This window comes from Tsukamurella sp. DT100 (genome assembly GCF_049844855.1).
GTDB lineage: Bacteria > Actinomycetota > Actinomycetes > Mycobacteriales > Mycobacteriaceae > Tsukamurella.
Genome location: NZ_JBNCLV010000005.1, coordinates 221,371 through 275,549 on the forward strand (window position 1 = coordinate 221,371; position 54,179 = coordinate 275,549).

The 54,179-nt window shown below is 71.6% G+C and carries 58 protein-coding genes (2 of these 58 only partly in view); 27 read left to right on the forward strand and 31 right to left on the reverse strand.

The genetic code is table 11. The features are described from left to right. Window positions 1-759, reverse strand: the 5' portion of a protein-coding gene (locus ACLQ3K_RS14210) for a beta-ketoacyl-ACP synthase 3 (RefSeq protein ID WP_224647129.1). 306 nt of this gene lie to the left of the window's left edge; 759 of the gene's 1,065 nt are visible here — the first part of the coding sequence; the start codon lies at window positions 757-759; its stop codon lies off the left edge, out of view. Window positions 760-927: 168 nt separating this feature from the next. Here ACLQ3K_RS14210 and ACLQ3K_RS14215 point away from each other — a divergent pair, with 168 nt between their 5' ends. After that, entirely contained in the window at window positions 928-1,545 is a 618-nt protein-coding gene (locus ACLQ3K_RS14215) for a TetR/AcrR family transcriptional regulator (RefSeq protein WP_224647128.1), read from the forward strand. After that, a complete protein-coding gene (locus ACLQ3K_RS14220) occupies window positions 1,542-2,024 on the forward strand; it encodes an FAS1-like dehydratase domain-containing protein (RefSeq protein WP_224647126.1) in 483 nt (160 codons plus the stop codon). Before ACLQ3K_RS14215 ends, ACLQ3K_RS14220 begins: the two co-directional genes overlap by 4 nt. 6 nt (window positions 2,025-2,030) lie before the next feature. On the opposite strand, the gene ACLQ3K_RS14225 is transcribed toward ACLQ3K_RS14220, so the two are convergent. Genes ACLQ3K_RS14225 through ACLQ3K_RS14235 form a run of 3 tightly spaced genes read right to left on the reverse strand, consistent with a single transcriptional unit; the run spans window position 2,031 to window position 4,887 of the window. Then, window positions 2,031-2,669: a LutC/YkgG family protein gene (locus ACLQ3K_RS14225; protein WP_426000126.1), complete on the reverse strand. Its 639-nt coding sequence runs from the start codon at window positions 2,667-2,669 to the stop codon at window positions 2,031-2,033. Then, entirely contained in the window at window positions 2,666-4,102 is a 1,437-nt protein-coding gene (locus ACLQ3K_RS14230; protein ID WP_426000440.1) for a LutB/LldF family L-lactate oxidation iron-sulfur protein, read from the reverse strand. The genes ACLQ3K_RS14225 and ACLQ3K_RS14230 overlap by 4 nt, the downstream gene beginning before the upstream one ends. 44 nt (window positions 4,103-4,146) lie before the next feature. Beyond that, window positions 4,147-4,887 carry a (Fe-S)-binding protein gene (locus ACLQ3K_RS14235; RefSeq protein ID WP_426000128.1) on the reverse strand — a complete coding sequence of 247 codons (741 nt, stop codon included), beginning with the start codon at window positions 4,885-4,887 and terminating at the stop codon, window positions 4,147-4,149. A gap of 107 nt (window positions 4,888-4,994) precedes the next feature. Here ACLQ3K_RS14235 and ACLQ3K_RS14240 point away from each other — a divergent pair, with 107 nt between their 5' ends. The 6 genes from ACLQ3K_RS14240 to ACLQ3K_RS14265 all read left to right on the forward strand — a co-directional run bounded on the left by ACLQ3K_RS14240 (window position 4,995) and on the right by ACLQ3K_RS14265 (window position 13,847). Next, a complete protein-coding gene (locus ACLQ3K_RS14240) occupies window positions 4,995-5,741 on the forward strand; it encodes a FadR/GntR family transcriptional regulator (protein WP_336670260.1) in 747 nt (248 codons plus the stop codon). A gap of 25 nt (window positions 5,742-5,766) precedes the next feature. Further along, a complete protein-coding gene (gene cobN / locus ACLQ3K_RS14245) occupies window positions 5,767-9,339 on the forward strand; it encodes a cobaltochelatase subunit CobN (protein ID WP_426000130.1) in 3,573 nt (1,190 codons plus the stop codon). Window positions 9,340-9,451: 112 nt separating this feature from the next. Next, window positions 9,452-9,979 (forward strand): FxsA family protein, encoded by a 528-nt coding sequence (locus ACLQ3K_RS14250; protein WP_336670258.1) that lies wholly within the window; start codon window positions 9,452-9,454, stop codon window positions 9,977-9,979. An 18-nt stretch (window positions 9,980-9,997) separates the two neighbouring features. Then, a complete protein-coding gene (locus tag ACLQ3K_RS14255; protein ID WP_426000133.1) occupies window positions 9,998-11,560 on the forward strand; it encodes an amidohydrolase in 1,563 nt (520 codons plus the stop codon). After that, window positions 11,557-13,092 carry an apolipoprotein N-acyltransferase gene (lnt, locus tag ACLQ3K_RS14260; RefSeq protein WP_426000135.1) on the forward strand — a complete coding sequence of 512 codons (1,536 nt, stop codon included), beginning with the start codon at window positions 11,557-11,559 and terminating at the stop codon, window positions 13,090-13,092. Before ACLQ3K_RS14255 ends, lnt begins: the two co-directional genes overlap by 4 nt. Continuing rightward, complete coding sequence (locus tag ACLQ3K_RS14265) at window positions 13,089-13,847, forward strand: polyprenol monophosphomannose synthase (RefSeq protein ID WP_415678480.1); 759 nt, start codon at window positions 13,089-13,091, stop codon at window positions 13,845-13,847. Before lnt ends, ACLQ3K_RS14265 begins: the two co-directional genes overlap by 4 nt. 68 nt (window positions 13,848-13,915) lie before the next feature. Here ACLQ3K_RS14265 and ACLQ3K_RS14270 read toward each other — a convergent pair whose 3' ends face one another. Further along, window positions 13,916-14,251 carry an RNA polymerase-binding protein RbpA gene (locus tag ACLQ3K_RS14270; RefSeq protein WP_068534369.1) on the reverse strand — a complete coding sequence of 112 codons (336 nt, stop codon included), beginning with the start codon at window positions 14,249-14,251 and terminating at the stop codon, window positions 13,916-13,918. A gap of 65 nt (window positions 14,252-14,316) precedes the next feature. On the opposite strand from ACLQ3K_RS14270, the gene ACLQ3K_RS14275 reads away from it, so the two are divergent. From ACLQ3K_RS14275 to ACLQ3K_RS14290, 4 genes are read left to right on the forward strand one after another with little or no spacing between them, the layout of a single operon-like run. Next, complete coding sequence (locus ACLQ3K_RS14275; RefSeq protein WP_224647113.1) at window positions 14,317-14,652, forward strand: hypothetical protein; 336 nt, start codon at window positions 14,317-14,319, stop codon at window positions 14,650-14,652. A gap of 29 nt (window positions 14,653-14,681) precedes the next feature. Then, window positions 14,682-15,494 carry a hypothetical protein gene (locus ACLQ3K_RS14280; RefSeq protein WP_224647111.1) on the forward strand — a complete coding sequence of 271 codons (813 nt, stop codon included), beginning with the start codon at window positions 14,682-14,684 and terminating at the stop codon, window positions 15,492-15,494. Next, a complete protein-coding gene (locus tag ACLQ3K_RS14285) occupies window positions 15,476-16,102 on the forward strand; it encodes a CPBP family intramembrane glutamic endopeptidase (RefSeq protein WP_426000138.1) in 627 nt (208 codons plus the stop codon). The genes ACLQ3K_RS14280 and ACLQ3K_RS14285 overlap by 19 nt, the downstream gene beginning before the upstream one ends. Before the next feature lie 38 nt (window positions 16,103-16,140). Continuing rightward, window positions 16,141-16,812 (forward strand): L,D-transpeptidase, encoded by a 672-nt coding sequence (locus ACLQ3K_RS14290; protein ID WP_224647108.1) that lies wholly within the window; start codon window positions 16,141-16,143, stop codon window positions 16,810-16,812. A 93-nt stretch (window positions 16,813-16,905) separates the two neighbouring features. Here ACLQ3K_RS14290 and ACLQ3K_RS14295 read toward each other — a convergent pair whose 3' ends face one another. Then, the gene (locus ACLQ3K_RS14295) at window positions 16,906-18,390 is read right to left on the reverse strand and encodes a flavin-containing monooxygenase (RefSeq protein WP_426000140.1); all 1,485 of its coding nucleotides are present in this window, start codon (window positions 18,388-18,390) and stop codon (window positions 16,906-16,908) included. 121 nt (window positions 18,391-18,511) lie between these two features. After that, window positions 18,512-18,991: a Rieske (2Fe-2S) protein gene (locus ACLQ3K_RS14300; RefSeq protein ID WP_224647189.1), complete on the reverse strand. Its 480-nt coding sequence runs from the start codon at window positions 18,989-18,991 to the stop codon at window positions 18,512-18,514. A gap of 29 nt (window positions 18,992-19,020) precedes the next feature. Here ACLQ3K_RS14300 and ACLQ3K_RS14305 point away from each other — a divergent pair, with 29 nt between their 5' ends. After that, window positions 19,021-19,506 (forward strand): hypothetical protein, encoded by a 486-nt coding sequence (locus tag ACLQ3K_RS14305; protein ID WP_426000142.1) that lies wholly within the window; start codon window positions 19,021-19,023, stop codon window positions 19,504-19,506. 30 nt (window positions 19,507-19,536) lie between these two features. On the opposite strand, the gene ACLQ3K_RS14310 is transcribed toward ACLQ3K_RS14305, so the two are convergent. Further along, window positions 19,537-20,055 carry a gamma carbonic anhydrase family protein gene (locus ACLQ3K_RS14310; RefSeq protein ID WP_224647102.1) on the reverse strand — a complete coding sequence of 173 codons (519 nt, stop codon included), beginning with the start codon at window positions 20,053-20,055 and terminating at the stop codon, window positions 19,537-19,539. Between the two features lie 11 nt (window positions 20,056-20,066). Continuing rightward, window positions 20,067-20,789 (reverse strand): VIT1/CCC1 transporter family protein, encoded by a 723-nt coding sequence (locus ACLQ3K_RS14315; RefSeq protein ID WP_224647101.1) that lies wholly within the window; start codon window positions 20,787-20,789, stop codon window positions 20,067-20,069. A 27-nt stretch (window positions 20,790-20,816) separates the two neighbouring features. On the opposite strand from ACLQ3K_RS14315, the gene ACLQ3K_RS14320 reads away from it, so the two are divergent. After that, window positions 20,817-21,974, forward strand: a complete 1,158-nt coding sequence (locus ACLQ3K_RS14320) for an iron-containing alcohol dehydrogenase (protein WP_426000145.1) — start codon at window positions 20,817-20,819, stop codon at window positions 21,972-21,974. On the opposite strand, the gene ACLQ3K_RS14325 is transcribed toward ACLQ3K_RS14320, so the two are convergent. From ACLQ3K_RS14325 to ACLQ3K_RS14340, 4 genes are all read right to left on the reverse strand, one after another. Beyond that, window positions 21,971-23,359, reverse strand: coding sequence for a hypothetical protein (locus tag ACLQ3K_RS14325; RefSeq protein ID WP_426000147.1), 1,389 nt, complete (start codon window positions 23,357-23,359; stop codon window positions 21,971-21,973). The two genes, ACLQ3K_RS14320 and ACLQ3K_RS14325, sit on opposite strands and share 4 nt — an antisense overlap. Before the next feature lie 182 nt (window positions 23,360-23,541). Further along, complete coding sequence (locus ACLQ3K_RS14330; RefSeq protein WP_426000149.1) at window positions 23,542-24,177, reverse strand: DUF305 domain-containing protein; 636 nt, start codon at window positions 24,175-24,177, stop codon at window positions 23,542-23,544. Between the two features lie 83 nt (window positions 24,178-24,260). Further along, window positions 24,261-24,665, reverse strand: coding sequence for a DUF6153 family protein (locus ACLQ3K_RS14335; protein WP_426000443.1), 405 nt, complete (start codon window positions 24,663-24,665; stop codon window positions 24,261-24,263). Window positions 24,666-24,704: 39 nt separating this feature from the next. Beyond that, on the reverse strand, window positions 24,705-25,382 hold the full coding sequence (locus ACLQ3K_RS14340; RefSeq protein WP_426000151.1) for a FadR/GntR family transcriptional regulator: 678 nt from the start codon (window positions 25,380-25,382) through the stop codon (window positions 24,705-24,707). 84 nt (window positions 25,383-25,466) lie between these two features. On the opposite strand from ACLQ3K_RS14340, the gene ACLQ3K_RS14345 reads away from it, so the two are divergent. Continuing rightward, window positions 25,467-26,705, forward strand: a complete 1,239-nt coding sequence (locus ACLQ3K_RS14345; protein WP_426000153.1) for a CynX/NimT family MFS transporter — start codon at window positions 25,467-25,469, stop codon at window positions 26,703-26,705. A gap of 1 nt (window position 26,706) precedes the next feature. On the opposite strand, the gene ACLQ3K_RS14350 is transcribed toward ACLQ3K_RS14345, so the two are convergent. From ACLQ3K_RS14350 to ACLQ3K_RS14360, 3 genes are all read right to left on the reverse strand, one after another. Further along, window positions 26,707-27,294, reverse strand: a complete 588-nt coding sequence (locus tag ACLQ3K_RS14350) for a vitamin K epoxide reductase family protein (protein WP_426000155.1) — start codon at window positions 27,292-27,294, stop codon at window positions 26,707-26,709. Window positions 27,295-27,354: 60 nt separating this feature from the next. Beyond that, window positions 27,355-29,721: an ATP-binding cassette domain-containing protein gene (locus ACLQ3K_RS14355; protein WP_426000157.1), complete on the reverse strand. Its 2,367-nt coding sequence runs from the start codon at window positions 29,719-29,721 to the stop codon at window positions 27,355-27,357. A 127-nt stretch (window positions 29,722-29,848) separates the two neighbouring features. Further along, the gene (locus ACLQ3K_RS14360; protein ID WP_426000159.1) at window positions 29,849-30,337 is read right to left on the reverse strand and encodes a hypothetical protein; all 489 of its coding nucleotides are present in this window, start codon (window positions 30,335-30,337) and stop codon (window positions 29,849-29,851) included. Between the two features lie 87 nt (window positions 30,338-30,424). On the opposite strand from ACLQ3K_RS14360, the gene ACLQ3K_RS14365 reads away from it, so the two are divergent. Continuing rightward, window positions 30,425-30,595 (forward strand): hypothetical protein, encoded by a 171-nt coding sequence (locus ACLQ3K_RS14365; RefSeq protein ID WP_426000161.1) that lies wholly within the window; start codon window positions 30,425-30,427, stop codon window positions 30,593-30,595. Between the two features lie 729 nt (window positions 30,596-31,324). Here the strand turns inward: ACLQ3K_RS14365 and ACLQ3K_RS14370 are convergent. From ACLQ3K_RS14370 to ACLQ3K_RS14390, 5 genes are all read right to left on the reverse strand, one after another. Continuing rightward, window positions 31,325-31,858, reverse strand: coding sequence for a DinB family protein (locus tag ACLQ3K_RS14370; protein WP_426000445.1), 534 nt, complete (start codon window positions 31,856-31,858; stop codon window positions 31,325-31,327). Between the two features lie 84 nt (window positions 31,859-31,942). Then, the gene (locus ACLQ3K_RS14375; protein ID WP_336670239.1) at window positions 31,943-32,392 is read right to left on the reverse strand and encodes a low molecular weight phosphatase family protein; all 450 of its coding nucleotides are present in this window, start codon (window positions 32,390-32,392) and stop codon (window positions 31,943-31,945) included. Continuing rightward, entirely contained in the window at window positions 32,392-33,507 is a 1,116-nt protein-coding gene (gene arsB / locus ACLQ3K_RS14380; protein ID WP_426000163.1) for an ACR3 family arsenite efflux transporter, read from the reverse strand. The genes ACLQ3K_RS14375 and arsB overlap by 1 nt, the downstream gene beginning before the upstream one ends. Then, window positions 33,504-33,878, reverse strand: coding sequence for a metalloregulator ArsR/SmtB family transcription factor (locus tag ACLQ3K_RS14385; RefSeq protein ID WP_426000165.1), 375 nt, complete (start codon window positions 33,876-33,878; stop codon window positions 33,504-33,506). Before ACLQ3K_RS14385 ends, arsB begins: the two co-directional genes overlap by 4 nt. A 46-nt stretch (window positions 33,879-33,924) precedes the next feature. Continuing rightward, entirely contained in the window at window positions 33,925-34,383 is a 459-nt protein-coding gene (locus ACLQ3K_RS14390; RefSeq protein ID WP_426000167.1) for an ArsI/CadI family heavy metal resistance metalloenzyme, read from the reverse strand. A gap of 95 nt (window positions 34,384-34,478) precedes the next feature. On the opposite strand from ACLQ3K_RS14390, the gene ACLQ3K_RS14395 reads away from it, so the two are divergent. Together ACLQ3K_RS14395 and ACLQ3K_RS14400 are read left to right on the forward strand one after the other, a co-directional pair. Beyond that, entirely contained in the window at window positions 34,479-34,832 is a 354-nt protein-coding gene (locus ACLQ3K_RS14395; RefSeq protein WP_426000169.1) for an Rv2640c family ArsR-like transcriptional regulator, read from the forward strand. 52 nt (window positions 34,833-34,884) lie between these two features. After that, entirely contained in the window at window positions 34,885-35,448 is a 564-nt protein-coding gene (locus tag ACLQ3K_RS14400; RefSeq protein ID WP_426000171.1) for a dihydrofolate reductase family protein, read from the forward strand. Here ACLQ3K_RS14400 and ACLQ3K_RS14405 read toward each other — a convergent pair. Next, complete coding sequence (locus ACLQ3K_RS14405; RefSeq protein WP_426000173.1) at window positions 35,427-36,020, reverse strand: TetR family transcriptional regulator; 594 nt, start codon at window positions 36,018-36,020, stop codon at window positions 35,427-35,429. The genes ACLQ3K_RS14400 and ACLQ3K_RS14405 overlap by 22 nt on opposite strands. Window positions 36,021-36,086: 66 nt before the next feature. Here ACLQ3K_RS14405 and ACLQ3K_RS14410 point away from each other — a divergent pair, with 66 nt between their 5' ends. Together ACLQ3K_RS14410 and ACLQ3K_RS14415 are read left to right on the forward strand one after the other, a co-directional pair. Next, the gene (locus tag ACLQ3K_RS14410; RefSeq protein WP_426000175.1) at window positions 36,087-37,586 is read left to right on the forward strand and encodes a flavin-containing monooxygenase; all 1,500 of its coding nucleotides are present in this window, start codon (window positions 36,087-36,089) and stop codon (window positions 37,584-37,586) included. Between the two features lie 26 nt (window positions 37,587-37,612). After that, window positions 37,613-38,482, forward strand: a complete 870-nt coding sequence (locus ACLQ3K_RS14415) for a short-chain dehydrogenase/reductase (RefSeq protein ID WP_224647080.1) — start codon at window positions 37,613-37,615, stop codon at window positions 38,480-38,482. A gap of 22 nt (window positions 38,483-38,504) precedes the next feature. Here ACLQ3K_RS14415 and ACLQ3K_RS14420 read toward each other — a convergent pair whose 3' ends face one another. Continuing rightward, entirely contained in the window at window positions 38,505-38,774 is a 270-nt protein-coding gene (locus ACLQ3K_RS14420; RefSeq protein WP_224647078.1) for a DUF7218 family protein, read from the reverse strand. A gap of 71 nt (window positions 38,775-38,845) precedes the next feature. Here ACLQ3K_RS14420 and ACLQ3K_RS14425 point away from each other — a divergent pair, with 71 nt between their 5' ends. Continuing rightward, window positions 38,846-39,598 carry a DUF998 domain-containing protein gene (locus ACLQ3K_RS14425; protein ID WP_426000177.1) on the forward strand — a complete coding sequence of 251 codons (753 nt, stop codon included), beginning with the start codon at window positions 38,846-38,848 and terminating at the stop codon, window positions 39,596-39,598. A gap of 49 nt (window positions 39,599-39,647) precedes the next feature. Further along, complete coding sequence (locus ACLQ3K_RS14430; protein WP_426000179.1) at window positions 39,648-40,304, forward strand: MBL fold metallo-hydrolase; 657 nt, start codon at window positions 39,648-39,650, stop codon at window positions 40,302-40,304. A 21-nt stretch (window positions 40,305-40,325) separates the two neighbouring features. Here ACLQ3K_RS14430 and ACLQ3K_RS14435 read toward each other — a convergent pair whose 3' ends face one another. The 3 genes from ACLQ3K_RS14435 to ACLQ3K_RS14445 form a co-directional block, all read right to left on the reverse strand. Next, complete coding sequence (locus ACLQ3K_RS14435) at window positions 40,326-41,027, reverse strand: LGFP repeat-containing protein (RefSeq protein WP_426000181.1); 702 nt, start codon at window positions 41,025-41,027, stop codon at window positions 40,326-40,328. 100 nt (window positions 41,028-41,127) lie between these two features. Continuing rightward, a complete protein-coding gene (locus ACLQ3K_RS14440; RefSeq protein WP_426000183.1) occupies window positions 41,128-42,684 on the reverse strand; it encodes a 5-oxoprolinase/urea amidolyase family protein in 1,557 nt (518 codons plus the stop codon). Next, complete coding sequence (locus ACLQ3K_RS14445; RefSeq protein ID WP_426000185.1) at window positions 42,671-44,011, reverse strand: MFS transporter; 1,341 nt, start codon at window positions 44,009-44,011, stop codon at window positions 42,671-42,673. The genes ACLQ3K_RS14440 and ACLQ3K_RS14445 overlap by 14 nt, the downstream gene beginning before the upstream one ends. A gap of 128 nt (window positions 44,012-44,139) precedes the next feature. Between ACLQ3K_RS14445 and ACLQ3K_RS14450 the strand changes: the two genes are divergently transcribed. After that, window positions 44,140-44,802 carry a GntR family transcriptional regulator gene (locus tag ACLQ3K_RS14450; RefSeq protein ID WP_224648000.1) on the forward strand — a complete coding sequence of 221 codons (663 nt, stop codon included), beginning with the start codon at window positions 44,140-44,142 and terminating at the stop codon, window positions 44,800-44,802. A 40-nt stretch (window positions 44,803-44,842) separates the two neighbouring features. Then, window positions 44,843-45,754: a hypothetical protein gene (locus tag ACLQ3K_RS14455; RefSeq protein WP_336670224.1), complete on the forward strand. Its 912-nt coding sequence runs from the start codon at window positions 44,843-44,845 to the stop codon at window positions 45,752-45,754. Here the strand turns inward: ACLQ3K_RS14455 and ACLQ3K_RS14460 are convergent. Together ACLQ3K_RS14460 and ACLQ3K_RS14465 are read right to left on the reverse strand one after the other, a co-directional pair. Then, on the reverse strand, window positions 45,741-46,367 hold the full coding sequence (locus ACLQ3K_RS14460) for a LysE family translocator (RefSeq protein WP_426000190.1): 627 nt from the start codon (window positions 46,365-46,367) through the stop codon (window positions 45,741-45,743). The two genes, ACLQ3K_RS14455 and ACLQ3K_RS14460, sit on opposite strands and share 14 nt — an antisense overlap. Window positions 46,368-46,419: 52 nt before the next feature. Next, on the reverse strand, window positions 46,420-47,382 hold the full coding sequence (locus tag ACLQ3K_RS14465) for an AraC family transcriptional regulator (protein ID WP_224647997.1): 963 nt from the start codon (window positions 47,380-47,382) through the stop codon (window positions 46,420-46,422). Between the two features lie 189 nt (window positions 47,383-47,571). Between ACLQ3K_RS14465 and ACLQ3K_RS14470 the strand changes: the two genes are divergently transcribed. Genes ACLQ3K_RS14470 through ACLQ3K_RS14480 form a run of 3 tightly spaced genes read left to right on the forward strand, consistent with a single transcriptional unit; the run spans window position 47,572 to window position 51,565 of the window. Continuing rightward, window positions 47,572-48,375 carry an SDR family oxidoreductase gene (locus tag ACLQ3K_RS14470; RefSeq protein WP_426000192.1) on the forward strand — a complete coding sequence of 268 codons (804 nt, stop codon included), beginning with the start codon at window positions 47,572-47,574 and terminating at the stop codon, window positions 48,373-48,375. Between the two features lie 14 nt (window positions 48,376-48,389). After that, window positions 48,390-49,964 (forward strand): flavin-containing monooxygenase, encoded by a 1,575-nt coding sequence (locus ACLQ3K_RS14475; protein ID WP_426000194.1) that lies wholly within the window; start codon window positions 48,390-48,392, stop codon window positions 49,962-49,964. Then, window positions 49,961-51,565: a phytoene desaturase family protein gene (locus tag ACLQ3K_RS14480; RefSeq protein ID WP_426000196.1), complete on the forward strand. Its 1,605-nt coding sequence runs from the start codon at window positions 49,961-49,963 to the stop codon at window positions 51,563-51,565. Before ACLQ3K_RS14475 ends, ACLQ3K_RS14480 begins: the two co-directional genes overlap by 4 nt. A gap of 10 nt (window positions 51,566-51,575) precedes the next feature. On the opposite strand, the gene ACLQ3K_RS14485 is transcribed toward ACLQ3K_RS14480, so the two are convergent. The 3 genes in view from ACLQ3K_RS14485 to ACLQ3K_RS14495 are tightly spaced (at most 53 nt apart) and all read right to left on the reverse strand, a layout consistent with a single transcriptional unit that may run on beyond the window. Then, window positions 51,576-52,340: a glycoside hydrolase family 16 protein gene (locus ACLQ3K_RS14485; RefSeq protein WP_426000198.1), complete on the reverse strand. Its 765-nt coding sequence runs from the start codon at window positions 52,338-52,340 to the stop codon at window positions 51,576-51,578. 53 nt (window positions 52,341-52,393) lie between these two features. Then, window positions 52,394-54,049, reverse strand: a complete 1,656-nt coding sequence (locus tag ACLQ3K_RS14490) for an indolepyruvate oxidoreductase subunit beta family protein (RefSeq protein WP_426000200.1) — start codon at window positions 54,047-54,049, stop codon at window positions 52,394-52,396. Continuing rightward, window positions 54,046-54,179 carry the 3' end of a thiamine pyrophosphate-dependent enzyme gene (locus ACLQ3K_RS14495; protein WP_426000202.1) on the reverse strand. Its footprint extends 2,044 nt past the window's final position, so only the last 134 of its 2,178 coding nucleotides appear in the window; its start codon lies beyond the right edge, outside the window; its stop codon occupies window positions 54,046-54,048. The genes ACLQ3K_RS14490 and ACLQ3K_RS14495 overlap by 4 nt, the downstream gene beginning before the upstream one ends.

Here is a 54,179-nt window from a genome sequence, read left to right on the forward strand (position 1 = left end):
GCACGCGGGGAGCAGCGCGGTCGCGGCCCAGCGGAAGACCTTGCGGCCCTCCATGCGCAGGAACGGGCGGACGGGCGCCTCGGTCGTGGTGTCGTCCCGGAAGGCGTGGACCTCGTCGAAGTACGTGCCGAAGTCCTTGTCCTGGAAGATCGCGGTGGTGAAGTCGCCGTCGGCGCCCCACGACACCTGGGAGACGCCCACCTCCTCGGACGGTCCGAGCACGGCCGCGCCGGCACCGTCGGCGAAGATGAACGCGCAGGTGCGGTCCTCGGGCGAGATGAGATCGGAGAGGCGCTCGACGCCCACGACCACGACGTACTTCGCGGTGCCGGCGCGGATCAGGTCGGTGCCGACGGCGGCGGCGGTGGTGAAGCCGGAGCAGCCGGCGGTGATGTCGAACGCGGGGACGCCGACGCGGCCCAGCTCCTTGGCGATCTGCGGGGCGAGCGAGGGGCCCAGCTCCAGGCGGGTGTTCGTCGCGGAGATGACGCAGTCGACCAGCTGGGGATCGATGCCGGCGGCCGTGATCGCACGCTCGGCGGCCTTGACCGACATCGACAGGATCGTCTCGTCGTCCTCGGCGAAGTGCCGCGACTCGATGCCCGAACGGGTCTTGATCCACTCGTCGCTCGAGTCGATCTTGTCGACGATCTCGGAGTTGGGCACCACGCGCCGCGGTCGGTACGCGCCGATCCCGAGGTAGCTGACGTTCGACTGCTCAGCGGGGGCGGGAGGGGCGATCCGGGCGGGGGCGGTCATGCGTGAGGTACTCCGTTCGAGGGGTGGCGCGGATGAACCATTCGGTTCATCGACCCGTCATTGGTAACATGAACCGAGCGGTTCAAACAAGCGCCGCCACGCCGCGTGGCGGACTCCACTTCGGTGGACGTCCGCTGTTTCCGAAGAGTCGAGGAGGGTCCGGCCACGATGCCCACCGCCCCGAAGCCGCGCCCCCGCCCCCGCGTGCGACTGGTCAACACCGCGCTCAACCTGGTCGGACGCCACGGCTTCGCCGACGCCGGCCTCGCCGAACTCACCGCGCAGTCGCAGGCTTCCAAGAACTCGCTGTACCAGTACTTCCCCGGCGGCAAGGCCGAGCTCGTGGAGGCGTCCACGTCGCTCGCGGGCCGCCGCCTGCTCCGGTACATCGACGCCGCGACCAGCAAGGGCGAGCCGCACGAGTGGATCGGCCGGTTCATCGAGCTGTGGAAGCGGGTGCTGGTCCGCTCCGAGTTCCAGGTCGGGTGTCCGCTCCTGGCGGCCGCCCTGGCCGACGGCGCGCCCCGCGTGCAGGACGCCGCCACCGCCGCGTACACCGAGTGCGAGCGCCGGTTCGCCTCCGCGCTGGTCGATTACGGGGTCGAGGAGCGCGGCGCGCTCGTCTTCGCCTCCGTCTTCATGAGCTCGATCGAGGGCGCGGTCGCCCGGGCCCGCGCCGCCCGCGACATCTATCCGCTCACCGACGTCTACCACTCGATGATGGCCCTGCTCGACCTGACGATGGCGGCTCCCGACGTGGTGCGGGGCGCTACAGTCGCCGAATGACCGACGGCGACTACACCCACTGGCTGGACGACTGCTACTCCGTCGATTCCGAGGGACTGCGGTCGTATGGCCGGGCCACCCGATCGCCGCACGTCCCGTACGCGAGCAGCCGGATCATCCCGCGGGACACGCCCGTCCCGCCGCTCATCGTGGCGGATCCGGTGTTCAAGGTGGCCGCGCGGCTGCTGGCGGAACAGATCGAGCAGTTCAACGTCGGCCGGCTGCTGCACGTCTCCCAGACGGTCCGCCAGGTGACGCCGATCCGGATCGGCGACGTCGCGTCGCTGGGAGCCCGGATCTCCGACCGCGTGACGCGAGCCGGGATCGACCTGTTCACCGTGGACTGCGTCGTGCGCGTCGGCGGCGAGACCCGGATCGAGACGTCGAGCGTCGTCGCCTATGCCGGCGGCGACGAGGCGAACACCGACCTCGTCGACGCGGCCGCTCCCGGCATCGTCATGCACGACGCCGTGCTCTGAACGCGCTCACTCGACGACGATCACCCGCAGGTTCCGGGGGCCGTGCACGCCCTCCACGCGGTCCAGCTCGATGTCGCTCGTCGCGCTGGGCCCGCTGATCCAGGTGAGCGGGCGGATGTGGACGCCGGTGTCCCGTAGCCGCGCGACCGCCGCGGGGACGTCGTCGACGATCCGGTCGGCGTGGACGATGCAGACGTGCACGTCTGGCACCAGGGTGACGGCCCGGCGCCCCTGGCCCGGGCCGTGGTCGAGCACGATCGTCCCGGTGTTGGCGATCCCGACGGTGGCGGTGGTCACCACGGCAGCGGCGGCGTCGAGCCGGTACGGCGAGAGGCCGTCGTCGTCGAGCCAGGGGAGCGGGCCGGGCACCAGGTCCCGCACCACGGCATCGCCGAGTACATCCGCCGCCCCGTCGATCGGCCCGAGCAGCTCGCGCACCGTCGCGCCGAGATCGGGGGCGGCGCACCGTCGGACCTGGGCGCGGTAGTCGGCCACCCGTTCCGCGAACCGGTCGACGACGTCGAGGTCGCCCGTCCCGACGGGCCGGCCGTACGTCCAGGGGATCGGGGTTTCGGCGGTGTCGCGGTCGCCGACGTCGGCGAGCGCGGCGCGTACGCGGCCGAGGATCTCCTCGCGTGCGGTCATCGGCCGTCGCCTCCCTCGTGTTCGCGGGCCCACCACTGCCGGAAGGTCTCCGTCGGCGGGACGGGGGTGTCGCGCTCGGCGCTCCAGCCGTGCATCGGACCCGGGAGCTTGCCGAACGTCGTGCGACGGCGGAAGATCCGGCCACCGAGGGTCGCCACTCGTTGCGCCGCGCCGAGCCTGCCGGCGCTGCCGAACATCCACGCCGCACCCTTCATCGCGGCGGCCTCGGGCTTGGGGACGCCGCCGCGCGCCTCGTCGACCACCCGGGTCCGCAGGTGGACCAGCAGGTCCGGGATGGGGATCTTCACGGGGCAGGCGTCGAAGCAGGCGCCGCAGAGCGTGGAGGCGTAGGGCAGCGAGGCGTCGACCGCGGACGACGTGCCACGCAGCTGCGGCGTCAGGATCGCGCCGATGGGGCCGGGATAGACGGAGCCGTAGCTGTGGCCGCCGACCCGCTCGTACACGGGGCAGACGTTCAGGCACGCGGAGCAACGGATGCAGCGCAGGGCGGAGCGACCCACCTCGTCGGCGAGGACGTCGGTGCGATGGTTGTCGAGCAGCACGATGTGCACGGCCTCCGGCCCGTCGCCGTCGCCGGAGGGCCCGGTCCAGATCGAGGTGTACGGGTTCTCGCGCTCGCCCGTGCTGGAGCGGGGGAGCACCTGCAGGAAGACCTCGAGGTCGTCGAAGGTCGGCAGGATCTTCTCGATGCCCACCACCGAGATGAGGGTCTTCGGCAGCGTGAGGCACATGCGGCCGTTGCCCTCGGACTCCACCACTACGAGGCCGCCGGTCTCGGCGATCGCGAAGTTCGCTCCGCTCACGCCGACTTCGGCGCGGAGGAACTTCTCCCGCAGGTGCAGGCGCGCGGCCTCGGCGAGCCGGGCGGGCTCGTCGGTGAGGTCGTCGGGGGCGGGGCGGCCGACCTCCTTCATCCGGCGCCGGAAGATGTCGCGCACCTCGGTGCGGTTGCGGTGGATCGCGGGCACCAGGATGTGGCTCGGCCAGTCCTCGCCGAGCTGCACGATGAGCTCCGCGAGGTCGGTCTCCCAGGCGTCGATCCCGGCGGCGGCCAAGGCCTCGTTGAGCTCGATCTCCTGGGTGGCCATGGACTTCACCTTCACCACCTCCTCGGCGCCGGCGGCGCGCACCAGCTCGATGACGATCCGGTTCGCCTCCTCGGCGTCGCGGGCCCAGTGCACGACCGCGCCCGCGGCGGTGGCGTTGGCCTCGAACTGTTCGAGGTAGTGGTCGAGGTGCCGCAGGGTGCGGTTCTTGATCGCCTCGGCCGCGTCGCGCAGCTCCTCCCAGTCGTCGAGCTCGCCGACCACGGACGCGCGCTTGCCGCGGATGACCTTCGTGGCGTGCGCCAGGTTGCGGCGCAGCGTGGTGTCGCCCAGTGCCTCCCGGGCGGCGTCCGGGAACTTGGGCATGCCGACGAACGTGCCGGTCACGCCGACGTGCGGATGTCCGGTGGTCACCGCGGGGCCCCTTCCGTGGACGCCAGGATCTCGGCGAGGTGGACGGTGCGCGTGCGGTCGCCGGTGCGGGACATGAGCCCGCCGATGTGCGCGAGGCAGGAGTTGTCGCCGGCGACGAGGTACTCGGCGCCGGTGTCCCGGACGCGTCCGGTCTTGTCCAGGCCCATCGCCACGGAGACGTCGGCGTTCTTCATGGCGAAGGTGCCGCCGAAGCCGCAGCACTGGTCGGCGTCGGGGAGCTCCACGAGGTCGATGCCGCGGACCGCGCGGAGCAGGCGCAGCGGGCGGTCGCCGACGCGGAGCATGCGCAGCGAGTGGCACGTGGGGTGGTAGGTCACGCGGTGCGGGAAGTAGGCGCCCACGTCGGTCACGCCGAGGACATCCACGAGGAACTCGCTGAGCTCGTGAACCCGGGGCGTCAGCTCGTCGACGGCGGTCCGGAGCCCGCGGTCGCCGGCGCGGTCCGCGAGGCTCGCGTGCTGGTGCCGCACGGACCCGACGCACGATCCCGACGGGGCGACGACGGCGTCGTAGCCGGCGAAGACGTCGACGAAGCGCCGGACGCCGGGGATCGCTTCGTCGGCGTACCCGGTGTTGGTGAAAATCTGGCCGCAGCACGTCTGGGCCTGCGGGAACTCGACGTCGACGCCGAGGCGTCGCAGCAGTCGGACCACGGCCTTCGGGGTCTCGGGCCACATCGTGTCGTTGAAGCACGTGGCGAACAACGCGACTTTCACGAGGCCTCCGTCCGGTCGATGTCGTGTGGTCTGACCACAGAATCGAAGGTAGGGTGACGGGGACCACATGTCAACCGACGCACGCTCCCCGTGGAAGGCTGAGGGACATGACGCTCGACCCACCGGACTGGCGGCCCGTCGCTCGCACCCGCACGTACCACCTGGTCATCAGCGCGATCGAGGAGCAGATCCTGGCGGGCTCGCTCCGCGTCGGTGACGCGCTGCCCGCCGAGCGCGACCTGGCGGCGCGACTGGAGGTGAGCCGGCCGGCGGTCCGGGAGGCGTTGCGCGTGCTGGAGGCGCAGGGCGTCGTCACGTCCGGCACCGGCAGCGGGCCCCGCGCGGGCACCTTCGTCAGCGCCGTGCCCGCCGATTCCCTCTCCCACTTCCTGCGCCTGCACATGGCCCTCAGCAACTTCGAGTTCCCCGAGGTCGTCGAAGCGCGCGTCCTCCTCGAGCGGTCCTCGGTCTCGCTCGCGGCCCGCGACGCCGAGACCGCGGCGCTGGCGCCGGTCCGCGCCGCGCTCGCCGCGATGGATGCCGCCGGCGACGACCGCGCCGCCTTCAACGACGCCGACACCGATTTCCACACCGCGATCGCCGAGGCCTGCGGGAACCGCCTCGTCACGACGGTGACGGTCGCCATCCGCGGCGCCCTCCGCCCGGGGATCCTCGCCGCGTTCGAGGAGATCGACGACTGGCCGGCGCTCACCGCGGTCCTGCAGGAGGAGCACCGGGCGATCCTGGCCGCGATCGAGGCGGGGGACTCCGCCCGCGCCGCCGAGCTCACGGAGGCGCACATCCGCGGCGCGTACGGTCGCCTGCCCGGACTGCACTCGGGCACGATCGTCTGAATCGGCGCCCACTAGGGTTGGTGAGGTGATCCTTCTCCTCTCCACCTCGGACACCGACCTCCTCAGCGCGAAGGCCAGCGGCGCCGACTACCGCTGGGCCAACCCCGCGCGGATCAGCGTGGAGCTCGACCTCCCCGGCCTGCTCGACGGTGCCGACATCGTGCTGGTGCGCATCCTCGGCGGCCGCCGCTACTGGGAGAGCGGCCTCGACGCGCTGGCGGCCAGCGGGAAGCCGGTCGTCGTGGTCTCGGGGGAGCAGGCGCCCGACGCCGACCTCATGGAGGCCTCGACGGTGGCCGCCGGCGTCGCCACCCAGGCACACGCCTACCTCGCCGAGGGTGGCCCCGACAATCTGGCGCAGCTGTACCACTTCCTCTCGGATACGGTGCTGCTCACCGGCGACGGCTTCGAGCCCCCGGTTGCGGCGCCGCAGTGGGGGATCGTGGACCGGCCCGCGGCGGCGCAGGACGGCCCGCGGATCGGCGTGCTGTACTACCGCGCCCAGCACCTCGCGGGCAACACCGCCTACATCGACGCGCTCGCCACGGCGATCGAAGCGCGCGGCGCCGTGGCGGTGCCGATCTTCTGCGCCTCGCTGCGCACCGCCGACGACGCCCTCTTCGCCGAGCTCAGCACGCTCGACTCCCTGGTCGTCACGGTGCTCGCCGCGGGCGGCGTCAACGCCGCCGGTGCCGCGGCCGGCGGCGACGACGAGTCCTGGGACGTGGGCCGCCTCGCCGCGCTCGACATCCCGATCCTGCAGGCCCTGGCGCTCACCACCTCCCGCGAGCAGTGGGAGGGCAGCGACGACGGCCTCAGCCCGCTCGACGTGGCGACACAGGTCGCGATCCCGGAGTTCGACGGCCGGATCATCACCGTGCCCTTCTCCTTCAAGGAGATCGGCGACGACGGGCTGCCCGCGTACGTCCCGGACGCCGAGCGCGCCGACCGGGTCGCGGGCCTCGCGCTGCGGCACGCGCGGCTGCGCTCCATTCCGAACGCGGACAAGAAGATCGCGCTCATGCTCTCGGCGTACCCCACCAAGCACGCCCGCATCGGCAACGCCGTCGGCCTGGATACGCCGCAGTCGGCGCTGGAACTGATCCGTCGCCTCGCGGACGCGGGCTACGACGTCGGCGCACCGTCGGACATCCCCGGGCTCGAGGCCGACGACTCCGACGCCTTCATCCACGCCGTCATCGCCCGTGGCGGCCAGGATCCGGACTGGCTCTCCGACGAGCGGCTCGACGGGAGCGAGGTCACCGTCGACCCCGCGACCTACCGCGCCTGGTTCGCGACGCTCCCGCAGGACCTGCGCGACGCGGTGATCGAGCACTGGGGCGAGGCGCCCGGCTCGCTGTTCACCACCGGCTCGGGCGATATCGCGATCGCCGCGCTGCGGTTCGGGAACCTCACCGTCATGGTGCAGCCGCCGCGCGGCTTCGGCGAGAACCCCGTCGCGATCTACCACGACCCGGACCTGCCGCCCAGCCACCACTACCTGGCGAGCTACCGCTGGCTCGCCGACCGCGAGCACGGCTTCGGCGCCGACGCGGTCATCCACCTCGGCAAGCACGGCAACCTGGAATGGCTGCCCGGCAAGACGCTCGGCATGTCCGCCTCGTGCGGCACCGACGCCGCGCTCGGCGACCTGCCGCTGATCTACCCGTTCCTGGTCAACGACCCGGGCGAGGGCACGCAGGCCAAGCGCCGCGCGCACGCCGTGCTCGTCGACCACCTCATCCCGCCGATGGCGCGCGCGGAGAGCTACGGCGACATCGCGCGGCTGGAGCAGCACCTAGACGAATACGCCAACGTGCAGAGCCTGGACCCGGCGAAGCTGCCGATGATCCGGCAGCAGATCTGGACGCTGCTGCAGGCGGCGAAGCTCGATCACGACCTCGGCCTGGAGAACCAGCCCGACGAGGACGCCTTCGACGACATGATCCTGCACGTCGACGGCTGGCTGTGCGAGATCAAGGACGTCCAGATCCGCGACGGCCTGCACATCCTGGGCGCGGCACCGTCGGGCGACGCGGAGACCGACCTCGTGCTCGCCATGCTCCGGGCCAAGCAGATGTGGGCGGGCTCCGTGCACACGCCGGGCCTGCGCGAGGCGCTGGGCCTGGAGGAGGACGGCACCGCGTCGAAGGCGAGGACGGACGAGTTCGAGGCCCGCGCCCGCGAGCTCGTCGTCGCCGCCGCGGCCGCCGACTGGGCACCGTCGGCGATGCCGGGCCTCACGGACGACCCGGCCGTGGCCAAGATCCTGGACTTCGCGGCGACCGAGGTCGTGCCCCGACTGCGCCGCACCGGCGACGAGCTCGACCACGTGCTGCGCGCGCTCGCCGGCGGCTTCGTGCCCGCGGGCCCGTCGGGCTCGCCGCTGCGCGGGCTGATCAACGTGCTGCCGACCGGCCGCAACTTCTACTCCGTGGACCCGAAGGCGGTGCCCTCGCGGCTCGCCTGGGCGACGGGGCAGGAGCTGGCCGCCTCGCTGGTCTCGCGGTACTGCGGCGAGCACGGCGAGTACCCGAAGTCGGTGGGGCTGTCGGTGTGGGGCACGTCGGCCATGCGTACCGCCGGCGACGACATCGCCGAGGTGCTGGCGCTGCTCGGCGTCACGCCCGTGTGGGACGAGCAGTCCCGGCGCGTGTCCGGCCTCGAGGTCATCGGACTGGAGGAGCTCGGCCGCCCGCGCATCGACGTCACCGTCCGCATCTCCGGCTTCTTCCGCGACGCCTTCCCGCACGTCGTGGCGATGCTCGACGACGCCGTGCAGCTGGTGGCGCAGCTCGACGAGCCGGACGACTCCAACTTCGTCGCCGCGCACACCCGCGCCGCGCTCGCGGACCACGGCGATCCCCGTCGGGCCACCACGCGGGTGTTCGGCTCCAAGCCCGGCACCTACGGCGCCGGCCTGTTGCAGCTCATCGACTCGAAGAACTGGCGCAGCGACGCCGACCTCGCCGAGGTCTACACGGCCTGGGGCGGCTACGCCTACGGCCGCGGGCTCGACGGTGCGCCGGCCGCCGACGACATGCGCGCCGCGTACCGGCGGATCAACGTCGCGGCGAAGAACATCGACACTCGCGAGCACGACATCGCCGACTCGGACGACTACTTCCAGTACCACGGCGGCATGGTCGCGACGGTCCGTCACCTCACCGGTTCGGACCCCGAGGCCTACGTCGGCGACTCGACCCGGCCGGACGCGGTGCGGACGCGCACGCTGAGCGAGGAGACGAACCGCGTCTTCCGCGCCCGCGTCGTGAACCCGCGGTGGATGGCGGCGATGCGCCGGCACGGCTACAAGGGCGCCTTCGAGATGGCCGCGACGGTCGACTACCTCTTCGGCTTCGACGCCACCGCCGGCGTGATGGCCGACTGGATGTACGAGAAGCTCACCGAGAACTACGTCCTCGATCCCGAGAACCGGAAGTTCATGGAGGAGTCCAACCCGTGGGCGCTGCACGGCATCGCCGAGCGGCTCCTGGAGGCCTCGCAGCGCGAGCTGTGGAAATCCCCGGACCCCGAGCTCCTCGCCGCCCTCCAGCAGGCCTACCTCGACACCGAAGGCGACCTCGAGGACCGCTGATCCCCGATTGAACGTCGTTTTGGAGAACGCCACCTGCGGGTTTCCTCTCCAAAACGTCGTTCAATTGCGAGGGGGCCGGGAACCATTCGCCCGGTTCGCCCGTTGTACCGGTATGAAGCTCTTCGCGTTCCTGACCTACATCGTCGTGGAGATCGCGGCGTTCGCCGGGCTGGTGTCCTGGCTCGGCTTCGGCTGGGCCGTGCTGGCGATGATCGGCGCCACCGTGCTCGGCGTGCTCATGCTGCGCCGGACCGCCGCGGGCGTGCTCCGCGACCTCGGAGAGGCCCTCGACGGGCAGCGGTCCGCGGGCCCCGCGCTGATGGACACTGCGATCCTCGCGGCGGCCGTCTTCCTGCTCGCCGTGCCCGGCGTGGTGAGCACCGCCCTCGGCCTGCTGCTGTTGGTCAAGCCGGTGCGCGCGGTGGTCCGGCCCGCGGTCGCGTACGTCGGCGCCAAGCGCGTCGCGTCCTTCGTCGAGGAGTCCGGCCTGGTCACGGTCCTCGCCGGCCAGCCGCGCGGCTACGGCACCGTCGTCGACGGTGACGTGGTCACCGACCAGCGCACGCCGGCCGAGCCCGTGGTCGACTTCGGCGGCCCGGGACCGCGCCCGGGGTACCGCGAGTTGCCGCCCGCCCCGTAGTTGGCAGACTGGTCCTTCGTGACCACCGAACTGCTCGTCGGCGGGCGGATCTACACGCCCACGTCCACCACCGCCACTGCGATCGCCGTCGAGAACGGGGTGATCGGCTGGATCGGGGAGGATCGCGCGGCGCGGGCCCTGCACCCGGACGCGCAGGTCACCGACCTCGCCGGCGCCTTCGTCGCGCCCGCCTTCGTCGACACCCACGTGCACGTGACCGCGACGGGCCTCGCGCTCACCGGCCCCGACCTCACCGGCGGACTCGACGCCGTCCGCGCGGCGCTCTCCGGCGCCTCCGGCGACACCGTCATCGCCCGCGGATGGGACGACACGACCTGGGAACGCCCGCTGCAGCGCACCGACCTCGACGAGCACCGCGTGATCTACGCGGCCCGCATCGACGAGCACTCCGCGCAGGCCAGCACCGCGCTGCGCGCCCTCGCGCCCGGCCTGGAGGGCCTCGCCGGCTTCTCGCCCGACGGTCCGCTCACCGCCGCCGCGCACCACGCCGTCCGCGCGGCAGCCACCGACGCTCTCACCGCCGCGCAGATCACCGCCGCCCAGACCGCCGCCCTCGACGCCGCCGCGGCCGCCGGTATCGCCGCCGTCCACGAGTGCGGCGGGCCCGACATCGCGGGGGAGCGCGACTTCACCCTCCTCGGCGCCCTCGACCACGGCGTCCACGTGCGCCGCTATTGGGGCGAGGCCGCCCGCGACGCCGACCACGCCCGCGCGATCATCTACCGCACCGGGGCGGACGGCCTGGCCGGCGACCTCTTCGTCGACGGCTCGCTCGGCAGCCGCACCGCCCTGCTGCACGCGCCGTACGCGGACGCACCGTCGACCGGCGTCGCCTACCTCGACCAGGACGCCGTCACCGCGCACGTCCTGGCCTGCACCCGAGCCCGGATCCAGGCAGGCTTCCACGCCATCGGCGACGCGGCGGTCGCCCGGGTGGTCGCCGCGTTCGCGGCGGCCGTCGACGCCTTCGGCGGGCCGCGGGTCGCCTCCTGCGGGCACCGGATCGAGCACGCGGAGATGGTCACACCGGACGAGGCCGCGAAACTCGGCGACTGGGGCGTCAACGCCTCGATGCAGCCGCAGTTCGACGCCCTGTGGGGCGGCCCCGACGGGATGTACGCGCGCCGCCTCGGCGCCGAGCGTGCCGCGACCCTCAACGACTTCGCCCTGCTCGCGAAGAACGCCGTGCCGCTCGCCTTCTCCTCGGATTCGCCCGTCACCCCGCTCGATCCCTGGGCCACCCTCCGTGCCGCGACGCAGCACCACACGCCGGGCAGCGCCGTCTCGCCCCGCGCCGCGTTCGCCGCCGCCACCCGCGGCGCCTGGCGCGCCGGGGGAGTCCGCGACGGCGTCGCCGGGACCCTGGTCCCCGGCGCGCCCGCGACGTTCGCGGTGTGGGACGCCGACGAGCTGGTGGTCCGCGCACCGTCGGACGCCGTGCAGCGCTGGTCGACCGACCCCCGCGCCGGCGTCGCGCCGCTGCCCGACCTCGCGCCCGGCGCCCGCCTGCCCCGCTGCCAGCGCACCGTGGTCGACGGCCGGACGGTGTTCGCGGCGTGACACTCCTGGTCCGCGGGGGAGCCGCGCTGCTCGCCGGCGTCGCGCTGTTCTTCGCCTTCCCGCCCGCGGGCCTGTGGTGGCTCGCGCCGGTCGGCGTCGCGGTGCTCGTCGCCGTGCTCGCCACCCGCGAGCGCCCGACACTCCGCGGCGGCTTCGGATACGGCATCCTCGCCGGTCTGGGCCTGTTCATCCCGCTGCTGAAGTGGATCGACTCCATGGTCGGAGCCCTCCCGTGGATCGGCCTCGGGATCACCTGCGCGCTCTACTACGGCGCCTTCGGGCTGATCGCGACGCGCGTGGCCCGCGCCCCCGGCGGCCCCGTCTGGGTCGCGGCGGCGTTCTCCGTGACCGAGTGGGCCCGCGCCTCCTTCCCCTTCGGCGGCTTCCCGTGGGGCCGGCTCGCTTTCAGCCAGGCCGACGGTCCGCTGCTCGCCCTCGCTCGGTACATCGGCGCGCCCGGCCTGTCCTTCGTGGTGGCGCTGCTCGGCGCGGCCCTCGCCGCCGCGGGCGTCGCGGCGTACCGTCGCGCGGACCGTCGGACGTTCCTGCTGCCCGCGGCCGCGGCCGCCCTCGTCGCGATCGGCGCGGCGGCGGCGTGGCCGGCCGTCGGCGCACCGTCGGCGGGGCGCGAGGTGACCATCGCCGCGATCCAGGGGAACGTGCCGGAGCAGCGCTGGGACGTCGCGACCCAGCGCGAGGCCGTGCTCACCAACCACCTGACCGAGACGCACCGACTCGCGACCGAGGTCCGGGAGGGTCGCCAGAAGCAGCCCGACGTGGTGATCTGGCCGGAGAACTCCTCGGACGTCTCCCCGGAACGCGACCCGGATGTCGCGGCCCGGATCCGCGCGGCGGCCGCCGACGTGGGCGCCCCCATCCTGGTCGGCACCGTGCACTACGACGGCACCGGCCGCTACTACAACAGCATGATCCTCATCGACGCGAGCGGCCCGCTGGAGCGGCACGACAAGGCGATCCTGCAGCCCTTCGGCGAAACCATGCCGATGAGGGACTTCTTCCGCCTGTTCAGCGACTACGTCGACCTCGCGAACGATTTCACCCCGGGCAGCGGGCCGGGCGTGGTGCGCCCGAACGGCGTCCCGCTCGGCGTCGCCACCTGCTACGAGGTGGCCTTCGACCGGGCGCTGCGCGGCTCCGTCGAGAACGGCGCGCAGGTGCTCACCGTGCCCACCAACAACGCCACCTTCGGCCGCACCGGGATGACCTACCAGCAGCTCGGCATGTCCCGCGTCCGGGCCGTCGAGCTGGACCGCGACGTGGTGGTCGCGGCCACCACCGGGGTGAGCGCCCTGGTGCGCCCCGACGGCGAGGTGACCCGGCAGACGAGCATCTGGACCAACGACCACCTCGTCGAGACGATCCGCCTGCGCGACGGCCTCACCCCGGCCGCGCGACTGGGGGATTGGGGCGAGGTGGCACTGCTCGTGGCCACCCTCTGCGGAATCGCGATGGCGATAAGGCACGATGGAGGTCTGTTTCAGCCCCGCCCACGGACCGAGGAACCTGCATGAGTGAGACGTCAGCGCCGTCGTCGAAGACGCTGGTGATCATCCCCACGTACAACGAGCTGGAGAACCTGCCGCTCATCGTGGGCCGGCTGCACCGCGCGCAGCCCGGTGTCGACGTGCTCGTGGTCGACGACAACAGCCCCGACGGGACCGGCGACCTCGCCGACTCGTTGGCGGCCGAGGATCCCCGGATCCACGTGCTGCACCGGGCCGAGAAGAACGGCCTCGGCGGCGCCTACATCGCGGGCTTCAAGTGGGCCCTGGAGCGCGACTACCGCGTCATCGTCGAAATGGACGCCGACGGCTCGCACGCCCCGGAGCAGCTCGAGCGGCACCTCGCCGCGATCGACGCCGGCGCCGACCTGGTGATCGGTTCCCGCTACGTCTTCGGCGGCAAGACCGTGAACTGGCCGCTCTCGCGCCAGCTGATCTCGCGCGGCGGCAACGTGTACAGCCAGGTCATGCTGGGCACCCGCATTCGCGACATCACCGGCGGCTACAAGGCCTTCCGCCGCGAGACCCTGGAGGGCCTCGGCCTCGACGAGGTCGAGTCGCTGGGCTACAGCTTCCAGATCGACCTGACCTGGCGCGCCGTGCAGGCCGGCTTCACCGTGGTCGAGGTGCCCATCACCTTCACCGAGCGGGTGATCGGCGACTCGAAGATGAGCGGCTCGATCTTCAAGGAGGCGGCCACCCTGGTGCCGAAGTGGGGCTTCCGGGCCCGCAAGCGCAAGCTGCAGAAACTGCGCGGCAAGTAGGACCGCAGGAACGCCGAAGGGCCCCGGAGTGATCCGGGACCCTTCGTGTTCGTCGGACGAACCTCGCGTTACTTACCGCGCCGCGCCTTGAGCAGGTCCAGCCGCTCCTTGAGGAGCTCCTCGAGCTCGCCCTCGGACCGCCGCTCGAGCAGCATGTCCCAGTGCGTGCGCGGCGGCTTCGCCTTCTTCTCCTCAGGTGCGACCCCGTCGATCAGGGTGCCCTCGAGCCCGTTCTTGCACAGCCAGGTGCCGGGGAGCTCGGCGTCGTCCGCGAACGGGACGTCGAACTCCTCACCGTTGTCCGTGCGGTACCGCGCCACCCGGCGCGGAGCGAGGTCGTGGTCCCGATCCGTCTCATAGCTCACCGCGCCAAGGCGGCTGCCCCGTAGAACTCGATCTGCCATGCTTCTCCCAACCTCATGCCTACGCCGAACATTCCCAGTCTACCCGGTTCACTAGACTGCGGCCCATGACCACCGCTCGCCGTCGCAGGTCCGCCGCATGTGCGTGGTGCGGGCGCGAGGTGGTCTCCGAGGGGCCGGGCCGCACCCGCAAGTACTGCCGCCGGTCCTGCCGGCAGCGCGCCTACGAGTCCCGCAACGCCCTCGCCGGTACCTCGTTGCCTCCGGATTCCGTGGTCCTCACCGCGGACGAGGCCGAGTCGGTCGGGGAGCGTATGTTCGAGGTGAGATGCGCCGCGGAGGACGTGCGGACCGCCATCGCCGAGGGCGCCGAGCCGGCCGAACTCGCCGAGCTCGCGGACCGGCTCGTCGAGACCGCGCGCGCCGCAGAACGCCTGCGCTGACCACGCGCCGAACCACGAGAGGGAAGTCGATGACCCACGCCCGGACGCGGTTCGCCGCAGTGCTCCTCGCGATGCTGCTCGCCGTCGCGTCGTGCGCGTCGGACAAGCCCACCCCGGTGATCTCGCAGGAGCCCGCGCCGCCCGCGCCCGCGGCGCTGCCCGCGGACTGGAACGAGTCGACGGTCCAGGTGCCCGTGAGCGCGGGCGCCGCCGTCTACGTCTCGCCGCGCAACCCGCAGCGACTGCGCGCCGCGCTGATCCTCGCCGGGTCCGACCGGGCCGGGCAGATCGCCGCGCGCGAGCTCTCGGTGATGCTCGCCCAGCACGGCGTGGCCTCGCTGCGGTTCGACGGCGCACCGTCGGACGCCCCGGACTACGCGGCCCAGCTGGACCGCGCGGGGAAGGGTCTCACGGCGCTCGCCGAGCGGTCCGGCCTGGGCGACGACCGGCTGCTGGCCGTCGGGCACGGTGCGTCGGCGGCCCTGACACTTGCGCTGGGCACCGGCGCCACCGGACGCGCTGCCGTGCCGATGGCCCTCATCGAGCCCGTGCTGACCGGCCTGCCCGCGGGGACGCCCGACGTACTGCGCACCGCGATGACCCTGCCGCCGCAGAAGCACAACATCGTCACCTGCTCGGACGCGGACGTCGCGGTCGACTGCTCCGCCACGCAGGACCTCGCCGACGTGATGACCGGCACCCACGCGAACTACGTGCGGCTGCGCGGCGTGAGCCACGCCCTGCAGGAGGACGCCTCCCGCGATCCGGCGCGCTACGGAAGCGACCTGCCCTTCTCCGCCACGCTGTTCCGCTCGCTCGGCTCGTGGGTGACGATGCAGTGACCCGGGCTCGGCGGGGAGCACCCGCGCTGGCGGCGGGCGCCGCGGTGGCGTGGTCCAACGCGGCGCTGCCGCGCCTCGCGGACCGGTTCGGCTGGAACCGGGACGCCCGCTCGGCGGCGACCCTCGCCTTCTGCGCCGCGGACGCCGCCCTCGCCCGGTCGCACGTCCCGACGGCGGCTGGCGTCGCCGCCGGGGGAGCGCTCGCCGGGGCGGGCCTGGCCCTCGTCCGGCCTGTGCGGCGGGAGGCACCGTCGAACCGGGCGAAGTGGGTCCTCGTGGACATCCCGCTGGGCACCGCGCTGCCGGAGGAACTGCTCTTCCGCGGGGCGCTGACGCCGGCGCTGGAGGCCGCCTACGGCCGACGGGCGGGCGCCGTGGCGGGGCCGCTGACGTTCGGTTTGTGGCACGTCGGCGCCGCGCACAGCGCTCACGACCCCGTCCTTCCGACAATCGGCGTCACCGCGGGCTTCGGGGCCCTGATGGACGCCCTCGCGCGACGAACCGGCAGGTGGTGGCCCTGCTTCGTGGTCCATTGGATGCTGAACGCGAGCGGTGTGATCCTCAGCTCAGGTTCAGGGATTTCTTCACCTGAGGCCCTGGACCCGTAGAATCGTGCGCAAAGCTTGATACCGCAGGAGGAACAACGATGACTGACCGGAACCTCGGTCCCACCGGCGTCGACCGGCGCGGCTTCGCACGCCTCGGCGCGGGCGCCGCAGCGGCGATCGTCGCCGCGACGGCCTCCGCGGCCGTCGCGGGCGCGGCGCCCACCACCCCGTCGCGCCCGACCACCCCGCGCCCGGCCACGCCGCGACCCACCGGCCCGTCCACGCCCTCGGGCGCCACCGAGACGAGCACGACCGTCGCGGCCTCGCCGGAGCCTCCCGTCGCCACCAAGACCGGCTGGGTCGCCCTCGCGGACGACAACACCAAGCAGATCACCGTGTGGCACGACGGCGAGGTCGTCAAGACCATGCCGACGTCCTTCGGCACCAACAAGCACCCCACGCCGAACGGCACGTACTACACCATGGAGAAGAAGCGCGACATGTACATGGACTCGTCCACGTACGGCGTGCCGGTCGACTCCCCGGAGGGCTACCGCACCTACGTCGAGTACGCCACGCGCATGTCCTGGAGCGGCATCTTCGTGCACGCCGCCCCGTGGTCCGTGAACCAGCAGGGCGTCTCCAACGTGAGCCACGGCTGCCTCAACGTGAGCACCGCCAACGGCAAGTACTTCTACGACAACTTCCCGATCGGCTCGCCGATCGTGGTGCGCAACACCGTCGGCGGCACCTACGTGCAGGGCTCGTAGGCCCCTTCCCGGAGGGCCTCCCGGCCCGCACACGACGAAAGAACCCGCCCCCTCCTCGGAGGGGGCGGGTTCTTCCGGTTCCGGGTCAGGCGATCAGACGCCGGCCTTCGACGCCGCCGCGACGGTGCCGAACTTCAGCTCGGGGGCGTCGACGCGCGAGCGCTGGTAGTCCAGCGAGTCCAGCACGAAGTTGTGCCGGATCATCCACGGCTGCTCCGTGGCGGCCTTGGGCATCGCGTCGGGCGACCGCTGCACGTAGCCCGAGCTCAGGTCGAGCGCGGGGTGCTCGGTCAGCACCTTGCCGCCGACCTGCGGCTCGACGTGCGTGTAGCCCTTGACCACCATGTGGTTGAGGAGGCGGGCGATGCCGCGGGCCGAGATGTCGGCGCGCAGCGTCCACGAGTTGTTGGTGTAGCCGATGATGAACGCGAAGTTCGGCACACCCTCGAGCATGTAGCCGTTGTACGCGAACTTGTCGTTGGGCTTGATCGGGGCGCCGTCGACGTTGACCTCGACGCCGCCGAAGGCCAGCAGCTGCAGGCCGGTCGCGGTGATCACGATGTCGGCCTCGAGCTCACGGCCCGAGGTCAGGCGGATGCCCTTCTCGGTGAAGGTCTCGATGGTGTCGGTGACCACCTCGGCCTTGCCGTCCTTGATCGTCTTGAACAGGTCGCCGTTCGGGACGACACAGAGGCGCTGGTCCCAGGGCTCGTACTTCGGCTTGAAGTGGACGTCCACGTCGTAGCCCTCGGGCAGCATGGCCTGGTTGAGCTTGCGCAGGAACTTGCGCGAGGTCTTCGGGAACGACCGTGCGAGGACGTACTGGCCGACGTTGATCACGGCGTTCACGTTGCGAGTGATGTTGTGCGAGACGGTCGCCGGGAGCACCTTCGCGCCGAACATCGTCAGCGGGTCGGCGTTGGGGACCGGCAGCACGTACGTGGGGGAGCGCTGCAGCATGGTGATGTGCTCGACGTCGTCGGCCATCGACGGGATCAGGGTGATGGCGGTGGCGCCGGACCCGATGACCACGACCTTCTTGTCCTTGTAGTCGAGGTCCTCGGGCCAGTGCTGCGGGTGCACGATCTGGCCCTGGAACCGGTCCACGCCGGGGAAGGGCGGCTCGTAGCCCGCCTCGTAGTTGTAGTAGCCGGTGCACGCGACGAGGAAGCGCGACTGGTACACGACCTGCTCGCCGTCGCGCTCCGCCGTGACGGACCACAGGTCGGTACGCGAGTCGAAGTCGACGGTGCCGACCTTGGTGTTGAAGCTGATGTTCTTGGTGATGCCGAACTTCGCGGCGGCCTCTTCGATGTAGGCCTTGATCTCCGGGCCGCTGGCGAGGCGGTTGGTGCCCTTCCACGGGAGGAAGGGGTAGCTGAGGCTGAAGATGTCGGAATCGGAGCGGATACCGGGGTACTTGAACAGGTCCCAGGTGCCGCCCATCTCGGCGCGCTGCTCGAGAACGGCGTAACTGAAGTGCGGGATCTCGTTCGACACGCGGTAGGCGGTGTCGATGCCGGCGAGACCGGCGCCCACGATGAGCACGTCCTTGTAGATCGCCTCGGGATTGGCCACGGGAGTCTCCTCGTCGAAGTGGTGACGGTCCCGGCGGTGGCTGCCTACTGAGACCAATTCAATAACGTTCCCGCCATGCTACAACGCGGTAGCTTGCGGGTCTACGTCTATCACCCCGGCGTCACCCGACGACGAGGTTCTCCCCGTCGCGGCGCACGGGGACCGAGGCCAGCGCCGTTTTCGCGGGCCCGCCCTCGACCGCGCCCGTGCCGCCGTTGAACTTGCTCCCGTGCGCCGGGCACTGCAGGGACAGGCCGTCCTGCGCCGCCACGGTCACGCCCTGATGGGTGCACGCGGCGTCGAAGGCGACGAACGCTCCGTCGGTGGGCTGGGCGACCACGTAGGGCTTCGCGCCCGCGATCACCACGGCGCTCCCGACGGGCACCTGGGCAACGGGGATCCGGGCGCCGCCGCCCGGCGCCGTGCCGCCGCCGGAGGTGCCGTTCGACGAGGTGTCGTTCGCTGGAGTGGAGCCCGACGAGGAGTCGTCGGTCTTCGAGGTCGTTCCACAGGCCACCGCGACGGGCAGGATCGCGATACCGGGAAGGGCCGCGAGCACCGCGCGCCGCGTGGGGCAGAAGGTTGGCTGAGTTGTCTGCATCACAGGGTCCACTCTGCCAGCATTGATGCGTGCTCACCGAGATCGCGGGAATTCCGAGTCATCCGCTGTTGGTCCATGCCGCGGTGGTCCTGTTGCCGCTCGCCGCGCTGGCCCTCGTCGTCGCCGCGTGGTGGCCCGCGGCCCGCGCCCGGTTGGGCGTCGGATTGCCCGTGTTGGCGCTGGTCGCGGCGCTGGCGTGCTACCTCGCGAAGGAGTCGGGGGAGAAGCTGGAGCAGCGCCCGTCGATGGAGGGGATGCGCGAGCAGATCGCGGGCCACGAGACCCAGGGGACGGCCACGTTCCTGTGGTCGCTGGCGTTGCTCGTCGTCGCGGTCCTGGTGTGGGCCGGGTCCAGCCCGGCGGTCGCCTCCCGCGCCTCCGGGGCGACGGTGCTGTCCGGTCGCGCGGGGTCCGTCGTGTTGGGCGTGCTGTCGACGCTGGCCGCCGCCGCGTGCATCTGGGGCGTGATCGCCGCCGGGCACTCCGGCGCGACGATGGTGTGGTCCGGACTCTGAGTCGACCGGCCTCGGCCCGACGGGTCCGAGCTACGCCGGTCCGGTCTGCGTCGCGTGGGCCTGCGTGAGGAACTGGTAGCCGGCCGCGTTCGCGGTGATCCCGGCGCGCTCGTCCTCGGACAGCTCGCGCCGCACCTTGGCGGGCACCCCCGCGACCATCGAGCCGGGCGGCACCTCCATCCCCTGGGGGACCAGCGCGTTGGCGGCGATCAGGCTGCCGGCGCCGATCACCGCGCCGTTGAGCACGACCGCGCCCATCCCGATGAGCACGTCGTCGCCGACGGTGCAGCCGTGCACCACGGCGTTGTGTCCGATGGACACCCGCTCGCCGACGGTCAGCGGGAAGCCCGGGTCGGCGTGCATCGCCACGCCGTCCTGGACGTTGCTGTTCTCGCCGATGACGATGGGCGTCGTGTCGCCGCGGACCACGGCGCTGTAGAACACCCCGACGCCCGGCCCGAGCTCCACGTCGCCCACGACGGTGGCGGTCTCGGCCACCCACGCCGTCTCGGCGATGCGGGGCGTCTTGTCTGCGAACCGAGCGATCACTCGCGGCCTCCTCAGGCGATTCCAGTGGTGCCGAGGAGCTTACCCACGGCGTAGGTGACGGCCATCGCGATGAGGCCGCCGATCACGACGCGGGCCGTCGCGCGCCGGACGTCCGCGTCGCCCAGCCGCGCGGAGACGTAGCCGGTGAGCGCGAGCCCCACCAGCACGGCCAGCACGATGGCGAGGATCCGCTGCCCCTCGATGAGCGAGGCCAGGATCGGGATGCTCGCGCCCACGCTGAACGAGACGGCCGAGGACAACGCCGCCGCGACCGGACTGGTGAGGTTCTCCTCGTCGATGCCGAGCTCGGCGTCGAGGTGCGCCTGCAGCGGGTCGTTCGCCGTGAGCTCCTCGGCGACGAGGCGCGCCGTCGTGGGGGAGAGCCCCTTCTGCCGGTAGATCTGCTCCAGCTCGGCGAACTCGTCGTCGGGCATCTCCTTGAGCTCGGCCTTCTCCTTGGCGATGAGCGCGACCTCGGTGTCGCGCTGCGTGCTCACCGAGACGTACTCGCCGAGCGCCATCGACACCGCACCCGCGGTGAGGCCCGCGATGCCCGCGGTGAGGATCGCCGAGGACTCGCCAGTGGCCGCGGCCACGCCGATGACGATGCCCGCCGTCGAGATCAGCCCGTCGTTCGCGCCGAGCACGCCCGCCCGCAGCCAGTTGAGACGGTCCCCGATCGCGGCGTGGTGCGGCTCGAATTCGTGTGTGCCTTCACCGATCTGCTCAGCCATGGGAAGGAGTCTAGGTACGTTCGTGGCATGACTGCAGCGCAGATAGGACTTCCCCGTCGGCTCGCGGTCGGAGGGGGCGCACTCGCCGACTCCGGCCGCCTGGTCCGGGACCTCGGCTTCTCCCGACCGGTGGTCGTGACGGACGCCTTCCTCTCCGCGCAGGGCACCGTCGCTCGGCTGGTCGCGGCCCTGACCGACGCCGGCTGCGAGGTGTCGGTTTTCGACCGCACGGTGCCCGACCCGACCACCGATTCGCTCGCGCCCGGCCTCGCCGTGGTCCGCGAGCACGGCGCGGACTGCGTCATCGGCCTCGGCGGCGGCAGCCCCCTGGACACGGCGAAGGCCCTCGCGGTGCTCGCTGCGGGCGGCGGCACGATGCGGGACTACAAGGCCCCGACGGTCACCGTCGGGCCTGCGCTCCCGGTGATCGCGATCCCGACGACGGCCGGCAGCGGCAGCGAGGCCACGCAGTTCAGCATCATCACCGACAGCGCCAGCGACGAGAAGATGCTCTGCCCGGGGCCGGCGTTCCTGCCGGTCGCGGCGATCGTCGACTACGAGCTCACCCTGTCGATGCCCGCGCGACTCACGGCGGACACCGGCGTGGACGCCCTCACCCACGCGATCGAGGCGTACGTCAGCCGCAAGGCGAATCCGTTCGCCGACGGCTTCGCCCTCACCGCGATCTCGACGATCTCCGCCAACATCCGGGCCGTCTACGCCGACGGTGCCGACCGCCCGGCCCGCGAGGCGATGATGCTCGCCGCCACGCAGGCCGGTGTCGCCTTCTCGAACAGCTCGGTCGCGCTCGTGCACGGCATGAGCCGGCCGATCGGCGCACACTTCCATGTGGCGCACGGGCTCTCGAACGCGATGCTGCTGCCCGCGGTGATGCGCTTCTCCGTCGGCGCGGCGCCGGCCCGCTACGCGGACTGCGCCCGGGCGTACGGGCTGGCGGGCGACTCCGACCAGGCCCTCGCACAGGCGCTCGTCGGCGAGATCGAGCAGCTCTGCACCGACCTGGCGGTGCCCACGCCGCGCGCGTACGGCATCGACAAGGCGCGGTGGGACGAGCTGGCCCCGCTCATGGCGGAGCAGGCCCTGGCGTCGGGCTCACCCGGCAACAACCCGCGCGTCCCCGACGCCGCCGAGATCGTCGCCCTGTACGACGAGGTCTACGGCTAGGCGGCGGTCTCCGCCGCGGCGCTCGTGGCCTGCTCGGTCGCGTCGGGCTCGGAGACCTCGGCCGCCGGGGTCTCCGACGGTGCGACCTCGGTGGACGGGGCCTCGGGCGCGGGGGTCTCGGCCGGCGGGTCCGAGGGGGTCGACGGGACCGAGCCACCGGTGACTGGCTCCGGCGTCGCGCCCGGCTCGGTCGGGGGAGTCGACGGTGCGGGCACCACGGCGGTCGCCTGCTCCGTCGGCGCCACCGGCTCGACCGCGGGCGTCGTCATCTGCTCGCTGCTCGCGACCAGCTCGGCGACGGTGACCGCGTCGGGCCGTGCGGCGCCGTGCCGTGCGGGCGACGCGGCCCGGTCGTCCGGCGAGGAGACGGGCAGTCCGGGAATCAGGCCGGAGTCACCGGGCTCGGGCACCGGAATCAGTGCGTTCAGGAGCTGGTCGAACTCCTTCGGCACGTCGATGCCGTTGCGGCGCAGCATCCAGCCCCACGGATTCTCGCCCGTGTCGATCGACACCCACGTCGTGTTGTCCTCGGTCCACGTCCGCTTGACGGTGCCGTTCGCGTAGGTCTCGACGGTGACGGTGTTGCCGTTGCGGGTCTCGGTGCGGGTGCCGACGGGCGTCTCGGGAGTTGATCCCGGCGTGAAGGCCTCGCCGGTGATCGGGGAGTAGCGGCCGATGTTCTCCGCGGTGTAGACGGTGCCGTGCATCAGGAATCCCGGCGGGAAGTAGAACGCGGCGATCAGGGGGTTGACGCCCATCCCGCAGCCGAAATCGCCCTTGACGCAGATGCTGACGACCTTCGCGCCGGACGCGCCGTCGTTGTGGACGGGTCCGTTGTGGAGACCCGGGATCCCCGCGGGAATCAGGTTCCACGCACCGGAGCGGATGAAGCTCGGGCTGCCCTGCTCGATGACGGTGATTCCCGCGGTCCCGCCGGACGGCAGCGGGTGATCCTTTCCGTACCGCAGCACCGCGAGGCCCACGACGTCGGCGCCCTGGGAGATCGTGTAGATCACGACCTCCTCGTTCGGGTCCTGCTTCGCCGCGGTGATCGCGTCGACGGTGGCCGCCGCGCCGATGTCGTTCGACTGCGCGTAGGTGTGCTTGCCGTCGCTGCTGAGGGCGAAGCCGGGGAAGCCGATGCCGAAGACGGCGGGGTGCTGGACGAAGACCGGAGCGGGGCCGGTGTAGTCGCGGCCGATCCGGGCCCACTGGTCCTTGCCGGTCGGATCGCTGGCCCCGCCGACGACGATGATCGTCTTGGCCGCGACCTGCGCGAGGAAATCCGCACCGCCGCCGGTGAGGGCGAGCACGCCCGCGAGACCTGTTCCCGCCGCCGCGAGTGCGATCGGCCGGGGCTTGCGGAGGGCATGCCTCGCTGTCATCAGTTGCTCGCTTTCTCGAAGCAATGACGTGGGTCGTCGGTGCGCTGCTGATTGTGCCCGAAAATCGTTCCGGTGGAATGATTTCGTCGGATCTCACGGGAGGGCGACAGCGGCCCCGCCGTCCAGCGCGACGGCCGCCGCCCGCTGATCGCGGGCGACGGCCGTGACGACGCCGCTGTCGGCTATGCCAGGAGCTTCTCCATGCGGGCGATCTCCGCCTGCTGGCCGCTCTTGATCTGCTCGGCGAGCTTCCGGCTCTCCGGGTTGACGCCCTTCGCGAGCTCGGTGTCGGCCATGGCGATGGCGCCCTTGTGGTGGGCGATCATCATCGTGAGCCACTCGCGGTCGAACTCGGCGCCGCGGAGGGTGCCGAGCCTCTCCATCTGCGCGGGCGTCATCATCCCGTCCATGGCGTGCTCCATGGTGGCGCTGGGGGCGGGCTTGCCCCACTGCGCGAGCAGGCGGGTGAAAGCGTCCATCTCGGGCTGCTGCGCGCCCTGGACCTCGGCGGCGAGCTCGACGACCTCCGGGCGTGCCCCCTTGCCCTCGACGAGCTTGGCCATCTCGACGGCCTGGGCGTGGTGCGGGTACATCATCGTGGCGAAGTCGACGTCGGCGTCGTTGAACTGCGCGGTGACCGCACTGCTCGACGGGGCCGACGAGCCCATGCTGTGGCCGGCGTGGTCGGCGGCGCCGGTGGCGGTGGTGCTCGACGGGGCGGTATCGGTCGACGCGCCGGTGGTGCACGCGCCGATCAGGGACGCACCGACGGCGACGGCGGACAGCATGGTGGCGATACGGATACGTGAAACGGTCATGGTTGATCCCTCTACGGGTCTCGGAGTGTTCTGATGGGTCGGCTCAGCGCGCCGCGGCCGGGGCGGCCGCGCGCGGGCGTCGATCAGACTCGGAGAACGCAGAGTTGGGCGAGGTCGAACACCGTCCAGGACGGCGGACCCCGCGCGACGGCGGCGTGATCCGCCGGGGTGACGCGGGCGGCACCGTCGGCGAGGGGGAGGACCGCGACGAGCGGTGGCGCGCCGACCGTCTTGTGCACGACGACGGTGCCGGCGCAGTCGTGCGACTCGTGGTCGTGGACCGCATCGACGGTCTGCTTCTGCACCGAGGTGCCGTGATCGGCCCGGTCCATCGCGGTGCGCTCAGTCGCGGAATCGCGGGGCGCGCCGTGGTGCGTCGTCGACGCGGACGCCGCGGGCATCGACATGGGAGGCATGCCGAGGTGCATCAGGAGGACGGCGAGCGCGAGGAGCACGGCCGTGGTGGCCGCCGTCCATCCGCTCCGCATCGTCCGCACGGCCCGAATAATACCCCAGTGGGGTATTGGTCAGCGTTCGCGGAGCCGCACCTCGGCGAGGAGCTCGCGGGCGGCGGCGCGGGCTGCCGACGCATCGCCGGCGGCCACGGCGTCGATGACCGCGATGTGCGCGCACTCGTACGAGGTGGCGAATCCGACGGGGAACTCCTGGAGGTGCTCCTGCAGGACGGGCACCAGCGAGTCGTAGAACTCGAGGTAGATCGTGTTGTGACTGGCGGCGACCACGCCGCGGTGCATCGCGAGATCCGCCACGATGGCCTCCCGCTCGGCGCCGGATGCGACCTGCTCGGGCGCCCAGAGCCGGTTCCGGGCCTCGAGGAGGCGGCGCAGCTCGGCGACGTCGTCGTCGTCGCGGCGCTCCGCGGCGAGCCCGGCGGCGGTCACCTCGAGCGCCTCGCGAAGCTCGAGCAGGTCGGTGTCGCGCGCGGCGGAGAAGTAGTCACCCAGCGTGGAGGTGGCGCAGGCGGAGAGCACGTACGTGCCCGACCCCTGGCGCCGCTCCAGCATGCCGGCGTGCACGAGCGCCTGCACCGCCTCGCGGACGGTGTTGCGCGCCGTGCCGGTGAGCTCGCGGAGCTCGGTCTCCGTGGGTATGCGCCCGCCCACGGGCCATCGCCCGCTGGCGATCTCGCCGCGGAGCTGTTCTGTGACCTGCGCTATCAAGGTCTGCCTGCGTACCGGTTGCATCACAGTCATCCTATCCGGACGGAAACCGTCTTGCCGTCATACATCCATTCATCCTATGATTTGTGGCGACCGTAAGGAGGGCGAATGACCAGCATCGCGACCGAGCCGCAGGAGGCCGACCAGACCATGGTGCGATCCGTGAAGCAGGGGCGGCTGCTCGTACTGCTCGCGATCGTGCTGTTCGCGCTGACGCTGCGAACCGCGGTCACATCGCTCACGCCGCTGCTCACGCGGATCAGCGAGGACCTCCACTTCGGCGCGACGATCATCGGCGTCTTCGGCATGCTGCCCACCGCGATGTTCGCCGCGGCGGGCATCGTGACGCCGTTCCTGACGAGCCGGATCGGCCTCGAGCGCACGACGCTGGTGGCCGTCGTCGCGACCGCGATCGGCATCGGCGTGCGCTCCCTGATGGGCGGCACGCTCGGCCTGCTGGCGTTCTCATGCCTCGCGCTGATCGGCATGGGCATCGGCAACGTCGTGCTGCCGCCTCTGGTCAAGCGCTACTTCTCGGACAACGTCGCCGTGCTCAGCACCGCGTACCTCACCTGCGTCCAGCTGGGCACGATGGTGCCCGCGCTCACCGCGGTCCCGGTCGCTGACGCCTACGGCTGGCGCGTCTCGCTCGCGATCTGGGCGATCATCCCGATCGCCGCGTTCCTGCCCTGGCTCGGCATCGTCCTGGCCCGGCGCGGCCACGATGTGGAGGACGTGACCGGGGAGGCACCGTCGGAGCCGACGGGCCGGATCTGGCGCTCCCCGCTGGCCTGGGGCGCGGCCGCGATGTTCGGCATGACCTCGCTGAACACCTACGCGATGTTCACCTGGATCCCGACGATCCTCTCGGACTCCGGCGGCAGCGCCGCGCTCGGCGGCAACATGGTCGCGCTGTTCTCCGGCGTCGGCTTCCTGGCGACGCTGGTCGTGCCCGGCCTGTGCACCCGGATGGTGAACCCGTTCCCGCTGGTGATCGTGTTCCTCGGCTGCTTCGTCGTGGGCTTCCTGGGCCTGCTGTTCGCGCCGATGACCCTGACCTGGGTCTGGGTGATCGCGCTGGGGCTCGGCCCGACGACCTTCCCGATGGCGCTGACGCTGGTCAACCTGCGCACCCGCACGGGCGCCGGATCGGCCGCACTGTCCGGCTTCATGCAGGGCGTGGGCTACCTCGCGGCGTGCGCCGGCCCGCTCGGCTTCGGCCTGCTGCACGAGGCGACGCACGGCTGGACCGCGCCGTTCATGATGCTGTTCGCCTGCCTCGTGGTGCTCGGCCTCGGCGCCTACCAGGCGTGCAAGCCGCGCATGCTCGAGGACACCTGGAACTGATCTAGAACTTGCTGCTCCAGTAGTCCCAGAACTGCACCGCGATCAGCGTCAGCACGACGATGTACCAGAGCAGAACCAGGGCGGCGAGCCCCTGCTTGACCTGCTGGGTGGCCTTCGGGCCGAGCGCGGCGGCCACGGCGGTCGCGAGCACGATGGGCATGATCGTCCAGACGAGCATGCACCACAGGCACAGCGCGTGGATCACGAACAGGCTCGAGTAGATCAGGAAGATCACCAGGGCGAGGCCGGCGGCGGCGCCGATCGCGAGCCCGGTCCAGAACCACCGGGGGAGGTCGACGCCGCCCGCGGCGAGCACGCCGGCGACGATCACCACCGAGAACGCCGCGATGCCGATCAGCGGGTTGGGGAAGCCGAACACCGATCCCTGCCAGGACTGCATCACCGAGCCGCACGAGATCGTCGGGTCGAAGCTGCATCCGGGGACGAAGTTCGGGTCCTCGAGCAGCTTGATCTTGTCGATGGTCAGCATCGCCGAGGCCAACAGCCCCAGCACGCCGGTCACGAGCAGCAGGATTCCGGTGGTGCGACGGTTCTCGGTGGCCGGTGCGGCAGTCTCGGTGGTGGACACGTCAGCGATCGTATGCGAACGCGCTGTGGACTCGCTGTCAGCGGACCGCCGACCGGGACGTCAGCCCCCGATGTACGTGGCCAGATGCTCTCCCGTCAGGGACGAACGTCCCGCCACCAGGTCCGACGGGGTCCCCTCGAAGACGACCCGGCCACCGTCGTGCCCGGCACCCGGGCCGATGTCGATGATCCAGTCGCCGTGGGCCATCACGGCCTGATGGTGCTCGATCACGATGACCGACTTGCCCCCGTCGACGAGGCGGTCGAGCAGGCCGAGGAGTTGTTCGACGTCGGCGAGATGGAGGCCCGTGGTGGGCTCATCGAGGACGAGGACACCACCCTTGTCGCCCATGTGCGTCGCGAGCTTGAGCCGCTGACGCTCGCCGCCCGACAGCGTGGTGAGCGGTTGCCCGAGCCCGACGTAGCCCAGCCCCACGTCGTTGAGGTGGCCGAGGATCTTGTGCGCCGCCGGGATCTTCGCCTCGCCGGCGCCGAAGAACTCCTCCGCCTCGGCGACGGGCATGCTCAGCACCTCGCTGATGTTCTTCCCGCCGAAGTGGTACTCGAGCACGGCGGCCTGGAAGCGCCTCCCCTCGCACTCCTCGCAGGTGGTGGAGACGCCGGCCATGATGCCGAGGTCGGTGTAGATGACGCCCGCGCCGTTGCAGGCGGGGCAGGCGCCCTCGGAATTGGCGCTGAACAGGGCCGGCTTGACGCCGTTGGCCTTCGCGAAGGCCTTGCGGATGTGGTCCAGCAGGCCGGTGTAGGTGGCGGGATTGCTGCGCCGGCTGCCCTTGATCGGCGTCTGGTCGACGGTGACGACGCCCTCCCGCGGGCTGATCGAGCCGTGGATGAGCGAGCTCTTGCCCGAGCCCGCGACGCCGGTGACCACGACGAGCACGCCGAGCGGCACGTCGACGTCGACCTCCTGCAGGTTGTGCTCGGTCGCGCCGCGCACCTCGAGCACGCCCGACGGTGACCGCACCCCGTCCTTGAGGCGGGCCCGGTCGTCGAGGTGCCGCCCGGTGAGCGTGTCGGCCGCGCGCAGGCCGTCGACGCTGCCCTCGAAGACGATCTCGCCGCCCGCGGTGCCCGCCCTCGGGCCGAGGTCCACGACGTGGTCGGCGATCGCGATGGCCTCGGGCTTGTGCTCCACGACGAGGACCGTGTTGCCCTTGTCGCGCAGGCGCAGCAGCAGGCCGTTCATGCGCGCGATGTCGTGCGGGTGCAGACCGATGGTGGGCTCGTCGAAGACGTAGGTGATGTCGGTGAGCGAGCTGTTGAGGTGCCGGATCATCTTGGTGCGCTGGGCCTCGCCACCCGAGAGCGTCCCCGCGGGGCGGTCCAGGGACAGGTAGCCGAGGCCGATCTCGACGAAGGAGTCGAGGGTCTGCTGGAGGTTCTCGAGCAGCGGCGCCACCGACGGGTCGTCGACGCCGCGGATCCACGCGGCGAGCTCGTTGATCTGCATCGCGCAGCAGTCGGCGATGGACGTGCCTCCGATCTTCGAGGACCGCGCGAGCTCCGAGAGCCGGGTGCCGTCGCACTCCGGGCAGGTGCTGAACGCGACGGCGCGCTCGACGAAGGCGCGGATGTGCGGCTGCATCGCCTCGACGTCCTTCGACAGGAACGACTTCTGGATCTTGGGGATGATGCCCTCGTAGGTGAGGTTGATCCCCTCGACCTTGATCTTGGTCGGCTCCTTGTAGAGCAGGTCGTTCAATTCGCGCTTGGTGTACTTCGCGATGGGCTTGGCGGTGTCGAAGAAGCCGCTGCCGCGGTAGATGCGGCCCTGCCAGCCGTCCATGCTGTAGCCGGGAATGGTGAACGGGCCGTCGTCCAGGGACTTGGTGTCGTCGTACAGGGCGGTGAGATCGATGTCGGTCACGCTGCCCCGGCCCTCGCACCGCGGACACATGCCGCCCGTGATGCTGAAGCTGACCTTCTCCTTGACCTCGCGGCCGCCCTTGTCGTGTTTGACGGCGCCGGCGCCGCTGACCGAGGCGACGTTGAAGGAGTAGGCCTGCGGGGAGCCGATGTGCGGGTCGCCGAGCCGGCTGAACAAGATCCGCAGCATGGCGTTGGCATCGGTGGCGGTGCCCACCGTGGAGCGCGGGTCGGAGCCCATGCGCTCCTGTCCGACGATGATCGCGGTGGTCAGGCCGTCGAGGACGTCGACGTCGGGCCGCGCGAGCGTCGGCATGAACCCCTGCACGAAGGCGCTGTAGGTCTCGTTGATCAGCCGCTGCGACTCCGCGGCGATGGTGCTGAAGACGAGTGAGCTCTTACCCGACCCGGAGACACCGGTGAACACCGTCAGCCGGCGCTTGGGGAGCTCGATGCTGACGTCCTTGAGATTGTTCTCGCGCGCCCCGTGGACGCGGATCCTCTCGTGACTGTCGGCGGCGTGCGGGACGGACTGCGGCATGGACGCTCCTGATGACCTCGTACGGCAACCGCACCAGCGTACCGGCGTAATCGGCGCGGGACCCCGTCGAAGAGAAGAGCCGAGCACCCCTTGCAGGTGTGCTCGGCTCAGCGGACGGGGGAGTGTGTCACTCGTTGTACTGGGAGAGCGAGACCTCGCCCCACTTGTAGCGGTTGCCCGGGGTGAGGGTGGCGCGACCGAAGCCCTCGAGGTCCTCGAAGCCGCTCCAGTTGTCCCCACCGTCGGTGAGACCGAAGGCGTAGACGTCGGTGCCCAGCAGGTGCTGCACGCCCACGGTGTAGCCCTCGACGTTGGTGACCAGCATCGGCATGCGGTGCATGTCGACCATGAGGTCGTTGTCCTCGGGGTTGAACGAGATCAGCTTCTCGCCGGAGGTGGAGAGCTGCCACTTGATCTTGTCGACGGGGCCGTCCTTCGTGGAGAAGTCCAGCAGCTCCGCGAGGCGGAGCGCGCAGTCGGCACTGTAGGTCGCGATCAGCGAGCCCGTCTGGCGCACCCGGCCTTCACGCTCGACTCGCTGTGCGCGCTGCTCCTCGTCGTGCTTGCGGACGAGTTCTTGAGCGCGCTTGAGGACGGAGAGGTCATCATTGGTCATGGTGTTAACAATAGCGTTATCCGACCACCGATGGTTAATGTTCCCCACAGGAGGCCGCGTGTCGCCAGCAGATTCTCCTGTGAGCCTGTGTCGACCGCCGATGGGGTGCCGCATGCGGGTCGCCGCGGCATGCGCGAATCGGTTACCGGCCGTGGCGATCTGACGGAAGTTCACGAGCGAGCCGCGGTGCGCGGCGCGCCGGGCCGCCCGGGGATCCGGCGCATTGTCGATCATGTCAATCAAATCGATCATGCGTGAAATTGAATCTATGGCCATCTGGCGCGTATCGGAACTGGCCAGCGCAGAGGTCGGGCGGGCGAGACTGAGGCCGGGAAGGCGGAACTGCACGGTCTCTTCGAGCGAAACATCGCCCCGCGGAGCGGCCACGACTTCCTCATGACTATGCCTACCCATAATTCCTCCTTGCCCACACGAACAAATTCCCCATTCGTCCGCGGTTCAACGTGCGCCACAAGACTAGGAGAGAAGGGCTTGCTATTGCAATAGGCACGGTCGAGTGTCCATTTCCGCCATTGTTGAGAAGTTCTCGGAGCGACGCCGAACGAAGGCTCGAACCCGACGCGGGCCCGCTGCACATATTTACGTCACAGTGACGTAATCGCGTGTGGCGCCGCCCGGGCCGGCGCACAGAGAGAGTGACTCCGCGGCGTCACCGAGTGCGCCGTCGCAAGCTCGAGGCGGGCGACAGCCAAGAGGCCAGCCCGGGCGCCACGTCGCTAAGACTGCGGTCGGCCAACGAAGCCGATGGGACGAGCTCGCGGCATGCGAGCGGACGATGGGTCCAGTCGTCCAGATAAAGCGCTGGCCGACGCACGTAGCGGTGGACGAGTTCACCATTGCCGGTGGACCCCGCGCCGACGCGCAACGGATCGAATCGTCGGGCGCTTGGCCGAACCACCCCGATTCGCCGATAATCTACATTATGACATTACGAGCGTTGGTATTACGCCGTCGAGCGTTGAGGCCTCACTGCCTGCCGCCATCCCCCAGGCTGGTGCGAAACAGGTCACGCAGCAGTGCGATCTCCGCACCGTGGTGAATCAGTTCCCGCTGGGTGTGGAGCACGACCGCCAGCGTGGACCACTCGGCGAACATGTCACCCGGCGGTCCCGCAGGAGCCGCGAGACCGCCGAGTCCGAGTTCCTCGACCCCGCAGATCCAAGCCCCGTACGCACCGTCGAGCCGGTCCAGCGCACGCTCCGGTGCCTCTGGGTAACGGTACGAGGCGAAATGAACCGTCGGGCCGCCGAACCGCTGCAGGCCGCTTTCGAGAAGGAACACCAGGTGTCCCAACCTCCACGCGATCGTGGTCACGGGAGCCGGCTCCGGCGGAGGGATCGTGAAGTCGGCGACGAATCCGTCCTCAGCGGAACGCACGGACCACATCCCCTCGACCGGCTCCCAGAAGTACTCAGCCTCCGTCATGCCGTCCAAGCGGGGGCGCAACTGCCGGGCCCAGTGAACCTCGATCTGCGCACGGATCTCTGCATTCCAATCGATTGCCACGCGTGCGATCCTGACCCGAGGCACAGGGTGACGGCAACGGAATTCCCGAACGCCCCGTCCACTCGCCGTCCGCTCGACCTACAGACGATCGGACGGACCCCCACCGGGCTCCAGGAGTTCGGCCCGCAGAGCCTCGACTCGGGCCGCGATGTCGTCGCGGACGAGGCGCATCCGCTCGATACCGTCGATGCCCCGCTCGGAGGGCTCGTCGGTGTCCCAGGTGACGAGTCGTACCCCCGCGGGCGGCTCGACGACCGCTTCGCGGCCGAGGACGACCACCAGATCCACGCGCGCGAGCACCTCGGGGTCGATCGCCTTCGGCGTCTCCCCGGTGATGTCGACGCCGACCTCGGCCAGGGATTCGGCGGACAGGCCGTTGACCGCGCTGCCCGGCTCCGTCCCCGCCGAGTGGACTTCGACGGCATCGCTCGCGGTCTTGCGCATCAGTCCGGCGGCCATCTGGGACTTGCCACCGTTCTTCACGCACACGAACAGCACGCTCGGCGTGTTGGTGTCGTTGTCGGGCATCAATTCACACTCCTGGACTGGTCGACTGCGGTCCCGCCGGCCGGCGGACTCGGGGGGAATCGCCTCCGGAGCGCCAGGGAGACGTACACGAGCCCGACGAGCACCGGGACCTCGATGAGCGGCCCGACGACGCCGGCCAGCGCCTGGCCGGAGGTCGCGCCGTAGGTGGCGATCGCGACGGCGATCGCGAGCTCGAAGTTGTTGCCCGCCGCGGTGAAGGCCAGCGTGGTGGTGCGCTCGTAGCCGAGCCCCATTGCGGCGCCGAGCAGGTACCCGCCGCCCCACATCACGGCGAAGTACACCAGGAGCGGCAGCGCGATCCGCGCGACGTCCCACGGGCGGGAAGTGATCTGCTCCCCCTGCAGCGCGAACAGGACGACGATCGTGAACAGCAGCCCGTAGAGCGCCCACGGCCCGATCCTGGGCAGGAACGTCGATTCGTACCAGTCGCGGCCCTTGGCCTTCTCCCCGATCCGGCGCGACAGGTAGCCGGCGAGCAGCGGGATGCCGAGGAAGATCAGCACCGACTTCGCGATCTGCCAGGGCGAGGTACTGATCGTCGTCTGCTCCAGGCCGAGCCAGCCGGGCAGGATCGACAGGTAGAACCAGCCGAGAACCGCGAACATGATCACCTGGAACACCGAGTTCAGCGCGACGAGCACCGCCGCCGCCTCCCGATCGCCGCACGCCAGGTCGTTCCAGATGATCACCATCGCGATGCAGCGCGCCAGACCGACGATGATCAGCCCGGTGCGGTACTCGGGCAGGTCGGGCAGGAAGATCCACGCGAGGGCGAACATCAGCGCAGGTCCGAGGACCCAGTTCAACAGCAACGAACCGAGCAGCAGCTTGCGGTCGCCGGTCACGGTGTCGAGGCGGTCGTAGCGGACCTTCGCCAGCACCGGGTACATCATGATCAGCAGCCCGAGTGCGATCGGCAGGGAGACACCGTCGACCTGGATCTTCTCCAGCGCGGTGTTCAGGCCCGGGATCATCCGGCCGAGCAGCAGGCCGACGACCATGGCGACGCCGATCCACACCGGCAGGAATCGGTCGAGGGTGGAGAGCTTGCCGACGACCGGCTGGTGCCCGACGGTCGACGCGGTACCCGTCACGCGAGCGCCTCGACCGGGGCACCGGACCCGGTGGACTGCAGAACGCCGGCGAGCGACGACAGGACCTCCGGGACGACTCGGTAGTACACCCACGAGCCACGGCGCTCGGATTCCACCAGGCCCGCGGTCTTGAGGACTTTGAGGTGATGCGAGATCGTCGGTTGCGAGACGTCCACTGCCGGCGAGATGTCGCACACGCACGCCTCGCCACCCTCATGGCTGGCGATCAGGCTGAACAGGCGCAGCCGTATCGGGTCGGCCAGGGCTTTGAACATCGTCGCGAGGTCGGCGGACTGCCCCTCCGACAGTGGCTCACGGATCAGCGGTGAGCACCGCACGGTAACGTCGGCGAGCGGAAGTGGATTCGACACACATCGATATTGACAGATATCGATTCCAGAGACAATCCTCGAACGATCAGCAGCAGTTCGACGACGCCGGAGCACAGCAGGCCGCCGTCGGCGTGCCGGCCGCCGGCGCCACCTCCGGAACCGGGGCGCCGTCGAAGGTCTCGGCGTCGGCGAGGACCGTGTAGACCTCCCAGCGCTCGGCGTCGGGGGCCGTGACCCAGACCTTGTCCTGGGTGGCGAAACAACAGGTCGCGCCGATCTCCTCCTCGGTGAACAGCTGCCCCTCGGCGAGACGCGCGATCTCCGCGTGCACCTTCTCACTGGAATCGACCTCGATACCGAGATGATTGATGCTGCCGCCCTGTCCGGGGTTCTCCAGCAGCACCAGCTTGAGCGGCGGCTCGGCGATGGCGAAGTTGGCGTAGCCGGGCTTGACCTTCGCCGGTCCGGTGCCGAACAGCGTGGTGTAGAACGCGATCGACTGATCGAGGTCGTCGACGTTGAGGGCGAGCTGGACGCGGGACATGAGAACCTCCGATAATTCGACATACATCTAACTGTTTCGCGTTCAGTTCTAGACGACCCTTTGACATATGTCAACAAGTAGGTAGATTGAGGCGTATGCCCAAGACGCTCCCCGTGGTCGACATCAGCGCCCCCATCTGCTGCGCCCCGCTGGCCGCCGGGGCGATGGACGCCGATGCGGCGCTCGAGCTGGCTCTGCGCCTCAAGGCACTCGCCGACCCCGCGCGGATCCAATTGATCTCGATCCTCATGGGCGCCCGTCCGGGCGCCGTGAGCACGGGCGACCTCGCCGACCTCGTGAACCTGTCTCCGGCGACCGTCAGCCACCACCTCGGCCAACTCAAGAAGGCCGGGCTGGTCAGCTCGGAACGTCGCGGCATCAACGTCTTTCACCGTGCGGAAGCCGGAGCTCTCGAGGCCCTCCGCGGCGTCCTCGCTACCTGCTGCTAGCCCGTCGACTCGCCACGCGGACACACGGCCCACGACGATACGGAGGCGGCACATGGCCGAATTGATCTATCCGACGAACGTCTCGCTCGACGGCTTCATCGAGGACGAGGACGGCCGCTTCGACTGGCTACCCGGCGACGACGACGTCTTCGCCGCGCACACCGAGCTGATGCGGTCCGCCGGCACGCTGCTCTACGGGCGGCGCCTCTACGAGATGATGGCGGTCTGGGAGACCGATCCCGCGCTCGCCGGACGGTCCCCCGCGGCGGCCGCGTTCGCTACGGCCTGGCAGGCGCCGACCAAGGTCGTCTACTCGACGAGCCTGACGGCAAGTTCGACCGCGAACACCCGGATCGAGCGGGCCTTCGATGCCGAGCAGGTGCGCGCGCTGAAGGCCGCCGCCGACCGTGACCTCCTCATCGGCGGCGCCGACCTCGCCGCCCAGGCGTTCGCGGCCGGCCTGATCGACGAGGTGCAGCTGTACGTCCTGCCGATCGTCGTGGGCGGCGGCAAGCCCGGACTCCCCACCGGGATGCGCGTCGGCCTGGATCTGCTCGACCAGCGGCGCTTCGACAGCGGCGTCGTCCTCCTCCGCTACTCCCCCAGCAGCCGCTGAACGAAGACCGCCACGACGTCCGTCGACACCGACGGATCCGTAGCGCGCTGCATACCCAGCCCGAGAATGAGGCTGAACAGCCCCAGCGCCAGCGTCTCGGCATCCACCGGCAGCGCCAGCCCGTGCGCGGCCTCCAGCTCTCTGACCAGCGTCGCGGTCGCCGCGCGGATACGCGCGTAGCGCGACGCGGTCGCCGCCATCTGGCCGCCGTCCTCCGTGTTGGTCGCCGCGACCGCCATCTCGAGCCGGAACCACGCCCGGTCCCCCACGATCGTCCGCCCCCACGCGTCGACGGAGGCGATCACCGCGGCGAGCCCGTCGTCCCGCGCCGCCTCAGCCAGCGCCAGCACCCGATCGGTCTCCCGCTCGTACAGGGCGTCGATCACCGCGCTCCCCAGCGCGACCTTGCCGGCGAAGTTCGAGTACACCGCGCCCCGGGTGAAGCCGGCGTGGGTCGCGACCGCCTCCAGCGAGGTCGCCGTGAACCCGTCGCGGAGGAACAGTTCGGTCGCCGACGCCACAATCAGCTCGCGCGTGCGGACCTGAGCCTCCGCTCTCGACAATCGTTGCATCCGGCCATCCTATCGGGATACAGTCCGTATTCGAATACTAACTGTATCTGAAATGAGGCGTCCGACGTGCCCGATGCACCGCTCCCCCTCGCTCCGCACCACGAGGTCGTCATCGTCGGCGCCGGGTTCTCCGGCCTCGGCACCGCGATCGCCCTGGCCCGGGCGGGATTCGACGACGTGCTCCTCGTCGACGATGCCGCGGGTCCCGGCGGCACGTGGCACTGGAACACCTACCCCGGCGTCGCCGTCGACATCCCGTCGTTCAGCTACCAGTTCTCCTTCGCGCAGCGCTCGACGTGGTCGCGCAGCTACGCGCCCGGACGGGAACTGCGCGCCTACGCCGAGCAGATCGTCGACGAGTACGACCTCGCGCCGCGCCTCCGGTTCGGCACGCGCGTCCATGCCGCGTCCTTCGACGAGGCGACCGCTCGCTGGACGATCGCGACCAGCACGGGCGAGATCACGGCCCGCTGGCTGATCCACGCGGGCGGCCCGCTGAGCCAGCCGAAGCTCCCCGAGATCGACGGCATCGACTCCTTCGAGGGCGAGACGATGCACACGAGCCGGTGGAACCACGACGTCACGACGGCGGGCAAGCGTGTCGGCATCATCGGCACCGGTGCCACCGCCGTGCAGGTCATTCCCGAGATCGCCCCCGCGACCGAGCGACTCACCGTCTTCCAGCGCACCCCGATCTGGTGCCTCCCCAAGCCCGACTTCCCGCTCGGCCGCGTCGGCCGCACCGGCCTGGCCGCGATCCCCGGCGTCCGGCAGGCGGCCCGGCTCGCCAGCCAAGCGTTCGTGGAGGCCACCTTCCCCGTACTCGCCCACTTCCACAAGTGGATCCCCGGCACCGACGTCCTCGAGGTCGCGGCGCGCAACTACATCCGGACGCAGGTCTCCGATCCCGCGACGCGCGAGAAGCTCACGCCCACCTACGCGCTCGGCTGCAAGCGGCCGAGCTTCCACAACTCGTACCTCTCGACCTTCAACCGCGAGAACGTCGTGCTCGAGACCACGTCGATCGAGGCCGTCACGCCAGCCGGGATCCGCACCGCCGACGGCGTGGAGCACCCGCTCGACGTGCTCATCCTCGCGACCGGCTTCAAGGTCACCGACCGCGACGCGCTCCCGACGTACCGGCTGACCGCCGCCGACGGCACCGACCTCGCCGAGCACTGGGAAGAGGGACGATTCCACTCGTACCAGGGCGTCGCGACGGCGGGCTTCCCGAACTTCTTCACCGTCTTCGGGCCCTACGGGTACAACGGATCCTCGTTCTTCACCCTGGTCGAGAACAGCGCCGCGCACATCGTCCGGGTGCTCGAAGAGGCCCGGCGCCGCGCCGCGACCACCGCCGAGGTCACGACGGCCGCCCAGGAGTCGTACATGAACTCGATCCTGGCCCGCGGACCGCTGCAGGTGTTCTCGAATCCCAGCTGCGCGGGCGCCAACAGCTACTACTTCACCAAGCAGGGCGACGTCCCGTTCCGGGCCTCCACGACCGTCGAGGCGGCGTGGCACAGTCGCCGCTTCCCCCTCACCGACTACGCCTTCGCGGGCTGACGAACCACCACCAAGGAGAACCGCACATGAACCTCGACCTCGCCGGCCGGACCGTCGTCATCACCGGAGCCGCGCGCGGCATCGGCCTCGGGACCGCGAAAGCCGCCGCGGCGCGCGGCGCCCGGGTCGCCGTGCTCGACCTCCGACAGGAGGACGTCGACGCCGCCGCCGCTGAGATCGGCGACGGCGCGATCGGCCTCGCGGCCGACGTCACCGACCGCGCCGGGCTCGCCGACGCGTTCACGGCCGTCGCCGATCGCTTCGGCGCGATCGACGTGGTGGTCGCGAACGCGGGCATCGCACCGCGCGGGGCGACGGTGCAGGGCATGGCCCCCGAGGAGTTCGACCGGGTGCTCGCCGTCAACCTGCACGGCGTCTACAACACGGTGCTGGCCGCGATGCCGCACGTCCTGAAGACCGGCGGACACCTCCTGCTCACGTCCTCGGTGTACGCCTTCGTCAACGGCGTCGGCGTCTCCCCCTACGCGGTGGCGAAGGCCGGCGTCGAGCAGCTCGGGCGCGCGCTGCGCGTCGAGCTCGCGCCCTACGGCGCGACGGCCGGCGTCGTCTACTACGGCTTCGTCGACACCCACATGGTCAAGGTCGGATTCGACGAGGATCCGCTCGCCTCCGCGGTGACCGACCTGCTGCCCTCGTTCCTGACCGCCCGGATCACGCCGGAGCAGGCCGGGGAGAGTACCGTCCGCGGAATCGAGCGCCGGGCCGCGCGAACGATCGCGCCCGCCCGCTGGACCGGCTACAGCCTCCTGCGCGGGCTCATCAACCCCGTCCTCGACGTGATCACCGCCCATCATCGCCCGGTCGTCGAGCTGGTCCTCGCGCTCGACGTCCGATCGCGCGCCGGCCGGGCGGCGGAGCCCGCGACGGCCGAGTGATCGGCGCTGAGGGCCGCGGCTCTCAGTGGTCGCGCAGGTCTGCGATCAGGGACGCCTTGCGCTTCGACGAGTAGCCCGAGAGGCCGAGCTCCTTCGCCCTCGCCCTGAGTTCCTCGACGGTCCACTCCTCGTAGGGGCGAGAGCGACCGCCGGCGGCGCCGACCGCGGACCGACCCCGGTTCGCGGCGGCGTTCGCGATCCGCGCCGCCTTCTCCTTCGAGTCCCCCTTGTCGCGGAGCTCTTCGTACAGTTCACCGTCCTTCACGGACGGCCCCGGGTTCTTCTTCGCCATGCTTCCGACCGTACGCCGCGAGCGAGATGCACACCACAGCGTGCAGCGCCGAGTTCGCGTAGACATACTGAATGCAGCTAACGATCGAAGCACTCCCTCAGGCCCGGCCGGTCGACTCGCTGAGCACACGGCGCACCGTGCTGGCCGGAGCACTACTGACCGCCACGCTGATCTACTTCCTCGCCGAGCTGATCGTCGCGCGACAGTGGGCCCGCCCGTACAGCTGGTCCCACAACATGATCAGCGACCTGGGCGTTCCCGAGTGCCTCGGCGACCTCAGCCGCGACGGCGGTCTGGCGGTCTCGGACCGCTTCGTCTGCTCGCCCTGGCACCCGCTCATGAACATCACGTTCGTGGCGGTCGGCGCGCTCGGAATCGCGGCGGCGATCGCACTGCGCCCGCTCCTCCCCCGCCGCTGGGACACCGCCGCCGTCGCCCTCGCGACGGTCAACGGCGTCGCACTGGCGTGCGTGGGCCTCTTCCCCGGGAGCGCGGGCGAGTTCCCGGGCGGGCCGCAGTCGCGCATCATCGTCCATCCGATCGCGGCGTACGTCGAGCACGTGAGCGGGATGGCGCTGATGACGCTCGCCGCACTCCTGCTGCTCCGTTCGCGCGCCCGGGTCGCCGCGATCACAGTCGCCTGCATCGCGGTCTCCGGGCTGGCCGCCCTGATCATCCCGTGGGCGAACCCCCTCGGCGCGGGCGGCACGGAGCGGGCGGCGATCGACCCGTTCCTGTGGTGGCGCTGCGCCCTGGGTATCGCCCTGCTCGTGACCGCGCGGCGGGCGCTCCTGCGCCCGACGCCGGAACCGGCCTTGACCTGAATCTTTATTGAGGTCCTACCGTCGAAGACACCCGACGAGAGGACATCCGATGCTCACCACGATCCGGCCCGACCTGCACGAGACCCCGACCTACTCCCCGTTCCCGGGACTCACGACCCACGCCTACCTCTGGACGCCCCGGACCGGCGGGAACGTCCTGTTCTACTCCCCCGGCGACGACGCCGACTTCGGAGACATCGCCGAGCGCGGCGGCGTCGCCCACCAGTACCTCAGCCACCAGGACGAGGCGGGTCCGATGCTGGGCGCGATCGCCGAGCGCTTCGGCGTCGTCCTGCACGCGCCGCAGCGGGACCTCGACGGCATCGCCGAGCACGCCACCCCGGGCGTCCTCCTCGCCGACCGGACCGTCGACGCGAACGGCGTCGAGATCATCCCGACCCCCGGACACACGCCCGGGAGCACGTCCTTCGTCGTCACCGGGTCCGACGGTGCGCGCTACCTGTTCACCGGCGACACCCTGTACCGGGGCGCGGACGGGCGGTGGAACGCCGGTTACATCCCCGGCATGAGCGACGGGGAGCAGTTGCTCGCCAGCCTGGAGGTGCTCGGCGGCCTCGAACCCGACCTCGTCGTCTCCAGCGCCTTCGCGGGCGGATCCGGGACGCGCGCCGTCGATCCCGCGACGTGGCGGCGCACCGTCGCCGAGACGGCCGAGCGGCTCGCGACCGGCGTCCTGGCCCGCTGAGCACGTCGGCGCCGGCGCCTCCTACAGCCCGGCCGGGACCACCTTGCCGTTGACGGTGACCTCGACCTTCTTGGTCTGGGTGTTGAAGGTGATCTTCCCGTGTTCGAAAGTGGTCTGCTTGACCGCGCCCGACGTGGTCTCGTCGCTGGTCACGGCGCCCAGCGGCCCCGCGGAACCGTTCGCCCCGCTCGGGGAGGGCGTGCCGTCCGGGCCGCGCTCGATGTTCCACGCGTCCCGGATCCGGCCCCAGGTGATGTAGGCCGGCGTGCCGGCGGCGGCGTTCTTCGCGGTGATGACGCCGCCCTTGAACTGCTGGAAGATCACGCCGCTGTCGCGGGTCCCGGCGTTGTGATCGCCCGTCAGGACCACGCCCAGCGCGGTGCGTTGCGCCTGCGTCGCGGCCGAGTACTTCGCGGCGATCGGGCCGGTCAGCGTCACGTCGCTGCCGTCGGCCCCCTTGACCTTCACCGCGCCGGGCTGGGCCTTCGCCGAGGAGCCGGCCACAGTGGAGGCGCGGGACGCCGCGGCAGAGGACGACGCCGCGGACGGCCCTGTCGACGCCCCGCCGGACGCCGCCGCTGCGGACGTCGTCGACGCCACCGCCGCCGAGGTGGCGGCCACGTCCTCGCTCGGGCCGCTGTTCCCGCACCCCGCAGCGATCAGGGTTGCGGCCGCGAGGCCTGCGACGACGCCGATGGTCCGTCGAGCTGCGTTCTTCCTCATGGGTCCTTCCGGTGGTGCTCCGAGTCGACCGAGCGGTGCTTCCAGAACCGCTCGTGACCCGACGTAACCACATCCCGGCGCTGCGGACCGGCGCTTTCACTCACCCATCGGACGTCGCGTCCGTCGCCGCGAACCGCACCGACGATCCGAGCGGCAGCTGCGCGAGCCGGTCCAGGTGGTGCTCCGCCACGACGGCGAGCACCGGATAGCCGCCGGTCGTCGGGTGGTCGACGACGAAGACGACCGGCTCGCCAGACGGCGGGACCTGGATCGCGCCGGACACGAGCGCCTGACTCTGCACCTCGCCGTCGGCGCGCGCGAGCGGTGTACCGGCGAGCCGGACGCCGACGCGGTCGCTCTGCGGCGTGACCTCCCACGACTCGTCGAGAAGGTGCGCCCAGGCGCCGCCGGGGAACAGGTCCGCGTCGGGCCCGGGAACAACGTCGAGCACCGTCGGGCTACTCCCGTCCGGGAGGGTGGGCAGGGCTTCGGGCTCCCCGACGACCGTGCGCGGCGCGCGGCCGACGGGCAGCACGTCGCCGGCGGCGACCGGCGCGGGCCCGAGGTGCGCGAGGACGTCCGTGCTGCGGCTGCCGAGTACCGCGGGGACGTCGACACCGCCCCGCACGGCGACGACGACGCGCAGGCCCGCCGTCACCGGGCCGACCTCGAGGAGATCACCGTCGTCGAGGGCGAAGGGACGACCGCGCTCGACGGTGCGCCATCGCCCGTCCGGCGATTCGACGACGAGAGCGGCCTCAGCGCCGGTCACGGCGACCACCTGCTCCCCCGCGGCGACGAGTTCCATCCCGCCCCCGGCGTTCTCGATCCCCGCGGTCCCGGCGGGGTTGCCGACGAGCCGATTGGCCTGCCGCAGCGCACCGCGATCCGCGGCGCCCGACCGGGTGACGCCGATCGCGGCGCGCCCCGGCCGCCCGAGGTCCTCGACGAGGCTCTGCAGCCCCGTCTCCCGCACGACGAGCCCCCGGCCCGCGCGCGGCGCGGGCGGGCGCGGCGGCGTCCCCACCGGGACCTCGATGCGCGCGCGGACCGCGGTGAACCGCACGCGCGCGCCCGGGACGAGCAGCGCGGGCGGGTCGCGGTCGAGGGACCAGAGCTCGGCGTCGGTGCGGCCGATCAGCTGCCAACCGCCGGGCGAGGTGCGCGGGTACACCGCGCTGTACTCCCCCGCCAGCCCGACGGCGCCGGCCGGCACCCGCACGCGCGGCGAGGCCCGCCGCGCGATCTCCGGCCCCGGCTCCGTCGAGCGGAGGTAGGCAAAACCGGGCGCGAAGCCGAGGAAGCCGACGTGCCAGGCGCGCGCGGTGTGCATCCGCACGACGCCCGCCTCGTCGGTGCCGAGCTGCTCGGCGACGTCGCGCAGGTCCTCGCCGTCGTAGACGACGCCGATCTCGACCAGCGGCCCGTCCAGGGTGATGACGTCCGGCGGCGGCATTTCCGCGAGCAGGCGCTCGCCCTCCGCCGCCGACCCGGCACCGTCGAAGACGACGGTGACGGTCTCGCCCCCGGCGACGAGCTCGCGCTGCCCGGGGAGCGGCTCGGCGGCGAGGCGGGCGCGCAGCGGTTCGACGGTGCCGGGCGTGACCCGGACGCGCACGGCGCGGGCGCCGAGGCGGCGGACGTCAGCGGGGAGCATCGACACCGTCCGGGGCGTCGGCGAGCAGCTCCAGCTCCTCCTCGGGGTCGGGGTCGCGGCCGAGCGCCATGCCCGCGACCGTGGCGACGGCGGTCACGGCGACGTAGACCGCGATGATCACCCAGGAATCGGTCCAGCGGAACAGCACGGTGAAGATGAGCGGCGCCATGCCGCCGCCGACGACGCCGGCGAACGTGTAGGCGAGGGAACTGCCCACGTAGCGCAGCCGCGCGGGGAACTGCTCGGTGATGAACGCCGCCTGCGGGCCGTACATCAGCGCGTGCAGCGACATCCCGACGACGACGCCGAGAGTCAGCAGGACGCGGCTGCCGGACTGGATCATGAGGAACAGCACCGGGACCCACGCCGCGGTGAGGACCGCGCCGACGCCGTAGACGAGGCGGCGGTTGAACCGGTCGGTGAGCGCACCGGCGAGCGGCATGGCGAAGACCTGCACCGCCGATCCGGTGAGCACCGCCGTCAGCACGTGGCTGGTCGGGAAGTCCAGTTCCTTCGTGGCGTAGCTGGCGAGGAAGACGGTGAGCAGCGAGTACAGCACGTCGGGGCAGATCCGCGAGAGCGCCGCGGCGAGCAGCGCCCGCGGGTGCCCGCGCAGCACCTCGGAGATCGGGGCCTTCGGCTGCTCCGCGCGCTCGGCGATGGCCTGGAAGACGGGCGTCTCCTCCAGCTTCAACCGGATCATGAGGCCGAACACGACGAGCACGGCCGAGAGCAGGAAGCCGATGCGCCAGCCCCAGTCCCGGAAGGCGTCCTCGGTGAGCAGGGCCGCGACCAGGGCGAGCACGCCGTTCGCCATGAGATTGCCGACGGGCACGCCGATCTGGGCCGCGGACGCCCAGAAGCCGCGCTTGCGCGGGTCGCCGAACTCGCTGGAGAGCAGCACCGCGCCGCCCCACTCGCCGCCGACGCCGACGCCCTGCGCGAACCGCAGCAGCACGAGGATCGTGGGGGCGATCACGCCGATGGTGCCGTAGCTCGGCAGCACGCCGATGAGCACCGTCGCGACGCCGATCAGGAGGAGCGTCGCGACCAGGACGTTCTTGCGCCCGATGCGATCGCCGAGCCGGCCGAAGACGACCCCGCCGATGGGCCGGGCGAAATAGCCGACGGCGAAGGTGGAGAACGAGAGGAGCAGCCCGATGAACGGATCCTCCGCGGGGAAGAAGACGTGCGGGAAGACGAGCGCGGACGCGACGGAGTACAGCGCGAAGTCGTAGTACTCGAGGGACGTGCCGGTCAGGCTGGCGATGTACGCCTTGACGGCGCCCTTCTGCACGGCGCCCTGCTCGGGCTGATCAGTGGACATGGACGGTCTCTTCTCGGTGAGCGGTCGGCGCTGATGTGATCCACACCATAGACGATTGTTGAACAATCTGTCACTACCGCGCGCCCGATTTGTTCAACAAAGTTCGGCACCGTCCGTACGATCAAGCCGTGAGCACAGGCAGACAGCGCGGCCACGCCGCCACGGAGGCCACCGACGACCTGCGGCGCGCCATCGTCGAGGGCACCCTGCGCCCGGGCGACCCGCTGCGCGAGGAGCGCCTGGCGGCGGAGCTCGGCGTCTCGCGGAACACCCTGCGCGAGGCGATGCGCACGCTCGCCCACGAAGGGCTGATCGTGCACGAGGCCAATCGGGGCGCCCGGGTCACCGCCCCGACCCGCGCGTCCGTCCGCGACATCTACCTGGTGCGGCGCACCGTCGAACCGCCCGCGCTCCGGGCCGCGGGACCGGATCACCCCGGCGCGGTCCGGATGCGCGACGCGGTGGCGACGGCGCAGGCGGCGGCGCGGCTCGGCGACTGGCAGGCGGTCGGCACCGCCGACCTGGCGTTCCACCGCGCGATCGTCGGGCTCAGCGACAGCCCCCGGCTCGACGCGGTCCTCGACTCGATCCTCGCCGAGCTGCGCCTCGCCTTCGGGGCGATCGCGGACCCGGAGTTCCTGCACGCCCCGTTCCTCGACGACAACGTGACGATCCTCGAAACGTTCCTCGACGGCCGGGGCGACGAGGCGGCGGACCTGCTCGCGGAGTATCTCGTCCGCTCAGAGGAGACCCTGTTCGGCGCGCAACCGGTCTCGAAACTCACATCGTGAGTGGCGGCCGCCGCGAGCACACCACCGTAGAATAAGTTCTATGTTCGAAGGACTTCTGGCCCTCGGGATACGCACCGGGACGATTCTCCGCGTCTCCCTCCCCGACGGTGCGGTCGAGACGCTGTACACCGACGAGGCCGGGGCCTCGCCCGACGGCGTTCTCGTGGAGGGCGGCCGGATCTACTGGACGACGATGGGCCGCCCCGACCGCGCCCCGGGGACCTCGAGCGAAGAGGGCCTCGACTTCTCCGCCCGCACGGGCGGCGTCCACTCCGTCCTTCTCGACGGCACCGACCTGCGCGACCTCGTGCCGGCGGGCGCGATGACCACCGGGAAGCAGCTCGCGTCCGACGGTGCCGGCACGCTCTTCTGGGCCGACCGCGAGGGTTGCCGGGTGAGTTCGGTACGGACGGACGGCACCGGGCTGCGCGACCTCGTCGTCAACGTTCCCGAGCCCGACCGGCTCGCCGAATGCGTGGGCGTCGCCGTCGATCCCGCGCGCGGCCACCTCTATTGGACGCAGAAGGGGCCCGCGAAGGGCGGCCGCGGACGCATCCTGCGCGCCGGCCTCGAACTCCCCTCCGGCGCGTCGCCGGACGACCGCCCCGACGTCGAGACGCTGTGGGACGGCCTGCCCGAGCCCATCGACCTCGAGATCGTCGGCGACACCCTGTACTGGACCGACCGCGGCGCCGCGCCCGACGGCAACTCGCTCAACCGGGCCCCGCTCCCCGCGGTCGGCACGCGCGGGGCCGCACCGACGATCCTGGCGCGCGGCTTCGACGAGGCCATCGGCCTGGCCGTGGACGCCGCCTCCGGGCTCGCCTACGTCTCCGACCTGGGCGGCCGCATATGGCGCGCGCCGCTCGACGGCCGCGCCCCCGAGATCCTCGTCGACCTCGGCACGCTCGTGTCCGGCATCGTCGGCCTGCCGGCCGCTACCGCTCGGTGACCAGCTTGGCGCCGAAGCCGATGAGCGCGACACCCGCGACGCCGTCCAGCATCCGCCGGGTGCGGGGCGTCCGCATCCAGCGGGTCACCGTGCCGGCGGCCGCGATCAACACGCCGCAGTAGACCGCCGTCAGCGCGATGTAGACGCCGCCCAGGGCGAGCGTCGTCCAGGTCACCGAGTAGCCGGCGGGCACGAAGCCCGGGAGCAGGCTCACGAACAGCACACCGATCTTCGGGTTGAGCAGGTCGGTGAGGAAGCCCGCGGTGAAGCCTCCCGTGCGCCACGACGTCTCCATCGGGGCGGCCGGCTGCTCCCCCAGCGCCGTACCGCGAATCACCGCGCGCAGGGACTGCACGGCCATGTAGATCAGGTACGCGGCGCCGACCACCTTGAGTGCGGTGTAGCCGTATTCGCTGGCCTTGAGCATCGCCGAGAGCCCGAGCACCGCGGCGAGCACCCAGATGACGAGGCCGCTGAGCACCCCGAGGCTGGTGCGCAGCCCGGTACCGCGGCCGCCCTGCGCCACGCCGCGCACCACGACGAGGGTGTCGGGTCCGGGCACGATGACGAGCACGGCGGAGGCGGCGGCGAACGAGAGCAGGGCGACGAGCATTCGGTGATCCAATCAGAAACCCCGGGCTACGCGGAAGTCGACTCCGCGCTCCTCAGGCCGTCGCCGCGGCCGTCTCGCTCGGCGACTCCCCGAAGCGCTCCCGGTAGTCGACGGCGAACCGACCCAGGTGCGTCAGCCCCACGCTCAGCGCGACGTCGGTGACCGTGCGCCCCGGATGCATCGCGTCCAGCAGCCGGGCGCGGGCGGCGAGCAGTCGCCGCTCCTTGACGACGGCGATCGGCGTCGAGTCGAGTTCGGATCGGCAGGCCTCGCGCAGCGCGCGGACACTCACCCGCAGGCGCTCCGCGAGCCAGCCCGGGCCGAGCGGGTCGGCGAGGTGGTCGTCGACGAGCGCGACCATCCGCGAGCCGAGACTGGCGGCACCGTCCGCGGCAGCGGCGAGGGCCGCGCTGTAGTTGTGCGGCTGCACGTCGAGGAGCTGGTTCACGACTCCGCGAGCGAGGTACTCGGAGCAGTCGGCGCCGCCCACGGAGGAGGAGCCGCGCAGTGCCTCGTCGCCGAGGAACCGCACCATGCGGACCCAGGACGCGACGTCGGGACGGCGCAGGTCCATGCCCACGTCGAAGCGCAGCGGCGTCGTCACCTCGCTGCCAAGCCGGCGCATGAGCTCCCGGTCGACGGTGCTGCGCCGCAGCCGCACGCAGAGTTGCGGGTTGCCGCGCTGCCAGGTCATCGACGTCGGCGACGTGGGCGACAGGACGGTGGCGAGATGGGGAGAGGACTGCACCCGCGTGGCGCCGTGTTCCACGACGGCCCGGCCCGCGAGCGGGATCTGCACCAGGTAGAAGGTGGCGAGCGGCCCCGGCCGGATCTGGACCGGCTCGCCGTAATCGAGATGCACGAGGCCCATCGAGCCGATGGTGTCGATGCGCAGGCGCATGTCGATGGCGTGGGCGCGGCCGACCGGGTCGAGCCGGTGGTCGCAGAAGAAGTCGGCCACCCGGGCCCGGGCGACGTCGACGTCCCTCGTCCTCAGGACCGTCGGAGCGGTCACGGACACCTCCCTGTGGCGTGGATCACGTCCCCATCATGTGCTGCGTTCCTGCCTGTCGTCAAGCAGGCGCAATACCGCGAACTGGATAGTGGGCGCGCCGAAGCGGATAGCAGGGCTATGACCTGCGTCACTACCGTCCGGATCGATCGGCGCCCGCACGGCGCCACGGACTCGACGCGAGGTGGAGGCATGACGGGAAATCTGGACGGGCGTACAGCGATCGTGACCGGTGGGGCGACCCTGGTCGGGCACGGCGTGGTGGAGGCGCTGCACGCGGAGGGCGCGACGGTGGTGGTCGCCGACATCGACGCCGACGGTGCGCGGGCGATCGCCGATCGCCTCGGCGATCGCGTGATCGCGCGGACCACGGACATCACCGACGACGCAGAGGTCGCGGACCTGGTCGCCGCGACCGCCCGCGAGCACGGCGGGCTCGACATCGTCGTCAACCTCGCCTGCACCTACCTCGACGACGGGGCCGACACCGCCCGCGCGGACTGGCTGACGGCCTTCGACGTCAACGTCGCGAGCGCGGTCCGCGTCGCAGCGGCCGCGCGGCCCGCGCTGGCCGCGAGCGGGCACGGGTCGATCGTGAACTTCACGTCGATCTCCAGCTCGGTGGCGCAGACCGGCCGCTGGGTCTACCCCGCCTGCAAGGCGGCGCTGGTCCAGATCACCCGGTCGATGGCGATGGACTACGCGGCCGAGGGGATCCGGGTGAACTCGGTCAGCCCCGGCTGGGTGTGGTCGAAGATCATGGACACCGTCTCCGGCCACGACCGCGCGCACACCGACGGCGTCGCCGCGCCCTTCCACCTGACGGGCCGCGTCGCCGACCCGATCGAGGTCGGCCGCGTGGTCGCCTTCCTGTGCTCCGACGCCGCGTCCGTCGTGACCGGAGCCGATTGGGCCGCCGACGGCGGCTACTCCGCGATGGGGCCGGAACAGGCCGCCCCCGCGATCCCCCTGTTGGCCCCCGCGGGCACCGAGTAGGAGAACACACAGCCATGCGTATCGCCGTGATCGGAGCCGGCTTCGCCGGAGTCTCCGCAGCCAAGGTCCTCACCCAGTTCGGCCACGACGTCACCGTCTACGAGAAGGCCCCCGACATCGGCGGGGTCTGGAGCGCGTCCCGCCGCTACCCGGGCCTGCGCACCCAGAACAACAAGGGCACGTACTGCCTGTCGGATCAGACGATGCCGCGGCACTACCCGCAGTGGCTCGAGAGCGCGCAGGTGCAGGAGTACCTCGACACGTACGTCGACCGGTTCGGCCTCCGGGACCGGTTCCGGGTGTCCACCACCGTCATCTCCGCCACCCTGTCCGAACCCGACGGTGCGCCGTCGGGGTCCGACGTGACCGCGAACCCCGCGCTGCGGCCGGTCACCTGGTCGGTGACCGCCGAGGGCCCGGAGGGCGTGAGCACCGAGGACTACGACTACCTGGTGGGCGCGAACGGGATCTTCTCGGCGCCGTCCATCCCGGGGTGGCCGGGCCGCGAGCCCTTCGAGGCGGCGGGCGGGCGACTCTGCGCGCCGGGCGACGTGCACTCGCTCGACGAGGTGGCGGGCCGCGACGTGCTCGTCGTGGGCTACGGCAAGTCGGCCTGCGACGTGGCATCGGCGATCGCTCCCGTCACCGGCAGCGCCACGGTGATCGCACGGAAGCTGCTGTGGAAGATGCCGCGGCACCTCGGCGGCGCGATCAACTACAAGTTCCTCATGCTCACCCGGCTCGGCGAGGCCCTGTTCGAGTACCAGCGACTGCAGGGCGTGGAGGCCTTCCTGCACGGCGCGGGCAAGCCCGTGCGCAACAGCATGCTCGCGAGCCTGCAGGCCGTGGCGACGCGGCAGCTCAAGCTCAAGGAGTACGGGCTCGTCCCGGACGGCGACTTCGAGCGGATCGCCCGCAGTACGGTCAGTCTCGTGAGCGAGGGCTTCTTCGAGGCGGTGCAGGACGGCAGCCTCGCGGTGCGCCGCGACACGGAGATCGCCGAGCTGCTGGTCGAGGACGGCCGCCCGGCGGCGCGCCTGTCCGACGGGTCGACGGTGCCTGCCGACGTCATCATCGCGGCGACGGGATGGCGGCAGGACGTGCCCTTCCTGGACGCCGACGTGCAGGCCCGGCTCACCGACGCGAACGGCGACTTCGAGCTCTACCGCTTCATCCTCCCGCACGAGGTCCCCGGCCTCGCCTTCGTCGGCTACAACTCCTCCTTCTTCTCGCCGCTGTCGGCGGAGATGGCCTCGCTCTACGTCGCGCACGTCCTCGACGGCGCGGCCGAGCTGCCGCCGGTACCGGAGCGCCGCGAGCAGGTCTCGGCGCGGCTGCGCTGGATGCGCGATCGCACCGAGGGGCACCACGCCCGCGGCACGAACCTGATCCCGTTCTCGATGCACAACATCGACGAGATCATCGAGGAGATGGGCCTGAAACTCTCGCGGCGCCAGCGGGTGCGCGAGTGGCTGCTCCCGCCGAAGCCCGCGGACTACCGGTGGGTGACCAGGCGCCTCCTCGCGCGCGGGCCCCGCCCGGCCGCGTCGGCGGTCCCGTCCGGAGCCGGACCGAGGCGCGCCGCATGACGGCCGACGTCGTCGTCATCGGGTCCGGCATCAACGGGCTCGTCGCCGCGGCCGAGCTCGCGGGTTCCGGCCGGTCGGTGTGCCTCATCGAGGCCGCCGACCGGCTCGGCGGCTTCCTCGCGAGCGACGAGCTCACGCTGCCGGGCTTCGTGCACGACACCTACTCGTCGTGGCACCCCCTCTTCGTCACCGGCGGCGCGTACGCGACGCTCGGCGAGGACCTGCACCGGCACGGGCTCGAGTACGCGAACGCCGACGACGCCGTCACCGGGTCGGTCTCCGGCGACGGCCCCGCGGTGGTCGCGCACCGGGACCCGGCGCGCACCGTCGAACAGTTCTCGGAGCGGGACCGCGCCGCCTACCTGGCGATGCTCGACCGGATCGGCGGAGACCTCGACGTCATCGGCGCCTTGCTGGGCAACGAGACCCGCGCCCCGGGGGTGCTGGGCCACGCGGCGACGATGCTGCGGCGCGGCCTGGGCCGCACCGAGGGCTGGGTCCGCGACGCCGCGACGAGCGGGCGACGCTGGGGCCGCAGGACGTTCGAGGGCTCCGAGGTCGACCAGCTCTGGGCGCCCTGGCTGCTGCACGCGGGCCTGAGCCCCGACAGCGCCTCGGGCGGGCTGATGATCCCCGTCTTCGCGGCGACGATGCACGGCGCGGGCCTGCCGGTCGCCGTGGGCGGGCAGCGGGCCTTCCTCGACGCCTTCGCGTCGCTGCTCGCCGAGCGGGGCGTCGAGGTCCTGACGGGGTCTCCGGTCGACCGGATCCTCGTCGAGTCGGGCCGCGCCGCGGGCGTCATGGTCGGCGGGCGCCGGATCGACGCGCGGCAGGCCGTCCTCGCCTCGGTGACGCCGACGGCGCTGTACTGCGACCTGCTCCCGGAATCGGCCGTGCCCGAGGCGGTCCGCGCTGAGGCGCGCGGCTACCAGTACGGCCGGGCGGCGATGCAGGTGCACGTCGCGCTGGATGAGCCGCTCGAGTGGTCCGACGCCGCGCTCGACGGCGCGCCGTTGGTGCACCTCACCGCCGGCTCGGACTCCGTCGGCGTCGCGTGCGCGCAGGCCGAGGCGGGCCTGCTGCCCGCCCGTCCAACGGTGGTCGTCGGGCAGCAGGCCCTCATCGATCCGAGCCGGGTCCCCGCGGGCCGGGGCATGCTGTGGCTGCAGTTGCAGGAGGTCCCGTTCGCGCCGGTCGGCGACGCGGCGGGCGAGCTCGACACGTCCGCGGGCTGGACCGACGAGCTGGTCGCCGGCTACGTCGACCGGGTGCTCGGCCTGGTCGAGGAGGCGGCGCCGGGCACCCGGGACGCGGTCCTCGCCGTCAGCGCGATCAGCCCTGTCGACCTGGCGGCGGCGAACCCCAATGCCGTGCAGGGCGATCCGTACTGCGGTGCCGCGGAGCTGGACCAGAACATCTTCTGGCGACCCGGGCCGCTCACCGCCCGGCACCGCACCGCGGTCGACGGGCTGTGGCACATCGGGGCCGCCACTCACCCGGGGCCGGGCCTCGGCGGCGGCTCCGGTCACCTCGTCGCGCAGGAACTGCTCAAGCGCGACGACGGTGCCCTCACCCGCGTCCGGCGCCTGCTCGGCCGCTGAGCGCCCGTTCCTACGAGCGGATCGCGGTGGCGGGACCGAGGCCGGTTCCCGTCACCGCGGACACCGTCATGCTCGGCGTGATCGCCGGGTCCCCCACCCGGTCGGGGAAGTCGAAGACCCCGAGGATGAGCATCATCGGGTAGTCCGGCGCTTGGGGACTGACGCGCGTGACGGTGCCGTCGATGGAGAAGGTCACGCGCCCGGGCTCCCAGTCCGCGCGGTACGTGTGCGGCCGGCTCACGTCGACGGCGTGGCGTTCGGCGGAGAAGTCCTCCGTCAGCGCGGGATCGCGGAAGCGATGGATGCCCTGGCCGACTGCGGCGATCCCGTCCTCGATCGCGTCGCCGAAGACCTCGACGAGGCAGATCTCGCCGCAGCGTTCGACGCGATCCTCCAGCCCCACCATCCACGCGGCGAACATCGACCGGGGCGTGAGCACGGCCGAGCAGGTGACGGCGATGCCGCCGAAGTGCGGCGCGAACCCGAGGAGGGTGGCCTGCTCCTCCTGCACGGTCTGGCCGGGGAGGAAGGGCTGCGGCGCGTCCGTCGATCCGACGGGGCCCGACCGGTTCGCGGAGTGGATGCCCGAGACGCGCAGCGGGGTGGGGTGCGTGTCCGGGCACCACGGGCCCTGTTCCGGCGGGATCGAGAGCGTGAGCCCGTCCGGGCCCGCCGCGACCGTCGCGCGGGCGGCCGCCCGCGAACTCCACGCCGGCAGGTACGAGTCCGTCCAGATCGTCGGGTCGAGCCGGTGGAAGGTCTCGCGGAACTCCATCGCCCGATCCTCGCACGGAGCGCCCGGCACGGCCGGCGAAGCGGCGCCGAACCCTACGCCGCAGGGCGGCGCAGGGCAGCGAGGCCGTCGCGGAGCTTCCCGCCGTCCTCGTCGGCCACCGCGGCGTCCACCAGGCGCCGCATCCGCTCGGCGGCGTCGGGCAGCCCGCGCACCAGCTCGAGCCCCTCCATCAGCAGGCCGAAGCTGTCGACGCCGTGGGCGTGGGTCTGCCCGTAGCCCTTGAGGACCCGCGCGGCGACGATCACCTCGGTCGCGAGCGCGGGATCGGTGCGGCCCACCGAGGTCACGGTGTCGAGCCAGGTGTCGATGAAGACCTGCTCCCGGCCGAACCGCAGGGACCGAGGCCGCAACGGCCGCATCCGGGCGAGGGTGGAGAGCGTGGCGTAGCCCCAGACCGAGGTGGTGTTGATGATGAAGCCGCGGTGGCACACGGTGTCGACGGCCTTGGCGAACGCCCGGTTGTGCTCGAGCGCGCGGCCCAGGGCGGTGGGCATCGTGTCGGTGATCTCGTCGACCTGCGGGTGCAGGTACTCGTGGACCCGCATGACCTGCTCGTCGCCGAGCCGCACCTCGGCGCGCACGCGGTCCATGCGCCGGCCGCGCACCTTCTGCAGCGCGACGTGCACCGTGTCCTGGTAGCTCATCCACAGCGCGATGTGCCGCGCCGCCTCCACGGTGAGCCGGGCCTGCCCCTCGTGGTCCGGATCGAGGGCGCTGATCCGCGCGACGCGGTCGAGGTAGCGGTCCGCGTACGCGAGGTCCTGGTAGACGGCGGTGCGCTCGAGCCCGTGCAGCAGCATCGACGCGGCGGCCGGCGGGAAGGACCGCGCGACCCGGCGGGCCCGGTCGGCGAGCGCGGGACCGACGAGCAATTCCGGTGCGCGCGCCGCGATCTCGTTGCGCTCGGTCTCGCGGTCGGCCTTGAGCTCCTCGGGCGTCTTCGGCCGCCGCACCTGCAGGGTCAGCGGCACGGGAGCACTGCCGGACGGCGCCGGGGCGGGGGCCTGCGCCCGGTCGGCGTCCTCCGCGAGGCTCTGCCGCGCCCGCTCGTACCCGGCGGCGAACGCCGCGAGCGAGGTCTCGACACCCTTGCCGCCCTTGCGGATCGCCTCCTCGAAGTCCTCGCGCGGGAAGGGCAGGGCGCCGCTGCCCGCGAGGGCGCCGAACAGCGCCGCGCTGATCACGCTGCCGTTGTCGCGGGCGAGCGTCGCGAAATCGCCGGAGACGAGGGTCTTCGCCGCGGCGGCGGCACCGTCGATCAGGGCGGCGGAGTCGACCCGGCCGTCGTCGAGCGTGGACTTCTCGAGGATCGAGTAGACCCGGTTGAGCGAGGCGATGAGCGTGGTGCGGTCCGGGGTGACGAAGCCGCGCTGCACCGCGCGGCCGGCCTCCATCAGCTCGGACGCGATGAGCACATCGACCTCGCCGGGCGTGGGCATGAGCGAGAGGATCGGCGTCTCGCGGGCGCGCCCGGACCCGCTGCGGTGCGCGACGTCCGGCGGGAAGAGCTCGGCGTAGTAGACAGTGGCTCCGGTGCGCTGGGCGACGCCGGCGACGGAGGTGTTCTGCGCAGTCCAGCCCTCGTCCTCGCCGAGCGAGACGATCCAGTCGGCGAGGACGCCACCGCCCTCGCCGCCCATGGCGAGTACCGCGACGGTGATGGGCCGTTGCCCCTGGGTCCAGGTCATGAGAAGGCCTCCGTGGATTCGAAGCGGGCCGCGCGGCCCTCGAGGCCGCGACCGAGGCGCTCGGACACGGCGCCGCGCACGCGGTCGCGGATCCGGTCGACGCGGGTGGGATTGGTGACGACGTCCGTGC

Bases quoted from the DNA above. Each gene is read 5' to 3' on its own strand.
- ACLQ3K_RS14215 (WP_224647128.1), top strand. From the start codon at position 928: ATGCCCACCGCCCCGAAGCCGCGCCCCCGCCCCCGCGTGCGACTGGTC.
- ACLQ3K_RS14220 (WP_224647126.1), top strand. From the start codon at position 1,542: ATGACCGACGGCGACTACACCCACTGGCTGGACGACTGCTACTCCGTC.
- ACLQ3K_RS14225 (WP_426000126.1), bottom strand. From the start codon at position 2,669: ATGACCGCACGCGAGGAGATCCTCGGCCGCGTACGCGCCGCGCTCGCC.
- ACLQ3K_RS14230 (WP_426000440.1), bottom strand. From the start codon at position 4,102: ATGCCCAAGTTCCCGGACGCCGCCCGGGAGGCACTGGGCGACACCACG.
- ACLQ3K_RS14240 (WP_336670260.1), top strand. From the start codon at position 4,995: ATGACGCTCGACCCACCGGACTGGCGGCCCGTCGCTCGCACCCGCACG.
- ACLQ3K_RS14250 (WP_336670258.1), top strand. From the start codon at position 9,452: ATGAAGCTCTTCGCGTTCCTGACCTACATCGTCGTGGAGATCGCGGCG.
- ACLQ3K_RS14265 (WP_415678480.1), top strand. From the start codon at position 13,089: ATGAGTGAGACGTCAGCGCCGTCGTCGAAGACGCTGGTGATCATCCCC.
- ACLQ3K_RS14270 (WP_068534369.1), bottom strand. From the start codon at position 14,251: ATGGCAGATCGAGTTCTACGGGGCAGCCGCCTTGGCGCGGTGAGCTAT.
- ACLQ3K_RS14275 (WP_224647113.1), top strand. From the start codon at position 14,317: ATGACCACCGCTCGCCGTCGCAGGTCCGCCGCATGTGCGTGGTGCGGG.
- ACLQ3K_RS14280 (WP_224647111.1), top strand. From the start codon at position 14,682: ATGACCCACGCCCGGACGCGGTTCGCCGCAGTGCTCCTCGCGATGCTG.
- ACLQ3K_RS14290 (WP_224647108.1), top strand. From the start codon at position 16,141: ATGACTGACCGGAACCTCGGTCCCACCGGCGTCGACCGGCGCGGCTTC.
- ACLQ3K_RS14300 (WP_224647189.1), bottom strand. From the start codon at position 18,991: ATGCAGACAACTCAGCCAACCTTCTGCCCCACGCGGCGCGCGGTGCTC.
- ACLQ3K_RS14315 (WP_224647101.1), bottom strand. From the start codon at position 20,789: ATGGCTGAGCAGATCGGTGAAGGCACACACGAATTCGAGCCGCACCAC.
- ACLQ3K_RS14320 (WP_426000145.1), top strand. From the start codon at position 20,817: ATGACTGCAGCGCAGATAGGACTTCCCCGTCGGCTCGCGGTCGGAGGG.
- ACLQ3K_RS14325 (WP_426000147.1), bottom strand. From the start codon at position 23,359: ATGACAGCGAGGCATGCCCTCCGCAAGCCCCGGCCGATCGCACTCGCG.
- ACLQ3K_RS14330 (WP_426000149.1), bottom strand. From the start codon at position 24,177: ATGACCGTTTCACGTATCCGTATCGCCACCATGCTGTCCGCCGTCGCC.
- ACLQ3K_RS14335 (WP_426000443.1), bottom strand. From the start codon at position 24,665: ATGCGGAGCGGATGGACGGCGGCCACCACGGCCGTGCTCCTCGCGCTC.
- ACLQ3K_RS14340 (WP_426000151.1), bottom strand. From the start codon at position 25,382: ATGCAACCGGTACGCAGGCAGACCTTGATAGCGCAGGTCACAGAACAG.
- ACLQ3K_RS14345 (WP_426000153.1), top strand. From the start codon at position 25,467: ATGACCAGCATCGCGACCGAGCCGCAGGAGGCCGACCAGACCATGGTG.
- ACLQ3K_RS14355 (WP_426000157.1), bottom strand. From the start codon at position 29,721: ATGCCGCAGTCCGTCCCGCACGCCGCCGACAGTCACGAGAGGATCCGC.
- ACLQ3K_RS14360 (WP_426000159.1), bottom strand. From the start codon at position 30,337: ATGACCAATGATGACCTCTCCGTCCTCAAGCGCGCTCAAGAACTCGTC.
- ACLQ3K_RS14375 (WP_336670239.1), bottom strand. From the start codon at position 32,392: ATGCCCGACAACGACACCAACACGCCGAGCGTGCTGTTCGTGTGCGTG.
- ACLQ3K_RS14390 (WP_426000167.1), bottom strand. From the start codon at position 34,383: ATGTCCCGCGTCCAGCTCGCCCTCAACGTCGACGACCTCGATCAGTCG.
- ACLQ3K_RS14395 (WP_426000169.1), top strand. From the start codon at position 34,479: ATGCCCAAGACGCTCCCCGTGGTCGACATCAGCGCCCCCATCTGCTGC.
- ACLQ3K_RS14400 (WP_426000171.1), top strand. From the start codon at position 34,885: ATGGCCGAATTGATCTATCCGACGAACGTCTCGCTCGACGGCTTCATC.
- ACLQ3K_RS14405 (WP_426000173.1), bottom strand. From the start codon at position 36,020: ATGCAACGATTGTCGAGAGCGGAGGCTCAGGTCCGCACGCGCGAGCTG.
- ACLQ3K_RS14415 (WP_224647080.1), top strand. From the start codon at position 37,613: ATGAACCTCGACCTCGCCGGCCGGACCGTCGTCATCACCGGAGCCGCG.
- ACLQ3K_RS14420 (WP_224647078.1), bottom strand. From the start codon at position 38,774: ATGGCGAAGAAGAACCCGGGGCCGTCCGTGAAGGACGGTGAACTGTAC.
- ACLQ3K_RS14425 (WP_426000177.1), top strand. From the start codon at position 38,846: ATGCAGCTAACGATCGAAGCACTCCCTCAGGCCCGGCCGGTCGACTCG.
- ACLQ3K_RS14430 (WP_426000179.1), top strand. From the start codon at position 39,648: ATGCTCACCACGATCCGGCCCGACCTGCACGAGACCCCGACCTACTCC.
- ACLQ3K_RS14435 (WP_426000181.1), bottom strand. From the start codon at position 41,027: ATGAGGAAGAACGCAGCTCGACGGACCATCGGCGTCGTCGCAGGCCTC.
- ACLQ3K_RS14440 (WP_426000183.1), bottom strand. From the start codon at position 42,684: ATGCTCCCCGCTGACGTCCGCCGCCTCGGCGCCCGCGCCGTGCGCGTC.
- ACLQ3K_RS14445 (WP_426000185.1), bottom strand. From the start codon at position 44,011: ATGTCCACTGATCAGCCCGAGCAGGGCGCCGTGCAGAAGGGCGCCGTC.
- ACLQ3K_RS14455 (WP_336670224.1), top strand. From the start codon at position 44,843: ATGTTCGAAGGACTTCTGGCCCTCGGGATACGCACCGGGACGATTCTC.
- ACLQ3K_RS14460 (WP_426000190.1), bottom strand. From the start codon at position 46,367: ATGCTCGTCGCCCTGCTCTCGTTCGCCGCCGCCTCCGCCGTGCTCGTC.
- ACLQ3K_RS14470 (WP_426000192.1), top strand. From the start codon at position 47,572: ATGACGGGAAATCTGGACGGGCGTACAGCGATCGTGACCGGTGGGGCG.
- ACLQ3K_RS14475 (WP_426000194.1), top strand. From the start codon at position 48,390: ATGCGTATCGCCGTGATCGGAGCCGGCTTCGCCGGAGTCTCCGCAGCC.
- ACLQ3K_RS14480 (WP_426000196.1), top strand. From the start codon at position 49,961: ATGACGGCCGACGTCGTCGTCATCGGGTCCGGCATCAACGGGCTCGTC.
- ACLQ3K_RS14485 (WP_426000198.1), bottom strand. From the start codon at position 52,340: ATGGAGTTCCGCGAGACCTTCCACCGGCTCGACCCGACGATCTGGACG.
- ACLQ3K_RS14490 (WP_426000200.1), bottom strand. From the start codon at position 54,049: ATGACCTGGACCCAGGGGCAACGGCCCATCACCGTCGCGGTACTCGCC.